Source organism: Comamonas sp. C24C, assembly GCF_053345995.1.
Window position 1 is genome coordinate 151346 of record NZ_JBKFBC010000001.1, and the last position, 57671, is coordinate 209016.

The window sequence follows — 57671 nt, forward strand, 5'->3', positions numbered from 1 at the left end:
CGCGCAGCTACTGGTTGCTGCTGCCGGGCAAGAAAGGCGAGGCTCCGCAAGGCCTGTGCCTGCTGCCGCGCGGTACGGAAGAGGGCGTGCGCATGGTGCTCTCGGGCCGGCGCTTTGCGCTCAAGCTGGGCCAAGCGGTGCGCTTCAATTTGCTGGCCAACAGCCAGAGCCATGTACCTGCGCAGGCCGGCCAGATTGCAGCGCTGACCGGCGATGGCTGGGTGGAGCTTCCGCCCCTGGCCACGGTGCTGCCCGCGCCTGATGGCCAGTCTGCTGCGCAGGTCGAGGTGCAACTGCAAGCCTGCATGAGCGAGGTCGGCACGCTGGAAGTGCGCTGCGTGGCCGTGCAGGACGCGGGCCGGTCCTGGTTGCTGCCCTTTGCCGTGCGCGGTGCTGCGGCTTCTGAAACCATCGCTGACAACGAAGATGCACAAAGCGCTGAGGGCCAGAAGCAATCAGATTCCTTGCTGGCAAGGCTACCCGAAGCCGTTGCCCTGGTGGACCGCATCTTCGGCACGCAGGCGCAGGAGGTGACGACCCGGGAAGTGCGCCAGCTGCGCCAGTCGCTCGAAAGAGTCCTCGGCCCGCGCGAGGGCTGGGAGCTGGGCCTGCTGCGTGCCTTGTTCGATGCGCTGCTGGCCCGTGCCAGGCGCCGCCGCCGCACCGCCGACCATGAGCGCGTCTGGTTCAACCTTGCAGGCTGGTGTCTGCGCCCAGGCGTGGGGGCGGAACTCGATGGCTGGCGCATAGACCAGGTCTGGGCCTTGTATGGCCAGGGCCTGGGTCATGCCAAAGAGGCCGCCAACTGGACGGAGTGGTGGGTGTTCTGGCGCCGCGTGGCTGCGGGTCTGAACGAGGCCCGGCAGATGGAGCTGCTCGAAGACGTTGCCGGCCATATGCAGAAGGCCGTGCAGCAGAACACGCGCGGCAAATCCAGCCACGGCAGCTATGACGACATGCTGCGCCTGTTCGCGGCCATGGAGGCCGTGCCCTGGCAGTACCGCCAGGAAATGGGGCGGTGGATGCTGCAGCGCCTCAGGCGCGAGGATGAAACCGTGCAGACCTGGTGGGCCATAGGCCGCCTCGCGGCACGCCAGTCGCTGGCTGCCAACGCCCATATGGTGATGCCGCCCGAGGCGGCGCTGGAGTTCCTGAACGCCACGCTGGCCCAGGACTGGCGCAGGAACGAAACCGCTATGTTTGCCGCCGTGCAGATGGCCCGCATGACGGGCGACCGCGCGCGCGACCTGCCCGATGCCATCAGAGCGCAGGTGCTGGAGAAGATGCGCAGCAGCGGTGCGCCCGAACGCTGGATGACCATGGTCGAGCAGGTGGTGCAGATGGAGGCCGAGGATCACAAGCGCAGTCTGGGCGATAGCCTGCCGCCGGGCCTGGTGCTGTTGTGAAGAGGCCGAGCCGCTGCGGGCAGGCTTGTGGTCACGGCATTTGCAGGAGGCAGCCCCTGCCAAAGACGATGGCCGAACAGTGAGTGCCGTTCAGGCCGCCCGGTCAGCGATGCAAGAATGGCCTGTTGCATGGGACGACAGGCCGGCATGGAGGGCTGGCAGCATCCATGTCCACCACCACAGGAAATTATTGCCATGAAGTTTGAAGAAGCTGCGCGCACCGAGACTGCGCGAAACGCTGTTTTTATCTCCGGAACCCGACGTCGCCCGCTACTGCTGGCGGCACTGGCTGCCGTGGTGGCCGCTCCTCTGACGCAAACATTGGCGCAGGGCGGTAACTGGCCCACTAAGCCGATTACCTTTGTCGTGCCCCAGGCACCGGGCGGTGCCAACGATGTGATTGCGCGAGCCGTGGCGCAGGGGCTGGAGAATTCGCTGGGCCAGCCCGTCATCGTGGAAAACCGCGCCGGTGCTAACGGCAATCTGGGCACGGGCCAGGTGGCGCGCAGCGCGGCCGACGGCTACACCTTTCTGGTGACGGCGCAAAGCGCCTACACCATCAATCCGGCGCTTTATTCCAGGGTGCCGTTCGATCCCATCAAGGATTTCACTCCCGTGATGCAGCTGGCCGTCGCGCCTTATCTGCTGGTGGTGAATCCGAACTTCCCGGCCAAGAATCTGGACGAACTGGTGGCCTATGCCAAGGCGCATCCGGGCAAGGTTGAATACGCTTCTGCCGGCAACGGCACGCTCAACCATTTGTTGGGCGAGATGCTGAAAAAGCAGAAGAACGTGAGCCTGCTGCATGTGCCTTACAAGGGGGCGTCGGCTGCCGCCACCGATGTGGTGGCCGGCCAGTTGCCGGTGACCTTTGGCAGCTTTCCCGGCGTGATGCCTTTTGTCAGCAGCGGCAAGCTGCGCGTGCTGGGCGTGGCGTCCGACAGGCCGACCTCGCTGGCGCCCGAGATTCCCGTGCTGGGCAAGGGCCTGGCCGTGACCAGCTGGTATGGCTTGTTTGCACCGGCCGGTACGCCGCAGCCGGTGGTGGACAAGCTCCATCAGGCCGTGAAGACCGTGCTGGCCAGGCCCGAGATGGCAGAGCGGCTCAAGACCCTGGGCGCCGAGCGCGTCGAGTCCACGCCGCAAAGCTTCAAGGCCATGCTGCCGGCCGAGCTGGCGTACTGGAAGCAGGTGGTCAAGGACTCCGGCGCGCATATCGACTGAGGGGACGACAGCTTGTTGATACATCTGGCCGCTGGCGGACCCTTTCGTCGCTCACGGACGGGGTTGACCCTGCTCATTGTGGCGGTCATCGCCATCGGGCTGGCCTCGCGCCGGGGCTACGTGCCCTTTCCCGCCGTGCTGGGCAACTATCCGGGCGATGCGCTCTGGGCCTGGGTGGTGCTGCTGTGCGTGGCCTGGCTGCGGCCGGCCATCACGCGCGGCAAGCTCATGGCCTGGTCCCTGGTCATCGCCTTTGCCATCGAGTTTCTGCAGCTCTATCAGGCCCCCTGGATGCAGGCCCTGCGCGCCAACAAGCTGGCCTATCTGGTTCTGGGCAATGGCTTCGATCCTATGGATCTGCTGGCCTATGTCGTGGGCATCGGTGTGGGTGCCATGGTGGACCAGCTCTGGGAAAGGCGGCAGCGTCGCCTTGCCTGAGATGGCATGAATCGTGCTGATCGTCGATGGCATCAACATGACGACAAGCACTACCCCATGAAAACGCCTCTGCACTATCTGGTGGCTGCAAGGCAAAGCGAGATTGCCGAGCTGGAGCAGATCAGCCGCGCCAGCAACCTGGTGGCGAGCATGTCCGAGCTCGTCCATGCGCTGCAGAAAGAGCGCGGCCTCTCGAATATCTTTCTGGTCAGCGGCGGCGTGCAGGCGCAGCAGAGCCTGCTCGACCATGGCCTTCATGTGGACCAGGTCATGGAACGGGTCTGTCTCGCGCTTGAAGAGCTGGGCGCGCGGGCGCCGGGCGCACATGGCGCTCGTCTGTTCAATGCGATTGCCAATGCGCTGCAGGGCTTTGAAGCCCTGCCGCTGCTGCGCCGTCGGCGCGATGCTCTGCAGCTGAGTGCCGAAGACTGCACGCAGGCGCTGATCCGCATGATTGCGGCCTGCCTGACCGTGGTTTTCGAGGCGGCGGACAGCGCCTGCGATCCCGATATCGCGAAATTGCTGGTGGCGCTGTTTCATTTCATGCAGGGCAAGGAGCTGGCGGGCCAGGAGCGCGCCACAGGGGTCGCGGCGTTTACTGCAGGGGCCGGCAGGACAGAGCGTCAGCGCCATTGGCTGCATCTGATCGAATCGCAGGAACGCTGCTTTCAGGTGTTTGCAGACTTCGCCAGCCCCTCGGGGATGGAGCGCTGGCAGCAGCAATGCGGGGCCTGTCCCGATATGACGGTGATCGAGCGGCTGCGGCGCCTGGGCTGCACGGCCGGGGACGGCATGGCGCTGGACTGCAGCCTGAGCTCGCCATGGTTCGAAGCCTGTTCCAGCCGGCTCGATGCCATGCACCAGATTGAGGCATTCCTGGCCGAGGAGCTGCAGGCTCAATGTCTGCGCAAGCTGGAGCAGGCAGGTGCCGCGTTGAGTCAGCAAAAGGCGCTGCTGGAGATGCAGCCGCAGCCTGCGACTCGCGCCGAAGCGGCTGCGGCCTTTCTGGGGGCCACGCAGCCAGCCGCCTCCTTGCCTGCGGAGAGCGCATACGGGCTGCAGCTCGAGAAGAGCATCGTCTTGCTGGTGCAGGAGCAGTCCATGCGCCTGCAGGACATGCAGACCGAAATCGACAAGGCGCGCGCCACGCTCAAGGAGCGCAAGACCATAGAGCGGGCCAAGGGTGTGCTGATGAAATACCGCCAGCTCAGCGAGGGCGAGGCCTACAAGCTGATCCGCCAGACGGCCATGAACCAGAACCGGCGCATGCTGGATGTGGCCGAGGCGATTCTGGCCACGGTGGACCTGCTGCCTGGCAGCACCAATTCATTGCTTTGACAGCGTTGTGCTTGTTGCGCTGCACCAAATATGGGCCAAAAACGGAGGAGCAAAGCCTGCTCCACCTCTGATCGGGGACTGGCATGGTTTGTGCATGACTGTTGATGTCAAGCAGACCAAAGGCGGTCGCGCTTAAAGCGTTATTACGAGTGACCTGGGACAACGGCGTCCTTTTCTCCTCACACCCGAGGAGGGAAGGGCGCCTTTTTGTTTTCCGGATCGCCTTCACCACGATTCTTGATGGAGTTTTCTCATGAGCCAGCGCCTTCCTTCGTCTACTGTTCCTGCGCCCGAGCCCGTATCCGCCGGTGGGCGGCGTAAGTTTCTGCGCGTGGCCGGTGCCGCAGCCCTCTATGGCACGCTGGGTCACCATGGCGCCTGGGCCGCAGGCTCCGACGCGCCGGAGAAGAAAGAGGTCAAGATCGGCTTCATCCCGCTGACCGATTGCGCCAGCGTGGTCATGGCCTCGGTGCTGGGCCTGGACCAGAAATACGGCGTGAAGATCGTTCTCAGCAAGGAGGCGAGCTGGGCCGGCGTGCGCGACAAACTGGTCAACGGCGAGTTGGACTTCGCCCATGTGCTCTACGGCCTGGTCTACGGCCTGCACCTGGGCGTGGGCGGCCCCAAGAAAGACATGGCCGTGCTCATGGGGCTGAACAACAACGGCCAGGCGATCACGCTGTCCAAGGCTCTGGCCGACAAGGGAGCGGTCGACGGAGCCAGTCTGGCCAAGGTCATGGCCAAGGAAAAGCGCGAATACACCTTCGCCGGAACCTTTCCCACCGGCACCCACGCCATGTGGATGCATTACTGGCTGGCGGCAGCGGGCATCAACCCTTTGTCCGAGGCCAAGCTGATCACCGTGCCGCCGCCCCAGATGGTGGCCAATATGCGTGTGGGCAATATGGATGGCTTCTGCGTGGGCGAACCATGGAACCATCGCGCCATCATGGACGGCATAGGTATCACCGCCAATACCACGCAGGACATCTGGAAGGACCATCCCGAGAAGGTGCTGGGCACCACGGGCGAGTTCGCACAGAAGAATCCCAATACCTGCCGCGCCGTGATGATGGCGATTCTCGAAGCCGGCCGCTGGATCGATGCCAGCCTGCAGAACAAGACGAAGATGGCCGAGACCGTGGCCCAGAAGTCCTATATCAATACCAGCGTGGACGCCATCAATCAGCGCATTCTGGGGCGCTACCAGAATGGCCTGGGCAAGACCTGGGACGACCCCAACCACATGAAGTTCTTCAACGACGGGGCCGTGAACTTCCCCTATCTGTCGGACGGCATGTGGTTCCTCACCCAGCACAAGCGCTGGGGTCTGCTCAAGGCCCATCCCGACTATCTGGCCGTGGCCAAGCAGATCAACCGCATCGACCTCTATCAGCAGGCGGCCAGTCAGCTCAAGGTCAGTGTGCCCAAGGATGTGCTGCGCAGCAGCAAGCTCATGGACGGCGTGGTCTGGGATGGCAAGAACCCGGCCCAATACGCTGACGGTTTCAAGATCAAGGCCTGAGGCCGTCACCCTAACGGAGAACCATCATGGTCAGTGCCGCACTTCATTCGCCGCTGGAACTCGATCCCCCGCATGATCCCCAACTGGCCGCTCTGGCCGCCAACGATGCACAGCTGGAAACTGCAGAAAAGACAGCTGGCAACGCAGATATTTCAAGGGCTGAAGTGAAAAAAGATACCGGTGTCGTCAAGGCATCCCCGACGGTGATCCCGACCCCGCCCGGCCGCTGGCGCCGGCACGCGGAAGCGTTTGCTGGCCAGGTATTGCCGCCGCTGCTGGGGCTGGCGCTGCTGGTCGGCCTGTGGTCGCTGGTCTCCAGCACCACCGGAAAGAGCATTCCGACCCCGGCCGAGACCTGGGAACAGGCCTTGCAGGTGTTCAGCGATCCCTTCTACCGCAATGGACCCAATGACCAGGGCGTGGGCTGGAACGTACTGTCCTCACTGCAGCGCGTGGCCCTGGGTTTTGGTCTGGCGGCACTGGTCGGCATCCCTTTGGGCTTCGTGATCGGGCGCTTCAGCTTTCTGTCGCGCATGTTCAACCCCTTGATCAGCCTGCTGCGTCCGGTGTCGCCGCTGGCCTGGCTGCCGATAGGCCTGCTGGTGTTCAAGGGCGCCAATCCGGCAGCCATCTGGACCATCTTCATCTGCTCGATCTGGCCCATGGTCATCAACACCGCCGTGGGCGTGCAGCGTGTGCCCCAGGACTATATGAATGTGGCGCGCGTGCTCAATCTGTCGGAGTGGAAGATCGCCACCACCATTCTGTTTCCTGCGGTGCTGCCCTATATGCTGACCGGCGTGCGCCTGGCCGTGGGCACGGCCTGGCTGGTGATCGTGGCCGCCGAGATGCTGACGGGCGGCGTGGGCATAGGTTTCTGGGTCTGGGACGAGTGGAACAACCTCAATGTCAAGAACATCATCATCGCCATCTTCGTGATCGGCATCGTAGGCCTGGTGCTGGAGTGGGCCCTGGTCAAGCTGGCCTCGGCCTTTACGTTTGAAGAGGTGAAGGCTTAACCCACCCCTGAGCCGCGCCTTCGGGCGCGTCACCCCCTCAAGGGGGCACCACCGGTGGCCCGGCAAAGCCGGCGCCACGGTGGCCTCGGAAAAAAGCAAGGAGTACCTCATGCATACATCTCTCAGCACCAAGTACATCGAGATCCACGGGGTGGAGCAGACCTTCAAGACTGCCAAGGGACTGTTTCCCGCACTGCGCGACATCAATCTGAACATTGCCAAGGGCGAGTTCGTCAGTCTCATCGGGCACTCGGGCTGCGGCAAGTCGACACTGCTCAATCTGATTGCCGGCCTGACCATTCCCACCGGCGGTGCATTGCTGTGCGCCAACAAGGAAATCAAGGGCCCCGGCCCCGAGCGTGCGGTGGTCTTCCAGAATCATTCGCTGCTGCCATGGCTGACCTGCTGGGGCAATGTGCACCTTGCCGTGGAGCGCGTCTTCGGCAAGCGCGAAAGCAAGGCACAGCTGGCGCAGCGCACCGATGCGGCGCTGGCCATGGTCGGGCTCAGCCATGCGGCGCAAAAGCGCCCCGGAGAGATCTCGGGCGGCATGAAGCAGCGCGTGGGCATTGCCCGCGCCCTGTCCATGGAGCCCCAGGTGCTGCTCATGGACGAGCCCTTCGGTGCTCTCGACGCCCTGACGCGTGCCAAGCTGCAGGACGAGCTGCTGGAGATCGTGGCACGCACCCAGAGCACCGTGGTGATGGTCACGCACGATGTGGACGAAGCCGTGCTGCTGTCCGACAAGATTGTGATGATGACCAACGGGCCTGCGGCCACGATTGGCGAGGTGCTGCATGTAGCGCTGCCACGTCCGCGCAGCCGGGTGGGACTGGCCGAGGATGCGCAGTACCAAAGCTACCGCAAGGCGGTGATCGACTTTCTCTACACGCGCCAGGGCCATGTGGAGAAGGCTGCCTGAGCCTTTTTGATTTCAAGCTGCATGGCGCCTTGGGGCGCCATGTTTGTTTTGCACAGCAATAAAGCGGCCATGCACAAAAGCAGTGCATGCTGAGGGATGGAATAGTCTCTGCAGGCTGAGAAAAGCTGGCACAGCAATTGCGTGTTGTTCAGCGTGGCCAAGGTGGGTCACCGGGGGATGGTGCAAGGCTGGACCAGAACCCACAGACAAAGACGTCTACGCGTTCATGCAAGTCATGAAGCGCGCAGACGTCTTTTTTTTTGGCTTTGCAAATGCCTACGGGGACTCAGATGAAAAAATCCAAACTGGTCATGATTGGAAACGGAATGGCAGGCGTGCGTGCGCTGGAAGAGCTGCTGGCCATTGCCCCCGATCTGTACGACATCACGGTCTTCGGCGCCGAGCCGCATCCCAACTACAACCGCATTCTGCTGTCGCCGGTGCTCGCCGGCGAGCAGACGCTCGGCGATATCGTGCTCAACGACTGGTCCTGGTACCAGGACCACCATATCCTGCTGCACGCCGGCTATACCGTGACGGCCGTCGACCGGGCCCGGCGCACGGTGCATGCGGTCAATGCCCAGGGCGAGACCGCCAGCGCCGAGTACGACCGGCTGATCATGGCGACGGGCTCCAAGCCCTTCATCCTGCCTATCCCCGGCAAGGACCTGGAGGGCGTTCTGGCCTATCGCGACATTGCCGACACCGAGGCCATGATCGAAGCGGCCAAGACACTAAAGCATGCAGTGGTGATCGGCGGTGGCCTGCTGGGACTGGAAGCGGCCAACGGTCTCATGAAGCGCGGCATGCAGGTCACCGTGGTGCATGTCGGCGACTGGCTGATGGAGCGCCAGCTCGACGATCAGGCGGGCCGCATGCTGCAGAAATCGCTGGCTGAGCGCGGCATGCAGTTCTGCATGCAGGCGCAGACGCAGGAGCTGCTGGGCGACGCAGGCGGGCGCGTGCGCGCCGTGCGTTTCAAGGATGGCAGCGAGATCCCGGCCGAACTGGTGGTGATGGCCGTGGGCATTCGTCCCAGCACCGAACTGGCCGAGTCCATGCATCTGCATGTGAACCGCGGCATCGTGGTCAGCGATACGCTGCAGACCGTGACTGATCCGCGCATCTATGCCGTGGGCGAATGCGCGGCACACCGAGGCATTGCCTACGGACTGGTGGCGCCCCTGTTCGAGCAGGGCAAAGTACTGGCCAACCATCTGGCGGAGTTCGGCATCGGTCGCTATCTGGGTTCGCTGACCTCGACCAAGCTCAAGGTCACGGGCATCGATCTGTTCTCTGCGGGCGATTTCCAGGGCGGCGGGGATACCGAGGAAATTCTCATGAGCGACCCCTATGCGGGGGTCTACAAAAAGCTGGTCATCAAGGACGACAAGCTGGTCGGTGCCTGCCTGTACGGCGACACGGTGGACGGCAGCTGGTACTTCAAGCTGCTGCGCGAGGGACGCAGCGTGGCCGACATCCGGGACAAGCTGATGTTCGGCGAATCCAATCTCGGCGATACCGGCCACCAGGGGCAGAGCAAGGCCGCTGCCATGGCCGACGGCGACGAGGTCTGCGGCTGCAACGGCGTGACCAAGGGCGCGATCTGCAAGGCCATCAAGGACAAGGGCCTGTTCACGCTCGACGATGTGCGCAAGCACACCAAGGCCAGTGCCAGCTGCGGCTCCTGCACGGGACTGGTGGAGCAGATCATCATGTTCACGGCTGGCGGCGACTACTCGGCGGCCCCGAAGACCAAGGCCATGTGCGGCTGCACTGACCACGGGCACCAGGCCGTGCGCGATGCGATCCGCGAGCACAAGCTGCTGAGCACCGATGCGGTGTTCCGCTTCATGGAGTGGCGCACGCCCAACGGCTGTGCCTCCTGCCGCCCGGCCGTCAACTACTATCTTGTCAGCACCTGGCCCAAGGAAGCCAGGGACGACCCGCAAAGCCGTTTCATCAACGAGCGCAGCCACGCCAATATCCAGAAGGACGGAACGTACAGCGTGATTCCGCGCATGTGGGGCGGAGAGACCACGGCCTCCGAGCTGCGCCGCATTGCCGATGTGGTGGACAAGTACCAGATCCCCTCCGTGAAGGTCACGGGCGGTCAGCGCATCGATCTGCTGGGCGTGAAAAAGGAGGATCTGCAGGCCGTCTGGAACGATATAGGCATGCCCTGCGGCCATGCCTATGCCAAGGCCCTGCGCACGGTCAAGACTTGTGTGGGCAGCGAATGGTGCCGCATGGGCACGCAGGACAGCACCCAGATGGGCAAGGACCTGGAGCGCGCCATGTGGCGCATGTACGCACCGCACAAGGTGAAGTTCGCCGTCAGCGGCTGCCCGCGCAACTGCGCGGAGTCCGGCATCAAGGATGTAGGAATCATCGGCGTGGACTCGGGCTGGGAGATGTATGTGGGCGGCAACGGCGGCATCAAGACCGAGGTCGCGCATTTCTTCACCAAGCTCAAGACCGCCGAAGAGGTGATGGAGTACACGGGCGCCTTCATGCAGCTGTACCGCCTGGAAGGCTGGTATCTGGAGCGCACGGTGCACTACATCAATCGCGTGGGCCTGGACTATGTCAAGCGACGCATTCTCGACGATGCCGAGGGGCGCAGGGCGCTGTGGGAGCAGCTGCAGTTTGCACTGGACGGCGAGCCCGATCCCTGGTTCGAAGCCGACAAGGCGGCCGTGGATACGCGCCAGTTTCAGCCACTGACTGCGGCGCAAACCGAAAGCGCCAGCGTCTGATTACAAGCACCGAGGAGCCAGAAATGAGCGAATGGATTTCTATCTGCACGATGGACGACATCCCCGTGCTGGGAGCACGCCGCGTGGCGCGTGCACAAGGGCTGGATGTGGCCGTGTTCCGCAATGCCGACGACGAGGTGTTTGCGCTGCTGGACCGCTGCCCGCACAAGGGCGGCCCGCTGTCGCAGGGGATTGTGTTCGGTCGCAGCGTGGCCTGCCCGCTGCACAACTGGACGATTGCACTGAGCAGCGGCGAGGCGGCGGCGCCTGACGAGGGCTGCACGCCTTACTTCAGCGTGCGTGTGCAGGATGGCGAGGTGCAGCTGCGCGCCGACGAGCTGGCCAGCCGCGCCCTGGAGCAGACCCGCCCGCATGCCGGTCCTGCGCATTGCGCGGGCAAATCCGGCTGCGCCACGGCCTAGTGTCTCTGTTGATATGAAATGAATAGCTGCATGCGCTTATTCAGAAAGCGTTACAGCATGATTTCACTGAAAGTCTGCCATGCATGAGACCCGATCCACCTGTCCCTATTGCGGTGTCGGCTGCGGACTCGCCTTCGGCGGTCCGCGTTGCGGTGAACATGAACGCCGCCGCCTCTCTTTGGTGATGCCATGAAAGAAACCAAGTCCACCTGTCCCTATTGTGGTGTCGGCTGCGGCGTGGTCATCGAGTCCGATGGTCTGCAGATCACCGGCGTGCGTGGCGATCCCGAGCATCCCGCCAACTTGGGCCGTCTGTGCACCAAGGGCAGCACCCTGCATCTGACGGCCGCGCCCGTCTATGCCCAGCAGGCCCGTTTGCTGCAGCCCATGCGCAGGCTGGAGCGTACAGCCGTACCGCAGGCAGCGAGCTGGGATCAGGCTCTGGACGAGCTGGCGGCGCGCATTGCCGGCATTCGTGCCGCTCATGGGCCCGATGCACTGGGCTTCTATCTCAGTGGCCAGCTGCTGACCGAGGACTACTACGTCTTCAACAAGCTGGTCAAAGGCCTGCTGGGCACCAACAATCTCGACACCAATTCGCGCCTGTGCATGAGCAGCGCTGTGGCCGGCTACAAGGCCACGCTGGGCGCCGATGCACCACCGGCCTGCTATGAGGACATAGACCTGGCCTGCTGCATGTTCATCACGGGCAGCAACATGGCCTGGGCGCATCCCATTCTGTTCAGGCGTGTGGAAGAGGCCAGGGCGCGCAATCCGCAACTCAGGATCATCGTGGCCGATCCGCGCCGTACCGAGACCGCCGAGCTGGCTGATCTCTATCTGCCGCTGCAGCCGGGCAGCGATGTGATGCTGTTTCACGGTCTGCTGCACATTATGCTGTGGGAGGGCTGGACGGACAGCGCCTTCATCGCGCAGCACACCTGCGGCTTTGCAGCGCTCAAGGAACTGGTGCGCGAAGCCACGCCCGAGAAGGTCGCTGCCATTTGCGGCCTGCCCGTGGCGGACCTGTACCGGGCGGCGCGCTGGATGGCGCTGGGCGGTGCAGAGGAGCCGACGGACGTGCGTCGTCCCACGCTCAGCCTGTACTGCCAGGGTCTGAACCAAAGCCGCAGCGGCACGGCCAATAATGCGGCGCTGATCAATCTGCATCTGGCCACCGGCCAGATCGGCAGGCCTGGCGCAGGCCCGCTGTCGCTGACGGGCCAGCCCAATGCCATGGGCGGGCGCGAGGTGGGCGGGCTGTCCAATCTGCTGAGCGCGCATCGTGATCTTTCCAACGCAGCGCACAGGGCCGAAGTGGCGCGGCTATGGGGTGTGGAGTCGATTCCGCAGCAGCCCGGAAAGTCCGCGCTGGAGATGTTCGAGGCAGCCGCCGACGGCCAGATCAAGGCCTTGTGGATTGCCTGTACCAATCCCGCGCAGAGCATGCCCGAACAGGCCATGGTGCGCAGGGCGCTGGAGCGCGCCGAGCTGGTGGTGGTGCAGGAGGCTTTTGCCGCGACCGAGACCACGGCCTATGCCGACTGGTTGCTGCCAGCTTCCACCTGGGGCGAGAAGCTGGGCACGGTCACGAACAGCGAACGGCGTATCTCGCGGGTGCGCGCTGCTGTGGTCGCGCCGGGGGCGGCACGCCATGACTGGCAGATAGGCGTGCAGCTGGCGCGGCGGCTGGAGCAGCACCTTCGGCCCTCGCTGTCAACCTTGTTTCCCTACGACACGGCGAATGCCGACGCGGGCGCCGAAGCTGTCTGGAACGAGCATCGCGAATCCACACGCGGGCGCGATCTGGATATCACGGGGCTGAGCTGGGCGGTGCTGGAGGTCAAGGGACCCCAGCAATGGCCCATGCCTCAAGGCGCTAGCCAGGGCCGACAGCGTCTGTATGGCGATGCGGTGTTTGCGACGACGGACGGGCGCGCACGCTTTGATGCCCAGCCCTGGCAGGCGCCGGCCGTGCCGCGCGATGCGCGGCATCCGTTCAGTCTCAACACCGGTCGCCTGCGCGATCAATGGCATGGCATGACGCGCACCGGCCAGCTGGGGCGCCTGTTTGCCCATGTCAGCGAACCGCAGTTGCAAGTCAGTCCCCAGGACATGCAGCGCCTGCAGCTGCAGGACGGCGATCTGGTCCATGTCTCCAACCGCTATGGCGCCATCGTGTTGCCCGTGCAGGCGGACCCGGGCTTGCAGCCCGCACAGCTCTATCTGCCCATGCACTGGGGCAGCATGTACCTGAGCGGCATGGGCTCCAAGGGACAGCGGCTTGCGGGCGTCAACGCCCTGACCACGCCCGAGCGCTGCCCGCGCTCCAAGCAGCCCGAGCTCAAGCATGTGGCCGTCAAGCTGCTCAAGGCCGAGCTGCCCTGGACTTGTCTGGGCATGGCCTGGCTGGATGAACGGCAGGTGCAGTCGGTTCGCCAGGCATTGACCGAATTGATGGCCGAGTTCGACTTTGCCAGCTGCGTGCTGTTCGGGCGCGCCGTGCCGCTGGAGCAAGCGGATCAGGGTCGCACCGGCGTGCAGTTCCGCGCGGGAGCCTATGCGGCGCCGTCTGCGGAGGTGCTGGCGCGGCTGCATGGTCTGCTGCAACTCAATGGCCCGCAGGCCATGCGCTATGCCGACGCACGTCGCCAATGCAGCCGCGCCATGGCGATAGGCAGGCAGACGGAGGAGCCCAGGCTTGATGCCTTTTTGCTCTGTGGCGACGCCAGCGCCGGCCGCTGGCTGGGGCCGGTACTGCGCGACGAGCAATCGGTGCAAAGCTATGGGCGTCTGCTGCTGTCCTCGGGGGCAAGGCCGCCCGCCGCCATGCCGGCCCGGTCGCCACAGATCTGTGCCTGCATGAATGTGGATGAAGCCAGCATCAGCTCGGCGCTGGCAACGTGCGAGGGCTCTACCGGCGAGCGGATCGCGCAGCTCAAGTCTTCCCTGGGTTGCGGCACGCGCTGCGGCTCCTGCATTCCCAGAATCAAACAACTGGTGCATGCGACGCCTGCGCCGCAGTCGGCAGCCTTGCCGATTGCCACCTAGATTTCGATGTCCGGCAATGCATATGAAAGGCCAGCCATGACAAACAGCCATGCCACTTCCCTGCCGGCCGTGGGCCGCTGCTATCTGGTCGGTGCCGGCCCCGGCGATCCGGAACTGCTCACGCTCAAGGCGCTGAGACTGATCCAGTCCGCCACGCTGCTGCTGGCGGACGACCTGGTGTCTGCCGACATCGTGAAACTTGCCAGCGCAAGCGCCCGCATCGTTCACGTGGGCAAGCGCGGCGGGCGCGAGAGCACCTCGCAGGAGTTCATCGAAAAGCTCATGATCATGGCAGCCCGCCAGGGCGAGCTGGTGGTGCGCCTCAAGGGCGGCGACCCTTTCATCTTCGGCCGGGGCGGCGAGGAGGTCGAGCATCTGCGCGCAGCCGGAATCGCCGTGGAAGTGGTCAACGGCATCACCGCAGGGCTGGCCGCTGCCACCAGCCTGGGCGTGCCGCTGACGCATCGCGACCATGCCCATGGCGTGGTGTTCATCACAGGTCACGCCAAGCCAGGCAGTGCCGGCCATGACTGGCAGCTGCTGGCCGGCACGGCCCGCATGCTGGGGCTGACGCTGGTGATCTACATGGGCGTTGCAACTGCTGCAGTCATCCAGCAGCAGCTGCTGGCTGGCGGACTGCCGGCTACGACTCCCGTGGCCCTGGTCCAGAACGCCAGCTTGCCCGCACAGCAGCAGATACTGACCGATCTGGGGCAGATGACGCAGGCGCTGGCATGCAGCGGACTGGGCAGCCCCTGCGTGTTCGTGGTGGGCGAGGTGGTCGGCCTGGCCGCATCGTCGGAAGCCGGCCTTGACGGCCTGCTGGAGCAGGTGCAACTGCGCCGCGCCGTGGGTGCATAAAGGCCGATTGCTGACAGCTGTCTCCCTTTTGTCTGAGTGCCGAGCCTGCATGACTAGAATTTGTCCGGTAACCCCTGAACATTTGTCACACCCGGCCTCGTCAGTCTGCAGGGGGATAGCGGCGGCCGACACCTATGAGTCATGCGATGAGCACTGCATATCCCGATACCCAGCTTTTGATCGACGGTCAGTGGCAGGACGCTGCCAGCGGCAAGAAAATTGATGTGCGCAACCCTGCAAGCGGCGAGGTGATTGGCCGTGTGGCCCATGCCGATATCGCCGACCTGGACCGCGCCCTGGCGGCGGCCGACAAGGGCTTTCAGGTCTGGCGCAAGGTGTCTGCCCATGAGCGCGGCGCCATCATGCGCCGTGCCGCAGCCCTGCTCAAGGAGCGTGCCGACGAGATCGCCGCGCTGCTGACGCAGGAGCAGGGCAAGCCGCTGGCCGAGGCCAAGGTGGAAATCATTGCCGGCGCCGGCATCATCGAATGGTTTGCCGACGAGGCTCTGCGTGTCTATGGCCGCATCGTGCCTTCGCGTCGCCCCGAGCAGCAGCAGCTGGTGATCAAGGACCCCGTGGGCCCGGTCGCCGCCTTCACGCCCTGGAACTTCCCCGTCAACCAGATCGTGCGCAAGATCGGCGCGGCCCTGGCTTCGGGCTGCTCCTTCCTGGTCAAGGCACCCGAGGAGACTCCGGCTTCCCCTGCCGCCCTGCTCAAGTGTTTTGTCGATGCAGGCATTCCTGCCGGTGTGGTGGGCCTGGTCTATGGCAACCCCGCACAGATTTCCGAATATCTGATTGCCCACCCCTTGATCCGCAAGGTGACCTTCACGGGCTCCACGGCCGTGGGCAAGCAGCTGGCAGCGCTGGCCGGCCAGCACATGAAGCGTTCCACCATGGAGCTCGGCGGTCATGCCCCCGTGATCGTGGCCGAGGATGCCGACGTGCAACTGGCCGTCAAGGCCGCTGGCGCCGCCAAGTTCCGCAACGCGGGCCAGGTCTGCATCTCGCCCACGCGCTTTCTGGTGCACAACAGCGTGCGCGAGGAGTTCACGCGCGCCATGGTGGCCCATGCCGAGGCATTGAAGGTCGGCAACGGCCTGGAGCAGGGCACGCAGATGGGCCCGCTGGCCAACCCGCGTCGCGTGACCGCGTTGACCCAGCTGATCCAGAACGCCGAGCAAAGCGGCGCCAAGCTGATGACGGGCGGCGCATCCTTTGGCTCGGCCGGCAACTTCTTTGCTCCCACGGTGCTGGCCGACGTGCCTCTGACGGCCGATATCTTCAACCAGGAGCCTTTCGGTCCCGTGGCGGCGATTCGCGGCTTCGACAAGATCGAAGATGCCATTCAGGAGGCCAATCGCCTGTCCTATGGTCTGGCCGCCTATGCCTTCACGCGTTCGCTGAAGACGACGCACCTGCTGTCGCAGGATGTGGAAGCCGGCATGCTGTGGATCAACCAGCCTGCTTTGCCATCGGCCGAGCTGCCCTTTGGCGGCATCAAGGATTCGGGCTATGGCTCCGAAGGCGGCCCGGAGGCGCTGGAAGCCTATCTGGTGGCCAAGGCCGTGGCGATCAGCTGCGTCTGAGTCTGCAAGGCGTCTGATGCAAGGCCACCCCCGGGTGGCCTTTTTCATGGGGTGTGTATGCCGTGCGGCTTATGGAGACTGTTTGCCTATCGTTATTCCATAAATGAATAGCGGTGGCTAGAATCGACGGTTTTTTTACATTCGACAACAAATTCCAGCACGCGCCATGCCATTGCACCCCACGGTTTCCCAGATCCATCCTCCGAGTTTTGTTCTTCGCCGCAGTTGGTTGTGGGGTGCGCTGGCCATCGTGCCCATGGGCACGGCTTGGGCCCAGGTGGCAGCTGCGGGCGCAACCGAAGCCACCAGCCAGACTTTCACGCTGGGCACGGTGGAAGTCAGCGCGCGGCGCGAGGCCGAGGAGCCCGGGGCCGGTGACATGCAGCGCGTCAGCAGTGCCGAGATGGAGCGCATCAATGCCAGCACCGTGGCCGATGCCGTGCGCAATCTCCCCGGCGTGAGCCTGTCACGCAACAACCGCAACGAGGAAATGATCAGCCTACGGGGCTTCGACTCGCGTCAGGTGCCCATCTTTGTGGATGGCGTGCCGCTGTATGTGCCCTATGACGGCTATGTGGATCTGGGCCGCTTCACCACCTTCGACCTGGCCGAGATCAATGTAGCCAAGGCCGGTGCCTCGCTGCTGTACGGCCCCAATACGCTGGGCGGTGCCGTCAATCTGGTCACGCGTAAACCGGTCAAGCCCTTTGAGGGCGATGTGCGCTTGGGTGTGGGCAGCGGCGGCGAGCGCAGGGCGAGCTTCAACCTGGGCGGTAACCAGGGCAGCTGGTACTACCAGCTGGGTGCCTCCTACCTGGATGCCGACAGCTTTCCTCTGCCCCGGGGCTTCAGGGATTACAAGAAACAGCCCACCGATACCGGCAACAACCGCGAGAACGCGGACCTCACCGACAAGCGCCTGTCCTTCAAGCTGGGACTCACGCCCAATGCCACGGATGAATACGCCATCGGCTATGTGCGCCAGGAAGGCGAGAAGGGCAATCCCGTTTACACCGGTCAGTCCACGCAGAAGAACGCCGTGCGTTACTGGCGCTGGCCCTACTGGGACAAGGACAGTCTGTATTTCCTGAGCACGACCCGTCTGAACAGCAGCAATGTGCTCAAGACGCGCCTGTACCACGACACCTACAAAAACGGTCTCGACATGTACAAGGACGCCAGCTACACGGCCCATGATCCGACCAGCAGCTACAAGGATGTGAGCAAGGGTGCCAGCGTTGAGTGGATCAACTATGCCTTCTCCGGCCACGAGCTGCATGCGGCCTTCCACTACAAGCAGGACGAGCACACCGACGCGGCCTCGGGCAAGGACCCGCAGAAGCACTACCGCGATGTGACCACCTCGCTGGTGCTCGAGGATCACATCGCCCTGGCCGAGCGCTGGCGCCTGACACTGGGCCTGAGCCACGACCAGCGCGACGCCAAGCAGGTCTACCAGTGGCCCACCGGCTCGACCAGCGCCACCAACGGCCTGGCACGCCTGAGCTATGCGCTCACGGCCCAGGGTGACGAGGTCTATCTGATTGCCTCGCACAAGACCCGCTTTCCGACCATCAAGGACCGCTATTCGGCACGCATGGGAACGGCTCTGGCCAACCCCGATCTCAAGCCCGAGGTGGCCAACCATCTGGAGCTGGGCCTGAGCGGCAAGCCTTGGCAGGGCGGCAAGGGCCAGGCGGCACTGTTCTACAGCCGGGTGCGCGACCAGATCCAGACCATGGTCGTGGACTCCACGGCCTGCGGCGGCAAGACCTGCAACCAGGCGCAGAACGTGGGACGCACGCGCAATGTCGGTTTTGAGGTGTCGCTGGCGCAGCAACTGTCGGCCCAATGGGCTTTGCATGCGGGCTACACCTATCTGAGCCGCACCAATCTCAGCGACCGCAGCATCATCTTGACGGACACGCCGCGCCAGCGCCTGACAGCGGCCCTGCAATGGAACCCGCAGGCCCAGTGGCAGCTGCGCGCCGAGCTGGAGGCCGAGCAGGGCCGCAAGGTGCCGCTGTCGGCCAGTGGCCAGGCACAGGTCTATCAGATGTCCGGCTATGGCGTGGTCAATCTGCGCGCGCGCTATCTGCCACGTCCGGACACCACGCTGGACTTCGGCGTGGCCAATCTGGGCGACAAGTGGTATCAGCTGGCCGACGGTCTGCCCATGCCTGGTCGCAGCTGGTACGTGAACCTGGGATACCGGTTCTGATGGCCATGGAAAACCTGCTTCGGACATCGCTGGCGCGCCGTGACTGGCTGCGCAGTCTGGCTGCCCTGGGCATGGTCGGCGGTCAGGCCCTGGCGGCGCGAGCACAACCCGCTTCGGACGCCGGCGTACAGGTGGCGGCCGTGGGCGGACTCGTGTTGTGCGGCGTATGGCCGTGCGTGGCAGAGCAGGCCAGCCAGGCCCTGGCCATGCCGGTCACCACCGTGGCGGCAGCACCCAAGGAGGGCGTGGTGCCCGCCTTCGCGCGTGGCGAGGCGCAGATGCTGCTGATCCACGCCAGCGACGAAGCCATGGCACTGGAGGCCAGTGGCATGGCTGGCGCCGCGCGCGTCTGGGGCTGGAACGAGCATGTGATTGCTGGCCCCGCTCATGACCCCGCCAGCGTGCGTTCGGCCGCTGACGGCACGCAGGCGCTGCGGCGCATTGCCGAAACCGGCTCGCCCTTCATCGCGCTGCGCGATCCTGGCAGCTATACCGTGGTGCAGCGCCTGTGGCGGCGCGGCGGCATACGCCCCGATGCGCGCTGGCTGCGCGCCGACACCGGCCCGCGCCCGCAAGCCGTGCTGGAGCTGGCGGCGCGGGAGCAGGCCTATGCCGTGGTCGGCCATATTCCCCTGGCCTTCGGCAAGATGGGCGCCCCCGGCATAGAGTTGCTGCTGCATGGCGATCCGCTGATGCGCAGACCCTATGTGCTGCTCACGCCGGGGCCGCGCCATCCGGCCACGGCAGCGCAGCGCAGGGCGGTCAGCCATCTGGCCGACTATCTGCTCTCGGACGCTGGGCAACAGATACTCAAGAATGCCAATGGCAGCGACGGCACCTGGGTGTTTGCGCGCGACAGCGTGCCTGCGGGCATGAGTGCTGGCTAGAGATCGTCAAAGGACCTGTATGAGCTCCAACTCCAACGTGTCGCCACTGGCGGCGCTGATCTACCCTGATGACCAGCACGATATCGAGGTCTTGCTGGAGAGCGTGGCACGGCGGTTGCAGCAATCGGGCCGGAATGTGGGCGGGCTGGTGCATCACCAAAGCCACTATCCCAATGGCAACAAGTGCATGCGTCTGCTGGACCTGCGCAGCGGCCAGCAGTTCGAGATGACCGAGGACCTGGGGGGCAGCTCAAAGGCCTGCAGCCTGAACCCGCAGGCCCTGGCCCAGGCCAGTGTGGTGCTGCGCCAGGCCTTGGTCGATGGTGTGGAGCTGGCCGTGGTCAACTGCTTCGGCCAGCTCGAAGCCGCTGGCGGCGGCTTTGTCCAGGAGATCGCTGCCTTTGTCGAGGCCGGCATTCCCTTGATCACGGTGGTCGCAGCCCGGCATGAGGCCGGCTGGCAGGAATTTACCGGCGGCGCCTTTGTCGGCCTGCCGGTGGATGAAGAAGCCGTGCTGTGCTGGTGCTTGCAGCAGTTGCAAACTCAGTGCACGGAAGACTTGCCATGCTGACACGTCGCCAATGGCTGCATGGAGGCGCAGCGGTGCTGGCTTCCAGCCTGTACCAGGGTGCGTTATGGGCGCAGGACGGTCGCTCCGTCATCGCCGCTCGATTCGGCTCGCTGCCCGCACGGCCGGGCCGCGTTTTCGCTTCAGGTCCGCCGGCTGGCGTGCTGCTGGCCGCGCTGGCGCCGCAGCAGTTGCTGGGCTGGCCCATGCAGCTCGGCGACGCGGCGCGCGCCTATCTGGGCCCGCATTTGCAGTCCTTGCCCTATCTGAGGCGCCTGTCGGGGCGCGGCAGCACGCTGCCGCTGGAGAAGCTGCTGGCGCTGCAACCCGATCTGGTGCTGGACTCCGGCACCTCCGATGCCACCCATGTCTCCGCCGCCGAACGTCTGGCGCGCCAGACGGGCCTGGCATGTGTGCTGGTACAGGGCAGCCTGCCCGAGCATGCGCGCCAGCTGCGTGAGGTCGGTGCCCTGCTGGGCGCAGCCGAGCGTGGCGAGGCCCTGGCCGGATATGCAGACGAAGTTGCCAGGCTAGTGCGCGCCGTGACCGCAGGGCAGGGGGAGCAGGCCAGGCCGCGCGTCTATCTGGGGCGCGGCGCCAACGGCCTGGAAACCGGGCTGGCCGGCTCCATCAATGTAGAGGTGATCGACTACGCTGGCGGCCGCAACGTGGCAGCCCAGGCCGGTACGGGTGGACTCACGCGTGTCTCCATGGAGCAGATCCTGGCCTGGGACCCCGAAGTCATCCTGACACAGGAGGCAGGCTTTGCCGAGCGCGTGCGCCAGGACCCCTTGTGGCGCGGCGTCAGCGCCGTGCGCAGCGGTCGTGTGCACTGCGCGCCCGTGCTGCCCTTCGGTTGGCTGGACGGCCCGCCCAGCGTGAACCGGCTGATCGGCGTGCGCTGGCTGCTCGAAAAGCTGCATCCGGGCCGGCTCGCACGGCAGGACGCAAAGCCCCTGGAGCAGGCAGTGCGCGAGTTCTATGCGCTGTTCTATGGTGTCCAGCTGTCGCCGGTGCAATTGCGGGCGCTGCTGGACGCCGCGCGTTGAAGGCATGGTGCCTGCATGAAGTCCTTTGATTCCGGACCAGGCTGTGAGCGTAGCCAAGGTGCTGCTCCGAGGGCGGACGCCAGCCAGTGCCGCCGGCGCGGTCGGGTGCGCCGGAACCTGGGTTGGTGGGCGGCCCTGGTCTTGCTGGTTCTGGTGCTGCTGTGGGCGCTGGGCTCGGGCCAGTTTGCGCTCGCGCCGGAACAGCTGGCCGAAGCGCTATGGGCACGAGCCACGGGGGCGGCGTCGCCGCTGCCGCCAGCGGCCGAAACCGTGCTCTGGAACATCAGGCTGCCGCGCATCGCAGCCGGCATGGCGGTCGGTGCGATGCTGGCAGCGGCCGGTGCGGCCTACCAGGGCATGTTTCGCAACCCGCTGGTCTCGCCCGACATTCTGGGTGTTTCGGCCGGAGCGGGCCTGGGGGCCGTCGTCGCCATCTATCTGGGCCTGTCGATGTTTGCCGTGCAGTGGCTGGCCTTTGGCGGTGGGCTGGTCGCCGTGGCTGTCGTGGTGGCCATCAGCGCCTGCGTGCGCAGGCACGATCCGGTGCTGGTGCTGGTACTGGCCGGTATTGCACTGGGCGCCTTGCTGGGCGCCGGCATTGCCCTGATCAAGACCCTGGCCGACCCGAACACCCAGCTGCCGTCCATCACCTTCTGGCTCATGGGCGGGCTCTCGGCAGTGACGCTGCAGGAAGTGGCTACCACGGCGCCTGTGATGCTGGCGGCCCTGTTGCCCTTGCTGCTGCTGCGCTGGCGCATCAATCTGCTAGCTCTGCCCGATGAGGAAGCGCGGGCTCTGGGCGTGCCGGTCGGGCGGCTGCGCCTGGTGCTGGTGGTTTGCGCCACCCTGGGCACGGCGGCGGCCGTATCGCTGGCCGGCATCATCGGCTGGGTCGGGCTGGTGGTGCCGCATGTGGCGCGCCTGCTGGTCGGTCCCGATTTCGTGCGACTGCTGCCGGCCTCGGCTCTGCTGGGTGCGGGCTTTGTGGTGGCAGCCGATACGCTGGCCCGCACCATGGCGCGTATCGAGCTGCCGCTGGGCATTCTGACGGCCCTGGTCGGCGCACCTTTTTTCCTGTATCTGCTGGCCCGCACGGGTCGCCGCGAAGGAGAGGGCTGATGGCGGTGCTGGAGTTGCAAGGGCTGCGCACAGGCCACGGCCGCCGCGTGGTCAGCGAAGCGGTGGATCTGTCCATTGCCGCCGGCGAGGTGCTGTGTCTGCTGGGCCCCAACGGCTGTGGCAAGACCACGCTGTTTCGCACCGTGCTGGGCCTGTTGCCGCCGCTGGCGGGTCGGGTGCTGGTGCAGGGGCAGCCGGTACAGCACTGGCCGCGCGCGGAGTTCGCGCGCCGCGTTGGCTATGTGCCCCAGGCCCAGGCCGGGGTGTTTGCCTTCGAGGCGCTGGACATGGTGCTCATGGGCCGCGCCGCGCGCCTGCCGCTGCTGGCCAGGCCCTCCGGCGCGGACCGGGTCATGGCGCTGGCCTGCATGGAACGGCTGCAGATTGCCCATCTGGCCGCACGCCGCTACACGGAGCTCAGCGGCGGCGAGCGGCAGCTGGTGCTGATTGCGCGCGCGCTGGCGCAGGAGCCGGCGCTGCTGGTCATGGACGAGCCCACGGCCAGCCTGGACTTCGGCAACCAGATCCGCGTGCTGGAGCAGATCGAGGCGCTGAGCGCCCAGGGCATGGCCATGCTGTTGTCCACCCACCAGCCCGAGCACGGCTTGCGCGTGGCCAGCCGGATTGCTCTGCTGGGCCATGGGCGGCTGCTGGGCGTGGGCGAGCCGCGCGCCGTGGCCACGCCCGCAGCGCTGGCTGAGCTCTATGGCGTCAGCGAGGCGGCGATTGCTGCCCATCTATCGGGCGGCCGCTGAAGCGGTCAGCGCAACGCGGCGCTGGAGGCAAAGAAGGCCGGATGCTCGCGGATGTCCTGGGCAGCCAGCCGCAGTTGCAGCGCCTGCTCGGGCTGGCGCTGCTGTATGCGCCGGGCCAGGCCTTGCAGCAGCGGCACGGCCCTGGCGGGAGCACTGGGCAATTGCTGCAGTCTCTGCAGCGCGCTGCGCACACCGCGCAAGGTACTCTCGGACAGTAGCAAATCCGCCTGCAGCTGGTGCAGGATCAGCACGGCCTTGCCCACCCGCAGCGCGGCCAGACCGCAGTCGGCTGCGTCCTGCACGGCCGGTGCGCTGACTTTTTCGGAGGCGCGCACCAGGCGCAGCAGGCGGTGGTAGAGGCGGGCGCGCCACACGCGCACGTCGCGGGCGTGCACCGGGGCGGAAGCCATGTCCTGCAGCTCGTGAAACATCATGGCACGCAGGCCGTTGAGCCTGCCTTGCGCGGTGACGGGCAGGATGAAGCGATAGGCCGCCCAGCCAGCCAGCGGGCCGGTGACGATGGCAAACGCCATGGACAGCGAGTGGCCCACATCGAGCTGGTAGGGGAAGTGTGGCGACAGCGCCAGCAGGATCACCATATTGCAATCGAAGCCGTACAGCGTGGTGCGGCGGTGGCTGAGCAGCAGGGCGCCAAGAAAGATGAAGGGCAGCATCATCAGTACCATCTGCAGCTGGCTGTTGGCAAACGGCCAGGCAAACCACTGGCATGCCAGCGCCACGCCGGCGCCCATGGCCTGGCCCAGAATCACGAAGCGCATGGTGAAGACCGGGTTCTCGAACGAGGAGAACACGGTGATCATCACCGACAGGCCCAGCAGCATGTAGGCGCCGCCGTGCCAGCCTGTGATCACCCAGACCAGGCCGACCAGAAAGATGGCGCTGAAGGCCCGCAGCATGGCCCGGCGCGCGCCCACCCAGTCGCTGTGCAGGACCACGGGCAGCTGGCGTGCGCGGTGGTGGGCCGGCAGCCTCAAGTCGCTGGCGGCCACAAAATGGGCCTGCAGGGCCAGGCCGATATTGCCCAGGATTTCCTCGGCATGGCCCCAGCCGGCGGCAGCGCTGCGGGCTGTGGCTATGGCGTCGATGGCGGCCAGCGGTGCGGGCTGGGTTTCCAGCAGCTTGGCGGCCTGCTCCAGCGCGGCCGTCATGATCCGGGCCTGCTCGGCCGTGAAGGCGGGGGTCAGGGTCTTGCCCGTGCTGTCGCGCAGCCAGAGCAGGGCCGAGATCTGGGTGTTGATCAGGCGGCGCAGCGCCCGCACGGCGCGGCGCGAACGCTGCGATCCGGCGGCATGCGGGTCCAGCCCTTCTTCGATGGCAGCCATCACGGCCAGTCGCTCGGCCAGGTCCCTGGGGCTGAGGGCGCTATGGCCGCTGGCCGTGGCCTGTGCCGCATCGGCGATGTCGCGCAGCAGGCGGGCGCAGAGTCGCCGTACCCTGCCGTCGCCGGGGATTTCAGCGCCCACGGGCGTGAACAGCCAGCCCACGACGAGGGCGGCGGCCACGCCGGTCAGCGCGGTGAACAGGCGATCCCAGCCCAGCGCGTAGACATGGGCGGGGTTGCCGTTGTCCAGCAGGGCCACCATGGAGGCCGAATAGCCGGCCAGCATGGTGCCGTAGGAGGCAAAGCTGCGCTGCAGATTGCCCAGGCCCGCGCAGATGCCGATCCACACCGCCAGCCCCGTGACCAGCCACAGCAGATCGCCATTGGCCACCAGTACCAGCACCACGCCGGCGGCCGTGCCGACCAGCGTGCCCGTGGTACGGAAAAAGCTTTTCTCCAGCAGTTGGCCACGCAGCGGCTGGGAGGCGGCCCAGACCGTCATGCCCGCCCATTGCGGATGTTCCAGCCCCAGGGCCCAGGCCGCGAACACGGCAATACAGGCTGCAAAAGCCGTGCGCAGATGCTGGCGCAGGCGGGCGCTGTCAAAGCCCCATCGCGTGGCGCTCTCCAGCAGGCGGTCGTAGGCAACCACGCTCATGCGCGCTCCTCGGGCTGGACCTGGGCTGAGCGCTGCTCGTGCATCTGCTCGATACGGGCGCGAATCTTGTTGACGCCATCCAGCATGGCTTCGATCTCGGAGTCCTCAAGGTCCTGCAGCAGACTGAGTTCTGCCTCCAGCATGGTGGCGCGGACATGGTCCACAGCGCCATGGCCTTCGGCCGTGAGAAAGATGCGCTTGCTGCGGCGGTCGGCCGCATCGGCGCGGCGCTCCACCCAGCCCTTGCCTTCGAGAATGTCGAGCAGACGCACCAGGCTGGAGCCGTCCAGGCCCACGCGCTCGGCCAGCTCCTTTTGCGTCACGCCGTCACCCCAGGCGCGCAGGTGCAGAAGTGGCGTCCAGGTGGCGTCGGTCAGGCCGCTGGCGGCCAGCTGTTCTTCGACAAAACGCCGCCATTGGCGGGTCAGGGTGACCATGAGAAAGCCCAGGCGGTCGCGAGAGGGAGCATCGGCAAAAGACATGGCCGAATTTTGATGTTTATTCAATTAATTTGCAATTCAAATTAATTGAATCTGCATTTATGGCAAGGGTATTCCCTGGTTTGTGAGAAGCAAAAAAAAAAGAGAGCGCCATGCGCTCTCTTTCAATGGGTTTCAGCCCTGTTTATGTTGTATTTCTAATCCAGTAAAGCGCAAGCCGCTATCAGAAAAGTGTAGGAATCCAGAGATTCAATACCAGGCCGGCGACCAGCAGCCAGACGAACAGCGCCAGGGCCAGAATCAGCGGTTTGGTGCCGGCAGCACGCACGGCGCGGATATGGGTGGTCAGTCCCAGGGCGGCCATGGCCAGGGCCAGCAGTGCGTTGTCAAGCTGAATGCCGACGCTGACTGCTTCCTTGGGCAGCACGCCCAGGGAGTTGACGCCGGCCATGGCCACGAAGCCCACGGCAAACCAGGGAATGGTGATCCGGTTGCCGGGCTGGCCGTCGTTCACGCCCAGGGCCCGTTCGCTGCGTGTCAGCCACATGGACAGCACCAGCAGGAAGGGCGCCAGCATCATCACGCGCACCATCTTGGCGATCACGGCCGTATCGGCGGCCTGGCTGCCGATGGCTTCGCCGGCGGCCACGACCTGGGCCACCTCATGCACGGTGGAGCCGACGAAAACGCCGTATTGCTGCATGCTGGTGTCTATCCAGCCGTACTCGGCATTCCAGTGGAACAGCGCCGGGTAGAGAAAGGTGCCGATGGTGCCGAACACCACCACAGTGGCCACGGCCACGGCCACGTCCTCTGCGCGGCCCTTGACCACGGGCTCGGTTGCCAGCACGGCGGCAGCGCCGCAGATGGAGGCGCCGGCCCCCACCAGCATGGTGGTGCGCTTGTCCATGCCCAGCAGCTTCTGGCCTATCCACTGCGCCAGCAAAAAGGTGCTGGACAGCACCAGCGCATCGATCACCACACCGGCCATGCCGACCTGGCCGATGTCCTGGAAGGTCAGGCGCAGACCGTAGAGCACGATGCCGGTGCGCAGCAGGCGAGCCTTGGTGAAGGCGATGCCGCTGGCACACTGGCTGGCGATGGCCGGATAGACGGTGTTGCCGATCAGCAGACCGATGATGATGGCCAGCGTCAGCGCGCTCAGGCCGTTGTTCTTGATGGCCGGAAACTGTGCGGCCCAGGTGGCGACGGCAGCGATGGCACCTGCCAGCAGCAGGCCGGGAATCATCCCGCCGGTCTTGTGCATCCAGCCTTGCGAGGGTGCGGAGTTTTTCAGTGTTGTAGTGTTCATCGTGACCTTTCGCAGCAGGCAAGACAACAGGTCTGATTGCCGGCATGGAGATCACTTTAGATTTCTTGGTTATATTTGTATAACTAATAGTTTTTGTAAGATCAACCTATAAAACAGGTAGATTGGGCTTTCTGGCGCCTGCAATCCGACTCAATCATTGACGGCATGAGTCGCTGATGGAATGGCCGGGCTGTCCGTTTTCTGCTGGCAGGCAGGGGCTAACGGCGAGCCTGCTCTCATCGATACGAATATACGAATCATCGTCATGCTGCACCTCACCTTGCGTCAGTTCGAGATCTTCTGCGCCGTGGCCCAAAGCGGTACCACGGTGGCGGCCGCAGAGGCCGTAGCGCTCTCGCAGTCGGCCACCAGCGCCGCTCTACAGCAACTGGAGCAAGGCCTGGGCGTGCAGTTGTTCGAGCGCGTGGGCAAGCGCCTGGTGCTCAACGATGCGGGCCGTGCGCTGCTGCCCCAGGCTCTGGGCGTGCTGGAGCAGGCCAGAGGTATAGAGCAGACGTTTTCCGCGCGTGCAGCCAATATGCCGGTGCGCCTGCGCGTGGCGGCCAGCACCACCATCGGCACCTATGCGCTGCCCGAAGTGCTGGCGCGGCTGGCACGCTCGCATCCGCTGGTGCGCGTGGATCTGCAGATCGCCAATACCCAGGAAGTTGGCGAAGCCGTGCTGGCCATGGAGGTCGACATGGGCCTGATCGAGGGCAGCAGCCATTGGCAGGGGCTGGAGGTCGAGCCTTGGCTGCGCGACGAACTGGTCATCGTGGCATCGCCGCAGGACCCGCTGGCCGAGCAGGCGCGCAGCAAGCCGCTGGGTGTGGCGGCGCTGCGCAAGGCGGCATGGCTGTTGCGCGAAGCGGGTTCCGGCACGCGAGAGATGGTCGAGCATGCGCTGCTACCGCATCTGCACCAGCTGCCTGCGAGCGCCACGCTGGGCAGCTCCGAGGCGATTGCACGCTGTGTCGAGCAGGGGCTGGGCATCAGCTGTCTGTCGCGCGTGCTGGTGCAGTCTCAGCTGCAGGCCAGGGCGCTGGAGATTCTGCCCACCACCTTGCCGCGCATGTGGCGCAACTTCTCTCTGGTGCAGCGTGCCGGCAAGCGCCGCTCGCCCGCGCTGCAGGCCTTTGTCGATGCCTGCAAGGCCAGCGAACCGGCGCTGAGCGAGCCATCGGGTCCATCCAATGTCAAACACGCTGTAGCGCCTGAATGACAGACGTCGACAGCTATGGTTTTCTTAACAATGATTTGCTTGCGACACCGGTTTTTGCCCCTATATTGGGTAGACAAGTCGGGCGCGGGCCGTGCAGCGCCGGCTTTCTCAAGCAGGGAGGAACACCATGAAAACCATCGATGAAATGCTGCACCTGGACCTGCTCACTCACGAACAGCACTTGCAGATCAGCCACTGGATCGACGATGCGCAGTCCCCCGAGGCCATTTTGCAGATGCCTGCCGGACTCTGGCAGGCCGTGGAGCGCGCCAGCCAGGCCATGGGCGTGAACGAGGATTTGCTGCGCCCGCCCGCGCTGGACGCAGGCGGTCTGACTTTCAGTCAGTAGGTCGCCGGGCCTGGCTCTCAGCCAAAAGCGCCTCAAACGCAGGCTGCACAAGCGCAGCCTGCTCTGATTTTCATTTCAGCGGGATAGCCGTTCCCTGTGGCACGGCCACGGCGGTGACGCTGTTCTGGGGCGAGCCCTCGATCACCCGGTCCGAGTAGGTCATATAGATCAGGGCGTTGCGCTTGGCATCCACCATGCGCACCACACGCAGGCGCTTGAACAGCAGCGAGGTGCGCTCGGTAAATACTTCTTCCTGCTGCCTGAGCGGCGCGGGGAATTGGATATTGCCCGTAGCCTGGCAGGAAATAGACGCTTCCGAGCGATCCTCGGCCAGGCCCAGGCCGCCCTTGATGCCGCCGGTCTTGGCACGCGAGACATAGCAGGTCACACCCGGCACCTTGGGGTCGTCATAGGCATCGACCACGATCTTGTGATCCGGGCCAATCCACTTGAAGACGGTATCCACGGCGCCTATCTGTTCGGCATGGCTCATGCCGACAAAGGCCATGGTTCCTACGGCGGCGGCCGCGACGGCCAGAACGGCAGAGAGCAGTTTCATGGTGGTGCGCATACAGTGAGTTAAGGGTTAACCCTTGTCTTTTAACAGGGCATTGTGCCCCGAGCAAGGGATTGGCAGCCGGCCTGAAGACAATACCGGCTGCTGCAGAGCTTTCTGTATTGCATCACGGTTTGCCCCGGCCTGCTGGCGGGCACCGGCAGCTGAGACGCTGCCACAGGCATGACACAGCGCATGCCGGACTTCCGAACTCCCTCTTTGATCAGCGACGGCCCTCGGGCGGTGGCTTCATGCAAGCGCCGCATCCGCCGGATGTGGCTGTTATCTATGTCGGTGAACGTTTCCGCGCCCGGTCTGAGCGCTTCCTCCCTGTTGTTGATGGCACTGGCCTGTGGCCTGTGTGCGGGCGGCAACTATTTCAACCAGCCACTGCTGCACTCGATTGCCGGTCATTTCTCGGTCAGCGAGTCGGCGGCCGCGACCAGCGTGACGCTGGCCCAGGTGGCCTATGCGGCAGGTCTTTTGCTGCTGGCCCCGCTGGGCGACAAGCTGCAGCGCCGCGGCCTGGCCGTGAGCCTGATGCTGCTGGCGGCCCTGGGGCAGGCGCTGTGCGGCCTGGCGGGACAGTTCGATCTGTTTTTGCTGGGCACGCTGATGGCCGGTCTGTTCTCGGTTGCGGCCCAGGTGCTGGTGCCCATGGCGGCGGCCCTGGCCCAGCCGGGGCAAAGCGGGCGGGCCGTGGGCTGGGTGATGAGCGGTCTGCTGCTGGGCATTCTGCTGGCGCGCAGCGTGGCCGGGATGGTCTCGGAGGCCTGGGGCTGGCAAGCCGTCTACCAGGGCGCTGCGCTGGTGATGGCCGTGGTGGCGCTGTGGCTGTGGAGGGCGCTGCCGGCATCGCGCAACCCCAGTCCTGTAAGTTATCCACAGGTGCTGAGAAGCATGTGGCATCTGCTGTGCAGTCAGCCGGGTCTGCGCCAGCGCACCCTGGTCAGCGCGCTGGCGTTCGCCTCGGTCAGCGTGCTGTTCTCGACCATGGCGCTGCAGTTGTCCAGCGGTCCCCTGGGCCTGGACGACGGGCAGATCGGCTTGATCGGTCTGGCCGGTGCGGCGGGTGCCCTGGTGGCCACGCAGGCGGGGCGACTGGTGGACAAGGGCCTGGGCCGCGTGAGCTGCGCCATCGGGGCGCTGGCCCTGCTGCTGTCCTGGCCGCTGCTATGGGTGGGCGGAGCGCATCTGGGCTGGTTCGTGCTGGGCATGGTGGTGATCGATCTGGGCCTGCAATGCCTGAATATCACCAACCAGGCCACAGTGGCCCAGTTGCTGCCCGCAGCGCGCGGCCGCATGAATGCCGTCTATATGACGGGCTATTTCACGGGCGCGGCGGCGGGCTCGGCGCTGGGGACTCTCGCCTGGCGCATCAACGGCTGGCAGGGTGCCTGCGTGCTGGGCCTGGCCCTGGCGCTGCTGGCCTGCCTGGGCACTTTCAGGATGCGCAAGACCCATGGCCTGGTGGCCAGGCTGGCCTAGAGCTGCTGGCGTCTAAAGATCCCAGCGCAGGGAGGCGATAAAGGTTCTCTGCGGATAGGGATGGAAGTTCCAGTACTTGGCATTGTTGGCGTTGTCTATGCCAAAGGCGGCCGACAACTGCTTGTCGATCTGATAGCGGGCCCGCAGATCGACGCTGAAGTACTGGCTGGCACCCATATAGGTGTCGGCATGCACGTCGCTGTTGTCCAGATTCGAGTACTGGCGCCCGCTGTAGCGCGCCGCCACGGTCAAGGCCCAGCGTTCATCGGGCTTGTAGGTGGCCCAGGCCGTGGCACGCCAGCGTGGCACACGGGGCTGCCATTTGCTGACGCTGGCCGGGTTGGCGGCATTGGCCGTGATGCGCGAGTTGGCCCAGGTCAGGCTGCCGCCCAGGTCCAGCCCGCGAACCCACACCGACTGCGCCGAGTAAGCCAGTTCCAGCCCCGAGGTGCGGACCTGATCCACGTTCTGCACCGCAGAGATGGTGGTTCCGGGAATCAGCTGGCTGTAGAGCGCATCGCGCGTGCGCTCGTGGAACCAGGTGGCGCGTAGCAGGCCATTACCCAGGTCTTGCTCGGCCGTCAGCTCGCCCGTCCAGGACTTTTCGGGTTTCAGATTCGGGTCGTTGATGAAGGACAGTGCCCCGCCAGAGGTCGCACCATACAGCTCGCCCACCGTGGGAAAGCGCACGGCACGGCCCAGCGAGGCCTTGAGCGTGGTGTTGCGGGCCAGCTGGTAGGCCAGCGCGGCCTTGGGCGAGAAATGCGATTCGCTGCGCTGGGCGTAATTCAGCTGGCTGCTTGCTGTGGCGGTATGGCCCTGGCTGGCCGTCCAGTCCTCCCAGCGCAGACCCAGCACGGCCTTCCAGTCCCTGGCCAGCTGCCAGCTGTCCTGTGCCCAGGCATAGCGGGTCTCGGCCCTGCCGCCGACCTGGCTGACGATGGACTGCTCGTTGGCCGTGCCGGACTGCCAGTCGCCAACCACGTTGTATTTGCTGATGTTGAGCTTGTAGGCATCGCGGCCCAGGCCGAAGTCCACGATATGTGTGCCCTGCAGGCCCAGTATGTCGTTCTGTCGCCATGTGCCCTTGGCGGCCAGCGTGTTCCAGCCCGTGCCGTCCTGATCCTGCAACGTGCCCTTGCCACCCAGATTGGCAGCCGGCTGGGCTACGGTGGGCACGCGCTGCTGATCCTTGCCGTAGTCGTACAGGCTGGCGCTGAGCTCCCAGTCGAACTCGCCCTGGGTATGGCTTTTGAGCGAGACGCCATGCATGGTGTGGGTCTGCTGGTCCTGGCTCAGTCCGAAGGCGGTGTCGGCCAGCTTGTAGGTCTTGCCGTCGATATTGATATTGCCGCTGTACACCGGCTGGCCGTCCGGCCCGCGCAGATAGGTCTGTGAGCTGCCCTTGGCGCTGTTCTGCCACCAGCCCAGCGTGTAGCTGGCGCGCAGCGTGGGCGTGATGTCATAGGCCAGCTTGATCTTGGCGTGATCCTGCCGGGTGCGGTACTGCGTGCCTGCACCCAGGATGTACCAGGGCTGGTTGGTGGTGTTGAGCCCGGCAATGGCACCGGTCACGGGCGTGCCGGCACCGCCCGCCACGCCGGCGGACTGCAGCACGGTGGGGAAGGTCATGGGCTGGCCCTGGCTGTCGCTGCGACTCAGGTTGATCCAGTACGACCAGTCGCCGCTTCTGCTGCCTATGGAAGCGCTGGTGTTCCAGCTGCGGTAATTGCCGCTGCTGCCCAGCACGTCGGTACTCTGGTGGGCATAGCCGGCGGCCACATGGGCTTCGAGCTTGTCGGGCATGCGCGTCACATAGTCCACCACGGCGCCGGCGGAATTGCCGGGGTAGGCGGCCGAGAACGGGCCGTACATGACATCGACGCGTTCGATCTCCTCGGGCGTCACCAGGCCCCAACGCGGCGCATAGTTGCTGCCGTTGGCAATGCCATTGCCCAGATAGTTGGACAGCAAAATGCCGTCGGCATAGACGGCCGAGCGCGCGCTATTGCCCGTGCCCGAAGCCCGCGTGGAGAGTATGGCGTGGTTGTAGTCGCCGATATAGCGCTTGCGCACCAGCAGGCTGGGCAGGTATTTGAGCGCGTCCTCGCTGTCCGTGGCGTTGATGCGCGTTTCTATCTCCTCGCGCGTGATGCCCTCGATGGTGGTCGGAATCTGCGTGGGCAGTGAGCTAGGCTGGCCACCGTTGACGGTGACCACGCCCAGGGTCTTGGAGCGCTCAGGCAGGTCGGCGGACTCGGTTGAGGTCTGGGCCAGGCACGGCCATGCGATACCACTGACCACCAGTGGCAGAAAAATCTGTTTCATGAATGCTTACCTTGGGACGTAGTCGTCCCTATGAATCTGATAGCGGCCAGCGCAGATCGGAACTGCGCTAGAGCCAGAAATGGTTCAGAGGTAAGCGGGAGGTGGCCCGCGCGCGGGCAGGGGGGCTGCGGTGAGTGAGGCGATGCGCGCCCGCTGCACGGGCTGCAGCGCATGCCACAGCGGTGACTCGGTAGGGGGCGGCAGTTGCAGCGCGGGCGGAGGTGGTGCTGCATGGGGCAGGCACATGGGGCAATCGAGGTGACCCGCACCCAGAACGCTGTCGCCGTCTTCGCCCTTGACGATCAGCTTGACCGCGCCGGTGCTGGTGCAGATCAGCTCAAACCCCTGAGACTGGATCAGCGGGGCGGCTGCCGCCACCCCCATGGACAGTGCCAGCCATGCCAGCACGCACCGGCCCAGCAGGCAGGTGGCTATGCGGCGAAGCTGTTGCAAGGTCATGGGTGGGCTGGGCGTTGCGAATATGCGTCCGGATCATACGTCGTCTGCTGGCGCAGAGCATGCGTGAAAACCGCCGCGCAAGCCCTGCCGCAGGTGCAAAGTGCTGTGACTTCAAATACAAAACCCGGCGCAAGGCCGGGTCGGTATGGAGGTGCGGAGGGCTCATGCACGGCTCCTGGGCTGGAATATGGGCACTCGCTCAAGCGAGAGATGGCAAGCAAGAGCCGCCTCGCGGCGAGGCCGTCGTCCCCCTCAGGGGTCACTGTCCATTCACATGCTTGCGCAGATGCTCCAGCGCTTCCTCCACCTGATCCACCAGCACCAGGCACAGGTCGCCGGGTTGCAGGCGGGCCAGGGCATGGTCGATGGCGAGAAACTCGCCATGGATCTCGGTGCTGTAGCTGGTGCGGGGCGCGCCTTCCAGACCCTTTTTCAGCAGGGCCAGCACTTCGCCATCCACGCGGCCACGCTGGCAGGCGTCCTGATAGAGCACTACATCGTCGAACACCTTGCCCAGAATCTGGGTCTGCTCGGTGATGTCCTGGTCGCGGCGGTCGCCGGCGCCCGAGATCACCACGCTGCGGCGCTTGGCAGGCATGGCTTCCACGGCCTGGGACAGCGCGCGAATGGCGTCGGGGTTGTGACCGTAGTCGGCAATGATGGTGGCGCCCTTGTAATCCATCACATTGAAGCGGGCAGGGGCGTTGTCGCTGTCGTTGAGGAAGCCTGCCAGACCGCGGCGGATGGTCTGCCAGGGCAGGCCGGCCGCCCAGGCGGCGCCGATGGAGGCCATGACGTTTTCCACCTGGAAGGTGATGGTGCCATTACGGGTCAGCGGAATGTCGCGCAGCGCGATGCTCTCGCGCCAGGATCCTTCAGCGGCCACGATGGCGTCGCCATCGACATAGACCACGCGGCTGCCCTGGGCACGGTGCGTGGCCATGACGGGGTGGTGGCGGTCGGCGGCAAAGAAGATGACCTTGCCAGGGCAGACATGGGCCATGGCCGCGACCAGCGGGTCGGCAGCGTTGAGCACGGCATAGCCAGTGGGCGCCACGTTCTGCACGATGACGCGCTTGAGCACGCCGACATCTTCCTTGGTAGTGATGAAGTTCAGGCCCAGGTGGTCGCCTTCGCCCACATTGGTGACCACGGCGACCTGGCAGCGGTCAAAGCCCAGGCCTTCGCGCAAGATGCCGCCGCGTGCGCATTCCAGCACGGCCGCATCGGTCTCGGGGTGGGCCAGGGCGTTGCGTGCACTCTTGGGGCCGGAGCAGTCGCCGCTGTCGATCTGGCGGCCGTTGACGTACACGCCGTCGGTGTTGGTCATGGCGGTGCGCCAGCCATGCGAGGTGAACAGATGGGCGATCACGCGGGTGGTCGTGGTCTTGCCATTGGTGCCGGTGACGGCAACCACGGGGATACGGCCGTCGTCGCCGGGCGCGAACAGCTCGTCCACCATGGGCGCGCCCACATTGCGGGGACGGCCGAAGGAGGGGGCCAGGTGCATGCGCAGGCCGGGGGCGGCATTGACTTCCACGATGCCACCGCTTTGCTCTTCCAGGGGCTTGAGCATGGTTTCGCAGACCACGTCCACGCCGCAGATATGCAGACCGATGGTCTGCGCGGCCTCGATGGCCCGGGCGGCGATTTCTGGATGCACGTCATCGGTCACATCGGTGGCGCTGCCGCCGGTGGACAGATTGGCGTTGTTGCGCAGCACCACGCGCTGGCCCTGGGCGGGCACGCTGTCGGGCGTCAGGCCTTCGCTGGCGATGCGGGCGATGGCGATATCGTCCAGGCGTACCTTGGTCAATGCCGTGCCGTGGCCGGAGCCGCGGCGGGGGTCCTGGTTGACGATGTTCACCAGTTCGCGGATGGTGTGCTGGCCGTCGCCCAGCACCTGGGGCGGCTCGCGGCGGGCGGCAGCCACCAGTTGGCCGCCGACGACCAGCATGCGGAAGTCATGGCCAGGCAAAAAGCGCTCGACGAGGATCTCGTCGCCAAACTCGCTGGCGGTCTTGTAAGCGGCTTCCAGACCTTCGCGGGTGGTAATGTTCACCACCACGCCCTTGCCCTGGTTGCCGTCCTGGGGCTTGACTACCACGGGCAGTCCCACTTCCAGGGCCACGGCCCAGGCGTCTTCCACGTCAGCGACGGGGCGGCCCATGGGTACGGGCACACCGGCTGCGTGCAGCAGGCGCTTGGTCAGGTCCTTGTCCTGTGCAATGGATTCGGCCACGGCGCTGGTGGAGTCGATCTCGGCGGCCTGGAAGCGGCGCGCACGCGAACCCCAGCCCAGTTGCACCAGCGAACCGGTGGTCAGGCGACGGAAGGGAATCCCGCGTGCCACGGCGGCATCGACGATGGCACCGGTCGAGGGGCCGATACGGTCGTCCTCGTCCAGCTCGCGCAGCTCGGCAATCGTGGCGTCAGCATCGAAGGGGGTGTCGTTCAATGCGGCCTGAATCAGGGCCTCGGCACGCTCCATGGCCAGCTTGCCCACGGATTCTTCGGTGTACTCGACCACCACCTGGAAGGTGCCGTGCTCCACGGTCTCATGGGTGCGGCTGAAGGTGACGGGGCAGCCCGCCTGGGCCTGCAGCGACAGGGCGGCAACTTCCAGCACATGGGCCAGCGACAGGCGCTGGTCCGCGCCATGGGGCTGCAGCGTACCGATGGTGGGGAAACGCGCCCGCAGCTTTTCTTCAAAGCCGGGCATGGCGGTGTACAGCAGCTCGCTGTCTTCACAGTGCACGATGGCTTCGATGGCGGTGCTGCGGGTCCAGAGGTTGGGGCCGCGCAAGGCTCGGTTGCGAGTGATCTGCATGGTGTTTCTTTCAGCTGAATTTCAAGCTTTTCTTGGTCTGACGCTTGTGTGGCAAGCGTCAGCAGCTATATCTGTTGAAGCGTTTTATGGGGCAATCAAGCCTGGTATTCAAAGGTCTTGATGCCGGCGCCGATCAGCTCGGGCGTGATGTCCAGCGCCCAGGCGGTGGCAATCGCGGCCAGCAGCGCGCTGGTCTCGGGGCGCTTGCCGCCGGCCAGGGACAGTGCTTCCAGCGTGCCGAGCACACGTTCCTGGGTGCCGGTGGCCAGCACCACGTTGTTGCCCTTGAGGAATACAGCGCGACCGCCTTCATGACGGGCTTCGGTGTTGGCGCGGTGGGCGGCGACAAATTCGTTGTCGGCGCCGGTGGCGTACAGAATCACTTCGCCGTCGCAGAGCTCGGCCAGATCGGCCACTTCGGGCAGGTCGGCGTTGAGCACGCCTGCGCCTTCGTCCAGCACCACATCGATCTGGGTGCGCATCACGCGGCGCATCTGGCCGGGCTCCAGCACATCGTGATCGGCCAACTGCTCGTAGCCGTCCATGTCGGTGACCACGCCGACCAGGCAGCGGTCGTAGGCCAGGCCTTCTTCCAGGATGGAGCGGGCCGTGGTCTGGATGACGGCGGCTTCGGCCAGACGGTTGGTCAGCAGGCGATGGGCACCGGCCCAGTTGGCAGTATTGGTCTTTTGCGTATGGCGATTGGCGAGGAACATGCCTTCGCCGCTGGCCACGCCGGTCAGCTTGCCCGACAGCTGCAGCAGCCAGCCGACCAGACGCGAAATGAAGGCGTTGTTGCGCGTGCCAACGATGCCGACCACGGGGATGCGACCGGCGCCGGCACCGTCTTCGCGGGGGAAGAGGTGGTCGGCAATGGCCATGCCCACGGGGCGCGGTGCGCCGCTGGTGGGCTTGAGGTGCATCAGCAGGCCGGGGCCGGCGTTGACTTCGAGAATCGCACCCTGGCCCTGCATGGGCTTGGAGACATCCTGCAGGATCATGTCCATGCCGGCGATATCAAGGCCAACGATCTTGGCGGCCAGCACGGCGTAGTAAGCCACGTCGGGGTGTACCTCGTCGAGGCAGTCGATGGCCATATTGCCGTTACGCTGCAGCAGCACGCTCTGGCCTTGCGGAATCACGCTGTCGGGCGTCACATGCTGGCGATTGAGTTCCAGCTTCACGGCGCCAGCTTCCAGGTTGATCCAGTCCAGCGGGTATTCCTGCTCGGGTCCGCGGCGCGGGTCCTGATTCAGCACTTCGACCAGTTCGCGCAGCGTGGCATTGCCATTGCCGTAGACGGAAACCGTCTCGCCCTTGGTGGCTGCCACCACCTTGCAGCCCACGACCAGCAGGCGGTGCTCCACGCCGTCGATGAATTTCTCGACGATCACGTCCGAGCCTTCGGGCTGGGCCAGTGCAAATGCGGCCTTGATGTCGGCTTCCTTGGACAGCTCCAGGGTCACGCCACGGGCATGGTTGCCGTCCGAAGGCTTGACGGTCACGGGAAAGCCGATGTCCTGCGCCACTTCCCAGGCTTCTTCGGGCGATGCCACGATCTGGCCTTCGGGCACGGGCACGCCGCAGGCGGCCAGCAGGCGCTTGGTGAAGTCCTTGTCCTGGGCAATGCCTTCGGCGATGGCGCTGGTCTGGTCGGACTCTGCCGTCCAGATGCGGCGCTGCGCCGCGCCATAACCCAGCTGTACCAGATTGCCGTCGTTCAGGCGGATATGGGGGATACGGCGCTCGCTGGCGGCATCGACGATGCAGCCGGTCGAGGGGCCCAGGTAACGGTCGTTGATGGCCGTCTTGATGGCATGCACGGCGGGCTTGAGGTCGAACGGCTCGTCATTGATGGCCGCCATCAGCAGCTTGTGACCATGCTCCAGCGCCACGCGGGCCACGGCCTCCTCGGGGCAGCGGAACACCATGCGGTACACGCCGCGCTTGGAGATTTCGCGGGTCTGACCGAATTCGGCGGGCATGCCGGCCAGATTCAGCAACTCGATGATGACATGCTCCATCACATGACCCATCCAGGTGCCGCCTTCCAGGCGCTGGATGAAGCCACCGCGCTCGCCGACGCCGCAGGTGTGCTCGATCAGGTCGGGCAGCCAGCTCGTCAGGCGCTCGTTGAGGCCGGGGATCTTGTTGGACGGGTAATCTTCCAGCTCTCCCAGATCCAGCCAGACCTCCAGTACCGGGCGGTAGGTCCAGACACTGGGGCCACGCAGGAAAGTTGTGCGCAAGAGTTGGATGTCGTTGAATTTCGCCATGTTGATCAGCGGATAGGAATGAGGAGAGCAGGTTTTCTTAAACTCCTGCCCCTGATAGGTTGGCATTGTGCGCCCAGAATCTGCATTGTGAAGCTTGTCAGCCTAATTGCAGGTTCGCGCGTTAACCAGGGTGTATCGGACGTCAGGCGCAGCCATATTCACCATGCCGAAGCGGTTGCCCGCATGACTCTTGGAGCCGCCATCGGCGGAGAAAAATAACTCAACATGCAACATCACCATACTGTGGACGCCTCGGCAGTCTTTGCCGGCCCCCTGGGGGGCGAGCTACGAGCAAGACTCGCTGAACATGAAAACGTATTAGCCGTCGTCCCGGTTGACCTGAGTGCGGATTTGCAGTTTGGCAGCGGCCTGCTGGCGCTGACGCAGGAGCGTTTGCTGGCCTGCGATCCCCAGACCCGGCAGTGGCGTGAATGGGCCCTGACCGTGGAGCAGAGCCTGCGCCTGCAGGACCATGGCGGCGTGGGCAATCTGGAGCTGCATGATCCTCGCGAGCGTTTGGCGCACTGGCTCATCACCCTGAAGCACCAGACCGCCATGCTGCAGCTGATGCAGCAGTTCGACCGCCAGCGCGAGCGCATCGCGCGCCAGGAGGTCTACAGCGCGGTCAGCGACGAGGATGTCCCGCATTGCCCGGTCTGCCACACGGCTCTGCCACCCGATACCGAAGAATGCCCGGCCTGCGCACGTCAGCAGGCACCTCAGACCTCGACCTGGGTGCTGCTGCGCCTGTGGCGCTTTGCCAAGCCCTATCAGGGCCAGCTGCTGCTGGGCTTCCTGCTGACCGTGGCCAGCACGGGCGCGCAACTGGTGGCGCCTTATCTGACCATCCCGCTGATGGACAAGATCCTGATCCCGTTCCAGAACGGCGAAAAGATCAACCGGGATCTGGTTTTCTTCTATCTGGGCATGTTGCTGGTGTCGGCGCTGCTGGCCTGGGCGCTGGGCTGGGCACGCACCTTCGTGCTGGCCAAGGTGTCCGAGCGCATAGGCTCCAATCTGCGCACCACCACCTACAACCACTTGCTGAACCTGTCGGTGGACTACTACGGCAGCAAGCGCACGGGGGATCTGATGGCGCGTATCGGCGCTGAAACCGATCGTATCAATCTCTTTCTGTCGTTAAATGCCCTGGACTTTGCGACCGATGTGATGATGATCGTGATGACCTCGGCCATCCTGTTCTCCATCAACCCCTGGCTTGCGCTGGTCACGCTGGTGCCGCTGCCCTTTATCGCCTGGATGATCCATACCGTGCGCGACCGCCTGCGCACCGGCTTCGAGAAGATAGACCGCGTCTGGTCCGAGGTGACCAATGTGCTGGCCGACACCATCCCCGGCATCCGCGTGGTCAAGGCCTTTGCTCAGGAAAAGCGTGAGGCCGACCGCTTTGCCGACGCCAACCTGATCAATCTCCAGGCCAACGACAAGGTCAACAAGACCTGGTCGCTGTTCACCCCCACGGTGACGCTGCTGACCGAGGTCGGCATTCTGGTGGTCTGGGGCTTCGGCATCTATCTGGTGGCCGGCGGCTCCATCACCGTCGGTGTGCTGACGGCTTTTATCGCCTATATCGGCCGTTTCTACACCCGCCTGGATTCGATGAGCCGCATCGTCTCGGTCACGCAGAAGGCTGCGGCCGGTGCCAAGCGCATCTTCGACATCCTCGACCATGTCAGCAATGTGCCCGAGCCCAGCAATCCCGTGAAGCTGCCCGGCAAGGCCAAGGGTGCAATCACCATGGAGGATGTGGGCTTTCGCTACGGCAGCCGCGCCGTCATCAAGCATCTGAACCTGCAGATCAAGCCCGGCGAGATGATAGGCCTGGTCGGTCACAGCGGCTCGGGCAAGAGCACCCTGGTGAATCTGATCTGCCGCTTCTACGACGTCTCCGAGGGCTCCATCCAGCTCGACGGCGTGGACGTGCGCCGCATGTCCGTGTCCGACTACCGCAGCAATATCGGCCTGGTGCTGCAGGAGCCCTTCCTGTTCTTCGGCACGATTGCCGAGAACATCGCCTATGGCAAGCCCGACGCCACGCGCGAGGAAATCGTGGCTGCGGCGCGTGCCGCCCATGCCCACGAGTTCATCCTGCGCCTGCCCCACGGCTATGACTCCCTGGTCGGCGAGCGCGGCCAGGGCCTGTCGGGTGGCGAGCGCCAGCGTATCTCCATCGCTCGTGCGCTGCTGATCGATCCGCGTATCCTGATCCTCGACGAAGCCACCTCGGCCGTGGATACCGAGACCGAAAAGGAAATCCAGAAGGCACTGGACAATCTGGTGCAGGGTCGCACCACGATCGCCATTGCCCACCGCCTGTCCACCTTGCGCAAGGCCGACCGTCTGGTGGTCATGGATCGTGGCGAAATCGTCGAAGTGGGCCCGCACGACGAGCTGATGGACCTCAAGGGTCATTACTTCCGTCTGTACGACGCGCAGGCGCGCCGTGCCGAAGAGGATGCGCAAGCGGCTGGCCTGAAGTTGCAGACCAAGGAACCCCAATGATCGAAGCTCCCCAATCCAATCTGAACGGCATGCAGCTGGTGCGCAACGCCCATGGCCGTCTGGTGTTGACCCTGGGCAACGGCCTGGTCTACGAAGCGGTGGTTCCCGTGCGTGCATTTCCGATTGCCGCGCCCGCCGAAGGGCTGTCGCTGATCGCCGCCGATGGCAAGGAAGCGCTGTGGGTGGCCCGCATGGCCGACCTGCAGCCCGAGCATCGCCAGCTGATCGAGCAGGACCTGGCTGTGCGTGAGTTCGTGCCGACCATCGAGCGCATCCTCAAGGTCTCCAGCTTTTCCACCCCCAGCACCTGGGAGCTGCAGACGGATCGCGGTCTGACGCAGATGGTGCTCAAGGCCGAGGAAGACATCCGCAAGCTGGCCGGTCGCACCAAGCTGCAGATCACGGGCCAGGATGGCGTGCAATATCGGATTCCCGACAGCACTCGGCTGGACAGGCATTCGCGCAAGCTGCTGGAGCGTTTTCTGTAAGCTGTGCAGCGCGACTATTTCAAGGGCCTCGCCTCATCGCGAGGCCCTTTTTTGTATCAAATTGCGCAGCGGCGCTTGATATACATAGACTAATAGCTATCAAATTAGGATTGAAAATAATCCTACAGTTTTCTCAAGCGTGGCCGATAACAGGGCGAGATAGCTGTTTTTCCGCCTGCACCTTTTTACTGCCGAGGGCCAAGCCATGCAAATTCCACCTCTAGACCGGACACAGACGCCCTGGCGTACCCAGGGTGCGGATTTGTACTCCACAGGGGCTTCGGGCGCCGCGCCGGTGCGCCCCGTAAACGCCGTGAATGCTCCAGAGTCTGTGGACAAGATCGGCGAGGGCCGCACGGTGCGCGAACCAGAGAAGCCATCGGCTCCCGACACCGAGAACCGTGACTGGACCCTGGCCGAGGAGATCAAGCAAAAGGAAGAGGTGGAGGAGCCGCCCAAGGAGCCTATCTCCAAGCAGCTGATCGAGTTCATCCAGTCCATGTGGCGCGCCAGCGCCCAGGCGGTGGAACAGGCGCAGGAAACCAGCAAGTCGGAGGATCTGCTGCAGAGCAAGCAGCAGGCGCGCAATGAGCCGCTGACTTATTCTGAGCCCCGGGTCAAGCGTAGCGGCAACGCCAAGTAAGGCGTTTGCTTTTATTTTGAGAGCTGATTGCGCTTGATATTAAAGCGCTTCAGCTCTTTTTATGTCTTATTTGCTTTCAGAGCCTGCGCTATCAGCTTCTGATTTGTGAGCGTCGTCCTTGGCCGGCGCAGCAGCCACGGCTTCGGCGGCCTTGGCCTTTTCACGCGCTGCACGGTATTTGACGGCAAAGGCGCGCACTTCCTCATAAGTGACGAAGCCGTCCTTGTTGGTGTCGGTTTCGTCAAAGGCGGCGGCCAGCTTGGGGATGATGGCCACTTCCTTGCGGCTGAGCTTGCCATCCTGATTGAAGTCCAGCATCTTGAATTGCTGCTGGGCCTTGATCTCGCCCTTGGAGAGCTGGGTTCCCTGTCTTTCCCCGATCTTGTCGCCGGCGGTTTCCTCGGCGCGCACCGTGGGCAGCAGCAGCACGGCGCTGGTCAGCAGCACGCCCATGGCGGTCTTCATGACCGAGCTGCTGCGGGCGACGATGGGGTGGTTCTTGGCTTTTGACAAGCAGTACAGATGAGGGCCATGACGGCATTCTCAACCTCCGGCCCGCCGCACTTTCAAAGTTTTGCATTCGCTTGCCGGACTTTGCCAAGCTTTACGTAGGCAGCTCCGCCTTGTCATGGGCAATGCCGCTGCGCACATGGCCCGAGGGAACATGTCCGGCCGCATTGCGCACATGGCCGGTCTGGTCGTCGAAGAAGAAGTCGGGCTCGAACTCGCGCAGAAACCCGCCCTTGGCCAGTCCGCCGAGAAACATGGCTTCATCGACATCGATCTTCCAGTCCATCAGCGTATTGAGCGCGCGCTCATGGGCCGGGGCGCTGCGCGCCGTGACCAGCGCAGTGCGCACGCGCATGCCGGCCACATCGGCCTGCTGCAGCCGGTGCAGGGCGGCCAGCAGCGGCTTGAACGGGCCTTCGGGCAGCGGCTGGGCGGCTTTTTCCAGTTCATGCTGCTGGAATGCCTCCAGGCCCTGGGCCTGGAAGATGCGCTCGGCCTCGTCACTGAACAGCACGGCATCGCCGTCGAAAGCGATGCGCACTTCGCGCGGATGGCTGCTGCTGGCGCGCATGGAGTCGGTGAACACATGGGCGGCCGGGTAGCCCAGCTGCAGTGCCTGGGTCACGTCATCGGCATTCGCCGACAGAAACAGCTGGGCTCCCAGAGGGCGCAGATAACCGAAAGGGTCACGCCCCTGGGTGAACACGCCGCGCTGTATGGAGTGCAGGCCGTGGGCCTTGGCCGAGCGGAAGACGCGCATGCCGCTGACGGGGTCGTTGCGCGAGAGCAGCACCACCTCCACATGCTGCTGTCCTTCGGTGTTGAAGGCCAGCAGCTTCTTGACCAGCGAGAAGGCAACGCCCGGTGCGGCAGGCACGTTGAGCCGCTCGCGCTGCAGGCGCAGATAGCTCGCCGGGTCGCTGTCCTCGAAGAGGCGGTTTTCCTCCTCGAAATCGAACAGGGCTCGCGAGGAGATGGCGACGACGAGCTTGTCGTTCAGGGTCATGGCCATGGCGGTACGGCTTTGAGCGGATGTGCAGACAAGCTCCGATGATACGCAGGCCGCCGCGCCCTCACCAGTTGGCTTCGCGCTCTGGCGTGGCACTGATGTGGTGGATGGACAAGTCGGCGCCGTCGAATTCCTGTTCCTGACTCAGGCGCAGGCCCATGGTCTTCTTGAGCAGGCCGTAGACCAGCAGGCCGCCCAGCGCAGCCCAGGCCACGCCCATCAGCGTGCCTATGAGCTGGGCCAGCGGATGCACGCCGCCAAGCCCGCCCAGGGCCTGCGTGCCGAAGATGCCGGCTGCAATGCCGCCCCAGGCGCCGCACAGACCGTGCAGCGGCCACACGCCCAGCACGTCGTCGATCTTCCATTTGTTCTGCGTCAGCGTGAACATGAAGACAAAGATGGCTCCGGCGGCAGCCCCCACGACCAGTGCCCCCAGAGGGTGCATCAGATCCGAGCCGGCGCAGACGGCGACCAGACCGGCCAGCGGGCCGTTGTGCACAAAACCCGGGTCGTTCTTGCCCACCGCCAGGGCGGCCAGCGTGCCACCCACCATGGCCATCAGCGAGTTCACGGCGACCAGACCCGAGATCTTGTCCAGACTCTGGGCACTCATCACATTGAAGCCGAACCAGCCCACGATCAGAATCCAGGCGCCCAGCGCCAGAAAGGGAATGCTGGAGGGCGGTGTGGCCGCAATCGCTCCGCCCTGGCGGTAGCGATTGCGGCGCGGGCCCAGCAGCAGCACGGCTCCCAGGGCGATCCAGCCCCCCACGGCGTGAACGACCACGCTGCCGGCAAAGTCATGGAACTCGGAGCCGGTCAGCGCCTTGATCCAGGCTTGCACGCCGAAATGCTGGTTCCAGGCAATGCCCTCGAAGAAGGGGTAGATCAGGCCCACGATCATGGCCGTGGCGATCAGCTGGGGCCAGAACTTGGCGCGCTCGGCAATGCCGCCCGAGATGATGGCGGGAATGGCAGCCGCGAAGGTCAGCAGAAAGAAGAACTTGACCAGGCCGTAGCCGTTGAGCGCCGCCAACTGCTCGGCGCCCACGAAAAAGTGCGTGCCGTAGGCCACGCCATAGCCGACCGCGAAATAGACCACGGTGGAGACCGAGAAGTCGACCAGGATCTTGACCAGGGCATTGACCTGGTTCTTGCGGCGCACGGTGCCCAGCTCCAGAAAGGCGAAACCGGCGTGCATGGCCAGAACCATGACGGCGCCCATCAAAATGAACAGGGCATCCGCGCCCTGTTTTAGTGCTTGCATGAAAACACTCCAGCTGAAATTTGCTATTTATTGGTGCGAAATTGCGGAAAAACCCCGCAATGCACTAAAAGAAAGCAAGAATTGCGCCAAGCTGGAGTGGGTGCTTCCGCACCGGCACAGGCCTGTCAGGCCTATTTGACGAACTGGTTGAGCTGGATGATGGGCATGAGCACGGCCAGCACGATGAGCATGACCACCAGCCCCATGACGACGATGAGCAGGGGCTCGAGAATCGTGGCCAGGTGCATGGCACGGCGCTGGACCTCGGTGGACAGTTGGGTGGCGGCGCGCTGCAGCATCAGCGGCAGCTGGCCCGTCTGCTCGCCCAGTCGGGCGAACATGGCGACCAGACCCGGAAAGCGCTTCTTCTGTGCCAGGGCAGAGGCCAGTGGCGCGCCTTCGCGCACCAGCACCAGCGCATCCATGGCATCGGCGCGCAGGGCGCGGTTGTTGAGCGTCTCGGCGGCGGCCTGCAAGGCCTTGAGAATGGGCACGCCCGCTCCGGCCAGCATGGCCAGGGTGCCGGCAAAGCGCGCCGCGTTATAGCTGCGCGAGAGCCGGCCTATCAGCGGCAGATGCAGCCACTGGGCATCGAAGCGCTCGCGAAATGCCTCGTTCTTGAGCGCCAGCCGAAAACCCACGGCAGCCAGCAGCAGCACGGCCAGCATGAACCAGCCATAGCTGCGCACAAAGTCGCTGATGCCGAGCATGACCACGGTGAGAAACGGCAGGGCGCGCTTGGTGCCGGCAAACACGCCTGCCACCTGCGGCACCACATAGCTGACGAGGAAGATCACGATGACGATGGCCACCAGCGTCACGATGGCCGGATACAGCGAGGCGCCGATGAGCTTGGACTGCAGCGCCTGACGCGCTTCCAGGTCGTCGGCCAGATTCTCCAGCACCGGGCCCAGGCTGCCGCTGGATTCCCCGGCGCCGATCACGGCGCAGAAGATGTCGGAAAACTCGCGTGGATGCTGCTCCAGCGCCTTGGCAAAGCTGGAGCCGGCGTTGACCTCGGCCCTCAGCGCCGCGACCAGCTGATGCTGGCGTTCATCCTCGGCTTCCTCGGCCAGCGCGGCCAGTGCGCGTTCTATGGGCAGGCCGGAGCTGACCAGCCCCGAGAGCTGGCGGGTCCAGACCGCCAGGCTGGTGGAGTTGAAGACCGGGCGCGTGAGCCATCCGGATGCGCCTGTCCGGCCCCGGCCCTGGCCTGCGGCGACGGGCTCGACCTGCAGCGGCACCAGGGCCTGGCTGCGCAGCTGGCTGCGCGCGGCACGGGCGTTGTCGGCTTCCAGGGTGCCCTTGCGGGTCTGGCCCTGGGCATCCAGGGCTTCAAAGGTAAAGGCAGGCATGCGCGAATCGATCTGACAGTGACGGTTTAGTGCAGATGGTAGCGACTAATGATGTCAGCCCTTCGGCATTTGAGAGAGCGGACCCGGCTTGATGCAGGTCATGACTGCCGCGGTCGAGCTCGGCACAATGGTCTGCCGATTCAAGAACGGGAGGTTTCGATGCTCAAGGACAAGGTTGCATTGGTGACGGGGGCTGCATCCGGCATAGGCCGTTGTGTGGCGCTGACATGGGCCAGGGAGGGCGCGCGCGTGGTGCTGGCCGACCTCAACGAGGAGCAGGGTCAGGAGACAGCCGCCCTGGTGCGCGAGCTGGGTGCCGAGGCACTGTATCTGCGCGCCGACGCTGGCAGCCCGGCGGATCATGAAGCGCTGGTGGCCTTGACCATGCGCCACTTCGGCCGTCTGGACGCAGCCTGCAACAACGCCGGCATCGGCGGCGTCAGCGCGCCCACCGCTGACTATCCGCTGGATGCCTGGGAGCAGGTGCTGCGCGTCAATCTCTCGGGCGTCTTCTATGCCTGCAAATACCAGATCGCTGCCATGCTGCAGGGCGGCGGCGGCTCCATCATCAATATGGCGTCCATCCTCGGTGCCGTGGGCTTTGCCAACTCTGCGGCCTATACGGCCGCCAAGCATGGCGTGCTGGGTCTGACCAAGGCCGCCGCGCTCGAATATTCAGCCCAGGGCGTGCGCGTCAATGCCGTGGGGCCGGGCTTTATCCAGACCCCCATGATCAGCGGTCTGGAGCAGGACCCTGCCACGCATGCGGCGCTGGTGGCGGCCCATCCCATGGGGCGACTGGGCCAGCCCGAGGAGATTGCCGAGCTGGTGGCCTGGCTGGCCAGCGACCGCGCGTCGTTTGTGACGGGCGCTTATTACCCGGTCGACGGCGGTTACTTGGCTCGCTGAGTGGTCTGCAGCGGTTTGCTGTAGATCTTGATGGCCCTGCGCTTGACTGGCGGTCGCTGCAGGCCAAAACCCTTAGACGACTGGCGCCATGGCGGCGGCTTGCATATCGCCGTCGATCTCGTCGGCGCGCACCGAGGCTGCACGCTGCAGCAGCGGCGTGGCATAGGCCTCGAATTCGGGCCGCCTGGGCAAGCTGCCGTCCATCATGCTCCAACCAATGTAGCTGGCCAGATACAGATCGGCGGCCGTGAAGTGGTCGCCGCAGACATAGCGTTTGCCGGCCACCGCATGCAGCAAGGTGTTCAGTACATCGTCAAAGCGGCCAAAGCCCGCGCTTATGGCCTGCTGATGAGTTTGCGATTGCAGCCAGCCTTCGTTGCGGGCGGTTGTGACGGCCTCCACCGGCCCGGCGACAAAGAACAGCCAGCGAAAGTAGCTGGCACGCTCCGGGCTGCCCATCGCCGGGGCCAGTCTTTTCTCGGGGAAAAGCTCGGCCAGATAGGCGAGGATGGCCCCGGTCTCGGTGACCACGGCATCGCCATGCTGCAGCGCCGGGACCTTGCCCATGGGATTGATGGACAGGTACTCGGGCGACTTCATCTCGGGCCCGAATTCCAGCTCAACGGTTTCATAGTCGGCACCGCATTCCTCCAGCATCCAGCGCACCATGCGGGCGCGTGATCTGGGGTTGCTGAAAAAGCGCAGCTTGGGCTGTTGAGGTGTGGACATTGCGGCTCTCCTTGGCGGGCTGTTGTGACATGGCAAAAACGCCATGCAGCCAATGTAGGAGCGGGGGCTGACAGTTTCTGTCAGCAGCGCCGTTCAATCCAGCGTGTAGCCGGTTTCATCCAGCCAGCGCTGTATCAGCACCTGGCGTCGCTGCGGATAGCGTTCGCCCAGATCCTCCAGCGCGTCCACGCGGTCGGCGCGAAAGTGACGAAAGGCCTGGCGCAACTCGCACCAGGCCGAGACCACGCGGCTGCGCTCGAAGTAGGCCATGGCAAATGGCCAGACCCGGCGCTGGCTCGGCACGCCATGCTGGTCGCGGTAGTGCAGCACGACCTTGTGTTCGGCGCGGATGGCGCGGCGCAGCGCGGCCTGCCAGGGCTCGGGCGGCGGGTCGTTCTGCATATTGGGAACCAGCAGGCCGCTGGTGTCGACGGCAATGCGCAGCTCCAGTGGCAATGCCGAACGGATACGGTCCATGGCGGCGGTGGCGGCCTGGGCCAGTTGCGGATCGGCCTGCAGGCTGGCCCAGCGAGCGCCCAGCAGCAGTGCCTCCAGCTCGTCGGCGTTGAACATCAGCGGCGGCAGCAGAAAGCCGGGCCGCATCTCGAAGCCTATGCCGGGGTCGCCCAGGATGTCGGCGCCCTGGGTGCGCAAGGTGGCGATGTCGCGGTACAGCGTGCGCAGGCTGATGCCCAGCGCCTGGGCCAGCTCGGGCCCGGTCTGCGGCTGACGGGCGCGGCGCAGCGTATCCAGCAATTGCAGCAGACGGGCGGAACGGCTCATGGGAAAATTTCAGAGGAGAACGACGCAGGAGTTTGGCATGCTCTCATGCCGGGACTCCTGTTTGTCGTTCTCTGTGCGCTCCCCCCTTCCGTGCAGCGTGAGAGGAGGGAGCTGCCAGGTCCGCTCAGGCGGCGGTGTGCATGGCGCCAGCCGTGATCTCCAGGCTGCGCAGGCGCAGCTCGGCGTCATAGACATCGCTGACGATCATGAATTCATCGGCCTGGGTCTCGTCGGCCAGATTCTGCAGTCCCTGGCGCACGGTATCCGGGCCGCCGATGACGCCCACGGCCAGAAAATCGGCAATCGCCGCCTGGGCGCGCCCATCCAGCTGCTCCCAGAAGTCCGGTATCGGGGGCATGAGGCGGGTGCGGTTGCCGGTCAGAATGCCGAGCACGCGCTGATAGGTGCTGCTGGCCAGAAACCGGGCCTCTTCATCGCTGGGGGCGGCAATCACGGGCACGCCGACAATCGCGTAAGGCTTGGCCAGCGTGGCGCTGGGTTTGAAGGTCTGACGATAGATGGCCAGGGCCTGGTGCAGCATGCGCGGGGCAAAGTGCGAGGCAAAGGCATAGGGCAGGCCCATGTGCGCAGCCAGCTGGGCCGAGAACAGGCTGGAGCCCAGCAGCCAGATGGGAACGTGGGTGCCGGCGCCGGGCATGGCGATGATGCGTGCTCCATCCTGGTGATCGCCCAGCAGGCGCTGCAGCTCTTGCACGTCGCGCGGGAAGTCCTCCTCGGTCTCCACGCGGTCGCGGCGCAGGGCGCGCATGGTCGCTCCATCGGTGCCCGGCGCGCGGCCCAGGCCCAGGTCGATGCGGCCCGGGTAGAGCTCGGCCAGTGTGCCGAAGGCCTCGGCCACCACCAGCGGTGCATGGTTGGGCAGCATGATGCCGCCCGAGCCTACACGAATCTTTTGCGTGGCGCCTGCGATGTGGCCGATCAGCACGGCCGTGGCCGAACTCGCAATGCCCGGCATATTGTGGTGCTCGGCCAGCCAGTAGCGGGTGAAGCCCAGCTTTTCGGCCTGCTGCGCGGTGCGCACGGCAATCTGCAGGGCATCAGCCACCATTCCGCCTTCGCGCACGGCGACCAGGTCCAGCATGGACAGCTTGACGTTGTTCAGGGATTTCATGGCGATTGATCTATATGGTTTTGATAGCTTGCAGCGTTTTTCGGGTCAGCGTTTGCGGCCGATTTCACGTCCAAGCACAAGGCCGACCAGCACACCCCAGGCCAGCAGCACGGCGGCCATGGCGTAGTAGGTGCTGCCGACTTGCATGGCAAATACCGAGCCCAGCAAGGCGACCAGCGCCGCCATGCGGATCACGCGGCGCAGCTGGTCCACGGGCAGGCGGGTCTTGAGGTTGAACAGCACGGCGAGGCTGATGACAGCCAGGGCGATCAGCAGCAGAAACAGATCGCCGCCATAGGGCTGGACGGAGGTGCGAAGGTTTTCAAGCATGGCAACGATTCTGGCAAAGGCTCAATGACCGCTGCTGACTGAGGCCATGCATGAAAAAAGCCCACCGTGAGGTGGGCTGTGCAGCGAGGCGGGGGGGCAGTTCAGGCCGAGGGCGGCAAGCAGCGCATCGGCTGCAGTGCCATTGAGCCGCTGCTGATTGCTGACCATCTGCTTGTCCCGATAGCCGACATAGGTGATGCCGCCCCGTTCGACGAACAGGCGGTAGTTCTGGAAGTTGCTGACGTTGAGCTGGGTGGGCTCCTGCGTGAAGCGCAGCACCTTGGCATCTGCCTGGGTGGCGATGCTGTAGTTGCTGACCAGGATCGTCTTGCAGGTGGACACTCCGTTGATGAACAGGGTCCGGTTGTTGGGCAGGGTGCTCATATCGCCCTCGCATTCATAAAAGCGTGCGCGCTGCTCGCCGCCGTTCTCGAAACCCACCATATAGCGCTTGTAGGCCGCGCTGCCATCGGGCTTGAGATAGTCGCGGCGGCCGACCAGCACGCGTGCGTTGTTGCCATGCACATCGGCGGCCGAGACGTTGGGTGCGAAGTCACCGGCGTTCCAGGCGATGAACTCCGCAAGCGTCGCGCTGCGCCAGGTGCTGGAGTCAGGGTTGTTCGGGGCATCGGCACGCGGAATGGTGGCGCGGTTGGCGTTGTTGCTCAGGTAGTAGTCGCTGCCGCCCAGGTCGGTGACGGTGCGATAGCTGAGCGTGGAGCCGCTGGGGAAGGTCGTTTCGGCGGGAACCTGATCGGGCCTGGGCCCCCAGTTGGCAAAGCTGCCGTCGGCAGAGTCCTGCCAGGGAGCGGAGCGGATTTCGGTGACGATGTCGCGCATCTTCAGGCCGGCGATACTGCGCACGCTTTGCTTGGCTCTGCTGACCAGGCTCTTGCAGTACAGGGATTCGGTCTCGCCGCTGGCGAGGCTGGTGGTCTGCTGTACGAAATCGGTGGGGCAGGCAAACCATTCGCTGCCCGTCCAATAGACCTGCGGCCGGGTCCAGGGCTGCTCCTGGCCGCCGACCATGCGCTCGCGGAACTCGGTGAAATAGCGTTTGCCGTTGGCATCGGGCGTGTTCTGTTCGGCCGTGGCTTCGAAAGCCCGGATGTAGTAGTTGCTGGTGTCGGTAAAGCTGAGCCAGCGCAGCTGCGTGCTCGGCGCGGGGGCGCCGACCTCGGGGCTGGTGGTCTGCGCCTGCATGGCTGCGATCAGGCCCACATTGCCGGCCGTGACGCCAGAGGCGCTGGCCACCTGCTGGGCTGCGGTCTCCATGGCGGATTGCTTGTCCTTCATGGAGGTGCTGGTGTCGCTGAGGGCGGGATTGTCCAGCACGGCCGTGGCCAGGGTTTGCAACTGCTGCAGCAGCACGCTGTTGACGGCGGCATTGAGCTGCACCGAAGTCAGCGGCGCGCCGTCGACGCCTGTGGCGCCCGCCGTGCTGGTGAGCTGGGTCTGGGTGGTCACCACGATCAGGCGCGCCATGGTGGCGGCCAGCTTGCCGGCGTTGCTGCCGTCCTGGGTGAAATCCGCCAGCGCCGAGGTGCCCAGGCCGAGCTGGCTCTGGATGGCTGCTGCCGCATCGCTGGTGCTGCTGCCCGTGGCCTGGCTGTGCGCATGGACCAGGGTGCTCAGCGGGCTGACGACGCCAGGCTGATCGGCGGGCGCTCGCAGCATGAAGGCCACGGGAACGGCGCCGGTGTCGGCATCGACGGAGTCTTTGGTGACCAGGGCCAGAATCGGGTACTTGCCCACATCTGCCTCGGGCACTTCCAGGCTTGCCTGGCCGGAGGCATTGGTGACTGCACTGGGCTCTTCACTGTCACAGCTGCCGTTGTCATTTCTGTCCAGGCAGACCTTGACGTTCTGCAAGGCACCGTCGATCACGGTGGTGGAGACCGAAGTGGTGGCGGGTGCCGGAGCGGGCGAGGGCGACGGTGCGGGAGAAGCGTTGTCGCTGCCGCCGCCGCAGCCGGCAATGGAGGCAATCAGGATCAGGGAGCCCAGGGACACTGAGCGGCGGATGAATGGTGTGGTGGTGGGTGCTTGTGACATGGCAGCCTTTGGTTGAGAGTGGCTGCCTTGTTTGTAAGTACTTGTTGTCGTGAAAACATCACCAAAATGGGTGAAGGGTTTGCAGTGATTTCAAAGTGTGAGTAAATGAAATAAATCCCCGGCGAAGTGCCATCAGGCACTTGCTGTGGCGAGCCTTGGAAGGGGGCTCTATGGCGGTAGTGCATCTGCCTTTGATGTTGCAGGATCGGGTTCCTGCATTGATAGCGGCCATCTACGAGTCGGCGCTGGAGCCGGCACGCTGGCAGGGCTTTCTGGCCTTGTTCGGTGCGGCCCTGCGTTCACCGGCCAGCGTGATCTGGGCCAACGATTTCGCGCAGCGGACGGTGGATCTGGACGGCGGCTTCGGCACTTTCGGCGCCAGCCAGGGCTTTGCCGCCGCCGAACTCGAAAGCTTTGCCGCGCACTACTGCCAGTGCAATGTCTGGCTGCAGGACCAGAGCCTGCACAGACCGGGCACGGTGGTGAATTCCTCCACCCTGTTTCCCGACCGTAGTCTGCCGGGTACCGAATGGTATGGCGACTGGCTGCAGCCTCAGGATCTGTTCTATTCCTGCGCGGCCGTGGTCGACAACCAGCACGACCGCTCGTTCAACATCACCGTCGTCAGGCCGCATGCGGTGGGCGCCTACAGCGCCGAAGAGCTGGGTCTGGTGCAGCAGCTCATGCCGCATCTGCAGACCGCGTTTGCGATGCACCGACGCCTGTACCGCACCCAGGCATTGCTCAACGCATCGCTGTCCGTGCTGGAGGACCTGCCGGTGGGCGTGGTTCTTCTGGATGAACGTGCGGCCGTGATGCATGCCAGCAGCCGGGCCTTGCGCCTGATGGAGCAGAGCCAGCTGATGTATCGCAGGGCCGACGAGAGCCTGCATGCCACCAATGCCGCAGACCAGCGCTGGTTGCAGAAAGCCATGCGGGACTGTGTTGCCACAGGGCTGGGCAAGGGGCAGCACCACGGGAGGGCCAGCCGCTTCACAGGGCTGGCCGGACAGCAGTTGCAGGTCATGGTGTCGCCGCTGCCCGTGTACAGCAGTCCCTATGGCGAACGCAGTGCCGCCATGCTGCTGATCAGCGATCCGGCGCTGAGCATTCCCTCGCTGCAGGAGTTGCTGCGCAATCTGTACCGGCTCACTCTGGCAGAAGCTCAACTGGCCCAGGCGCTGATCAATGGCTGGACCCTGCAGGAGTTCGCCGAGAGACAGGGCCTGTCCATCCATACCGCGCGTTCGCAGTTCAAATCGGCGGCGGTCAAGGTCGGAGTGGGGCGGCAGGCCGATTTCGTGCGCGTGCTGCTCACGGGCCCGGCCATGCTGCGCTGGCGCGAGTGAGCTCGGGGTCGCTCAGTCCCGCGTGACGCGCATGACCTCGGCCTGGGTGGTGATGCCTTCGCGCACCAGGCGTTCGCCGTCCTCGCGCATCAGCTGCATGCCTGCCGCCATGGCGGTCTCGCGGATCTCGGCCTCGCTGGCGCCGCGATGGATCTGGGCACGAATGGCGTCGTCCACCGCCAGCAGCTCGAAGATGCCGGTCCGGCCCCTGTAGCCACTGGGTTCGCTCTGATCGACCTTGCGCACCAGGCGCTGTGCCAGCACTCCCAGCAGTGAGGACGACAGCAGAAAGGGCTCGACCCCCATGTCGATCAGGCGGGTGACGGCGCTGGGCGCGTCATTGGTGTGCAGCGTGGCCAGCACCAGGTGGCCGGTGAGCGAGGCCTGGATGGCGATCTGCGCGGTTTCGAAGTCGCGGATTTCGCCGATCATGATCACGTCCGGGTCCTGACGCAGCAGGGCGCGCAAGGCCTTGGCAAAGGTCAGCTCGATCTTGGCATTGACCTGGGTCTGGCCCACGCCGGCAAGCTCATATTCGATGGGGTCTTCCACCGTCATGATGTTGCTGTGGCTGGCATCCATGCGCTGCAGCGCGGCATAGAGCGTGGTGGTCTTGCCCGAGCCCGTGGGGCCGGTGACCAGCACGATGCCGTGCGGCTGCGCCGTGAGATGGGTGAAGCGCCTGAGCGTCTCGCCGCCCATGCCCACGGCTTCCAGGCTGAGCTTGCTCTCGCTCTTGTCCAGCAGACGCAGCACGGCGCGCTCGCCATGGGCGCTGGGCAGGGTGGAGACGCGCACGTCGATGGCTCTTGTACCCAGGCGCAGGCTGATGCGGCCGTCCTGTGGCAGGCGCTTTTCGGCGATGTCCAGGTCGGCCATGATCTTCAAACGCGAGATCAGTGCAGCGTGCAGGGCACGGTTGGGCTGTACCACCTCGCGCAGATCGCCGTCCACGCGAAAGCGCACGCTGGAATGGCGCTCGTAGGGCTCGATGTGGATGTCCGACGCGCCGTCGCGTGCCGCCTGCGTGAGCAGGGCGTTGAGCATGCGGATGATGGGCGCATCGTCGGCGGTTTCCAGCAAGTCCTCCACGGCCGGCAGGTCCTGCATCATGCGTGTCAGATCGGCATCGGACTCAACCTCGCTGACCACCATGGCGGCGCTGGAATCGCTTTGCGCATAGGCCGCGCTGATGCGGTGGGCCAGTGCGCCGCTGTCCAGCAACTGCCAACGCTGCACCGCGTGCTTGCGCTGCACTTCGGAGATGGCCGCCCAATCGGGCTGCGGGCCATGCCAGAGCACGGGCTCCTGGCCGTCATCCTCGATCAGCAGCTGGCTGCTGCGGGCAAAGCCATAAGGCAGTGGATAGCGCATGCGTGGCCTTCGCTTACAGGGTGCCTGGAGGCAGGGTGGCGGGCGTCACAGGCGTCACGGTCACGGGCTGGCCGTCCACCGTGGGCTGGCCGGGACGCGTGAAATCCACGATCTCGGGCTTGGCGCCGGGCACGATGACCACATTGGCCGCGCGAGCCGGCGTTGCACTGCTGGAGGCTGGCAACAAAGGCGCGGCATTGACATTGCGCATCAGCAGATTGGGGTCGGGCTGCACGGTTTGCTGCATGCCGCGAATCGACTCATAGCGGTCCTGCGAGAGCTGGCTGGTGGAGTTGGCGTCCCGCAGCACGGTGGGGCGCAGAAACACCATCAGATTGGTCTTCTTGCGCTCGCGGCTGGTGTTGCGGAACAGATTGCCCAGCAGCGGAATGTCGCCCAGCAGCGGCACGCGCTCCTGGCTCTGGCTGTATTCGTCGGCAATCAGGCCGCCCAGCACCACGATGGCGCCGTCCTCGACCAGCACATTCGACTCGATGGAGCGCTTGGTGGTGGTGGCGCCGGACTGTGCATTCGCCGTTCCCTGCTTGACCGCAGAGTTCTCCTGGTAGACGGCCATCTTGATGGTGCCGTTTTCGTTGATCTGCGGACGAATCTTGAGCAGCGTGCCCACGTCCTTGCGCTCGTACGTGGTGAACGGATTGACCGAGCCCGAGGTACCTGCGGTGTTGGTGTAGGAGCCCGTGGGGAAGGGCACGTTCTCGCCCACCATGATGCTGGCTTCCTCGTTGTCCAGCGTCATCAGATTGGGCGTGGACAGAATATTCGTGTCGCCGTCGCCCTGCATCAGATTGACCAGGGCGCCCAGGCTGGTGTTGCCGTTGACGCTCTGGGTGAAGCCCAGGTTCATGCCCTTCATGCTGCCGATGGCCGAGGCCTGGCTGTCGGTGAGGGCCGTGCCGTTGACCAGATTGCCCACGGCACCCGACAGGCCGAAGATGTTGGAGATGCCGCTGATGGAGGTGCCGTTGCCAAGCACGCCCAGCACGCGGCCGTTGTTGCGGATCACCGAACTCCACTGCACGCCCAGCTGGGCGGCCTTGTCGGCGGAGACTTCGACGATCAGCGCTTCGATCAGCACCTGGGCACGGCGGCCGTCGAGCTTGTCGATGACGGTGCGCAGTTGACGGTACAGCGGGCCGGGGGCCGTGATGATCAGCGAGTTGGTCGTGGGGTCGGCCTGGATCATGCCGCCCGTGGACGGTTGCTGGGCGGTGCCGAAGCGGGAGCTGGGGCCGCTGTTGCCGCCGCCCAGGCCCACGGTGGCACTGCCGTCCGTGCCGCGGGAAATCACGGGCTGGGAGCTGGAGGCAGCATTCGTGTTCGAGCCGGCCGCTGCCGTCATGCCCTGCTGGCCACCCAGGGTGGTGCTGGCGCTGGTCTGGGCGTTGATGGCGGCACGCAGCGTGGCGGCCAGGGACACCGCGTCGGCGTTCTTGAGATACACCACATGGATGTTGCCGTCGTCGCCATTGCCCGTCATGGCAGGCTGGTCCAGGCGCGCGATCAGCGAGCGGATCTGCGACAGCTTGGCGGGGTTGGCGGCACGGACCAGCACCGAGTTGCTGCGCGGCTCGGCCAGTATGGAGGTGCGGAAACTGGTATCCGCCTGGCCAGCGGCCGCGCCGGCTCCGGCCTGGACCACGCCGCCGGCGGTGGCCGAGCCACCTTCCATCAGGCGATTGACCAGGGCCACCATGTCGGCGGCCACGGCATGGCGCAGCGAGATGACTTCCACATCGGTGGCGTTGGAGACATCGGTGCTGGCGATGATGCGCGAGATGCGCTGCAGATTGTCCGCGTAGTCGGTGATGATCAGCGAGTTGTTGCCGGGGTTGACGTTGATGGTGTTGTTGGGGCTGATCAGCGGCCGCAGCACGGGCACCAGATTGTTGGCGTTCTCGTAGTTGAGTTTGAAGATCTGTGTGACGATCTGTCCGCCGCCCTGACTGCCGCGTGCGCCCTGGCCGATGGCGACTTCGCTGGCCTGCAGCTTGGCATCGGCCTCGGGAATCACCTTGAACAGGCCTGCCGACTCCGTCACCGTGAAGCCCTGCATGCGCAGCGCCGCCAGATATTGCTGGTAGGCCGTGGCCGGCGAGACGGCCTTGTCGGTCAGCAGCGTGATCTGGCCCTTGACGCGAGGATCCACCACCACATTGCGATTGGTGATGGCGGCCATGGCGCGCGATACGGCTTCGATGTCGGCATTGGTGAAGTTCAGCGTGACCGGCTCGCCTGGTCGCAAACTAGGAGTGGCATTCGCTTGTCCACTCTGGGTTTGAGCATGAATTGGTGCTGAAATGCAGACGGCAAGCGAGGCAACAGCTATCGAATGCAGTGTGTTTTGCCAGGCGGTGCGTGAATGCTGAGTCATGGGTCAACCAAAGGTGATGATGGAGCGCGCACCCTGGCGGCGCCCCAAGATATTGAGCAAATTCGACAGAGCGGCTTCGCGCTCGGGGCTGGCGGAGGCTTCGCCCCTGAAGTGCAGGCGCGAGCCCACCCATTGGCCCTGGCCGCTGAGCTGCAGGTCGCCGCCCAGCGTGGTCAGATTCAGCTGGGCATTGTCTCCGCCCTGTATGTCGAGACGATAGCTGCCCAGGGGTCTGAGCGACGACAGTCTGGACGATACGGCCAATGCTTCCAGCCGCGTCAGGCCCTGGCTGGTGGCCCGGCCGGCGCGATACTGCAGTGTCAGCCCGACGGTGGACAGGCGCAACTGGCCCTGCAGGGCCACGGTGTTCCAGGGCGTGCCAAGGCCGGCCAGCATGTCGGCGGGCA

The 57671-nt window shown here is 64.9% G+C and carries 45 protein-coding genes and 2 pseudogenes (1 of these 47 cut by a window edge); 27 read left to right on the plus strand and 20 right to left on the minus strand.

The window, feature by feature from the left end; all coding sequences use genetic code 11:
- The 19 genes and pseudogenes from ACLBXN_RS00625 to ACLBXN_RS00715 all read left to right on the plus strand — a co-directional run.
- Positions 1 to 1406 (plus strand): annotated as a pseudogene (locus ACLBXN_RS00625) (Hsp70 family protein); the annotation flags it as partial.
- A 195-nt stretch (positions 1407 to 1601) separates the two neighbouring features.
- On the plus strand, positions 1602 to 2630 hold the full coding sequence (locus ACLBXN_RS00630; RefSeq protein ID WP_211457835.1) for a Bug family tripartite tricarboxylate transporter substrate binding protein: 1029 nt from the start codon (positions 1602 to 1604) through the stop codon (positions 2628 to 2630).
- A 63-nt stretch (positions 2631 to 2693) separates the two neighbouring features.
- The gene (locus tag ACLBXN_RS00635) at positions 2694 to 3068 is read left to right on the plus strand and encodes a ribosomal maturation YjgA family protein (RefSeq protein WP_447610794.1); all 375 of its coding nucleotides are present in this window, start codon (positions 2694 to 2696) and stop codon (positions 3066 to 3068) included.
- A 57-nt stretch (positions 3069 to 3125) separates the two neighbouring features.
- Positions 3126 to 4406: a nitrate- and nitrite sensing domain-containing protein gene (locus ACLBXN_RS00640; protein WP_447610795.1), complete on the plus strand. Its 1281-nt coding sequence runs from the start codon at positions 3126 to 3128 to the stop codon at positions 4404 to 4406.
- Between the two features lie 253 nt (positions 4407 to 4659).
- A complete protein-coding gene (locus tag ACLBXN_RS00645; protein ID WP_447610796.1) occupies positions 4660 to 5931 on the plus strand; it encodes a CmpA/NrtA family ABC transporter substrate-binding protein in 1272 nt (423 codons plus the stop codon).
- Between the two features lie 26 nt (positions 5932 to 5957).
- Positions 5958 to 6950 carry a nitrate ABC transporter permease gene (gene ntrB / locus ACLBXN_RS00650; RefSeq protein WP_447610797.1) on the plus strand — a complete coding sequence of 331 codons (993 nt, stop codon included), beginning with the start codon at positions 5958 to 5960 and terminating at the stop codon, positions 6948 to 6950.
- 109 nt (positions 6951 to 7059) lie between these two features.
- Positions 7060 to 7872 (plus strand): ABC transporter ATP-binding protein, encoded by an 813-nt coding sequence (locus tag ACLBXN_RS00655; RefSeq protein ID WP_447610798.1) that lies wholly within the window; start codon positions 7060 to 7062, stop codon positions 7870 to 7872.
- Between the two features lie 290 nt (positions 7873 to 8162).
- Complete coding sequence (gene nirB / locus ACLBXN_RS00660; RefSeq protein ID WP_447610799.1) at positions 8163 to 10631, plus strand: nitrite reductase large subunit NirB; 2469 nt, start codon at positions 8163 to 8165, stop codon at positions 10629 to 10631.
- A gap of 23 nt (positions 10632 to 10654) precedes the next feature.
- A complete protein-coding gene (gene nirD, locus ACLBXN_RS00665) occupies positions 10655 to 11053 on the plus strand; it encodes a nitrite reductase small subunit NirD (protein ID WP_003058862.1) in 399 nt (132 codons plus the stop codon).
- 79 nt (positions 11054 to 11132) lie between these two features.
- Positions 11133 to 11246 carry a hypothetical protein gene (locus ACLBXN_RS00670; RefSeq protein WP_211457829.1) on the plus strand — a complete coding sequence of 38 codons (114 nt, stop codon included), beginning with the start codon at positions 11133 to 11135 and terminating at the stop codon, positions 11244 to 11246.
- Positions 11243 to 14104, plus strand: coding sequence for a nitrate reductase (locus ACLBXN_RS00675; RefSeq protein WP_447610801.1), 2862 nt, complete (start codon positions 11243 to 11245; stop codon positions 14102 to 14104). Before ACLBXN_RS00670 ends, ACLBXN_RS00675 begins: the two co-directional genes overlap by 4 nt.
- 36 nt (positions 14105 to 14140) lie before the next feature.
- Positions 14141 to 14965, plus strand: a complete 825-nt coding sequence (gene cobA / locus ACLBXN_RS00680; protein WP_447610802.1) for a uroporphyrinogen-III C-methyltransferase — start codon at positions 14141 to 14143, stop codon at positions 14963 to 14965.
- Positions 14966 to 15111: 146 nt separating this feature from the next.
- Positions 15112 to 16554, plus strand: coding sequence for an NAD-dependent succinate-semialdehyde dehydrogenase (locus ACLBXN_RS00685; protein ID WP_447610804.1), 1443 nt, complete (start codon positions 15112 to 15114; stop codon positions 16552 to 16554).
- Between the two features lie 166 nt (positions 16555 to 16720).
- On the plus strand, positions 16721 to 18775 hold the full coding sequence (locus tag ACLBXN_RS00690) for a TonB-dependent receptor plug domain-containing protein (RefSeq protein WP_447610805.1): 2055 nt from the start codon (positions 16721 to 16723) through the stop codon (positions 18773 to 18775).
- Positions 18776 to 18780: 5 nt separating this feature from the next.
- Positions 18781 to 19662: a substrate-binding domain-containing protein gene (locus ACLBXN_RS00695; protein WP_447610806.1), complete on the plus strand. Its 882-nt coding sequence runs from the start codon at positions 18781 to 18783 to the stop codon at positions 19660 to 19662.
- Positions 19663 to 19681: 19 nt separating this feature from the next.
- Positions 19682 to 20233 (plus strand): DUF2478 domain-containing protein, encoded by a 552-nt coding sequence (locus ACLBXN_RS00700; RefSeq protein ID WP_447610807.1) that lies wholly within the window; start codon positions 19682 to 19684, stop codon positions 20231 to 20233.
- Complete coding sequence (locus ACLBXN_RS00705; protein ID WP_447610808.1) at positions 20227 to 21279, plus strand: iron ABC transporter substrate-binding protein; 1053 nt, start codon at positions 20227 to 20229, stop codon at positions 21277 to 21279. Before ACLBXN_RS00700 ends, ACLBXN_RS00705 begins: the two co-directional genes overlap by 7 nt.
- A gap of 15 nt (positions 21280 to 21294) precedes the next feature.
- Complete coding sequence (locus tag ACLBXN_RS00710) at positions 21295 to 22398, plus strand: FecCD family ABC transporter permease (protein ID WP_447610809.1); 1104 nt, start codon at positions 21295 to 21297, stop codon at positions 22396 to 22398.
- A complete protein-coding gene (locus ACLBXN_RS00715) occupies positions 22398 to 23153 on the plus strand; it encodes an ABC transporter ATP-binding protein (protein ID WP_447610810.1) in 756 nt (251 codons plus the stop codon). Before ACLBXN_RS00710 ends, ACLBXN_RS00715 begins: the two co-directional genes overlap by 1 nt.
- Positions 23154 to 23158: 5 nt before the next feature.
- On the opposite strand, the gene ACLBXN_RS00720 is transcribed toward ACLBXN_RS00715, so the two are convergent.
- From ACLBXN_RS00720 to ACLBXN_RS00730, 3 genes are all read right to left on the minus strand, one after another.
- Positions 23159 to 25153: an FUSC family protein gene (locus tag ACLBXN_RS00720; RefSeq protein ID WP_447610811.1), complete on the minus strand. Its 1995-nt coding sequence runs from the start codon at positions 25151 to 25153 to the stop codon at positions 23159 to 23161.
- Entirely contained in the window at positions 25150 to 25635 is a 486-nt protein-coding gene (locus ACLBXN_RS00725) for a MarR family winged helix-turn-helix transcriptional regulator (RefSeq protein WP_447610812.1), read from the minus strand. The genes ACLBXN_RS00720 and ACLBXN_RS00725 overlap by 4 nt, the downstream gene beginning before the upstream one ends.
- Before the next feature lie 181 nt (positions 25636 to 25816).
- Positions 25817 to 26905, minus strand: coding sequence for a YeiH family protein (locus tag ACLBXN_RS00730; protein WP_447610813.1), 1089 nt, complete (start codon positions 26903 to 26905; stop codon positions 25817 to 25819).
- A 265-nt stretch (positions 26906 to 27170) separates the two neighbouring features.
- Here ACLBXN_RS00730 and ACLBXN_RS00735 point away from each other — a divergent pair, with 265 nt between their 5' ends.
- Entirely contained in the window at positions 27171 to 28127 is a 957-nt protein-coding gene (locus ACLBXN_RS00735; protein ID WP_407715064.1) for a LysR family transcriptional regulator, read from the plus strand.
- Between the two features lie 127 nt (positions 28128 to 28254).
- Positions 28255 to 28476: a hypothetical protein gene (locus tag ACLBXN_RS00740; RefSeq protein WP_003058848.1), complete on the plus strand. Its 222-nt coding sequence runs from the start codon at positions 28255 to 28257 to the stop codon at positions 28474 to 28476.
- A gap of 70 nt (positions 28477 to 28546) precedes the next feature.
- Here ACLBXN_RS00740 and ACLBXN_RS00745 read toward each other — a convergent pair whose 3' ends face one another.
- Entirely contained in the window at positions 28547 to 29047 is a 501-nt protein-coding gene (locus ACLBXN_RS00745) for a CreA family protein (protein ID WP_043003609.1), read from the minus strand.
- Positions 29048 to 29320: 273 nt separating this feature from the next.
- On the opposite strand from ACLBXN_RS00745, the gene ACLBXN_RS00750 reads away from it, so the two are divergent.
- Complete coding sequence (locus ACLBXN_RS00750; RefSeq protein ID WP_447610815.1) at positions 29321 to 30520, plus strand: MFS transporter; 1200 nt, start codon at positions 29321 to 29323, stop codon at positions 30518 to 30520.
- Between the two features lie 12 nt (positions 30521 to 30532).
- Here the strand turns inward: ACLBXN_RS00750 and ACLBXN_RS00755 are convergent, their stop codons facing one another.
- From ACLBXN_RS00755 to ACLBXN_RS00770, 4 genes are all read right to left on the minus strand, one after another.
- Positions 30533 to 32848, minus strand: coding sequence for a TonB-dependent receptor (locus ACLBXN_RS00755; RefSeq protein WP_447610816.1), 2316 nt, complete (start codon positions 32846 to 32848; stop codon positions 30533 to 30535).
- A gap of 84 nt (positions 32849 to 32932) precedes the next feature.
- Positions 32933 to 33307: a DUF2946 family protein gene (locus tag ACLBXN_RS00760; protein ID WP_447610817.1), complete on the minus strand. Its 375-nt coding sequence runs from the start codon at positions 33305 to 33307 to the stop codon at positions 32933 to 32935.
- Positions 33308 to 33566: 259 nt separating this feature from the next.
- Positions 33567 to 36137, minus strand: coding sequence for a cyanophycin synthetase (cphA, locus tag ACLBXN_RS00765; RefSeq protein WP_447610819.1), 2571 nt, complete (start codon positions 36135 to 36137; stop codon positions 33567 to 33569).
- A gap of 95 nt (positions 36138 to 36232) precedes the next feature.
- Positions 36233 to 38413, minus strand: coding sequence for a cyanophycin synthetase (locus tag ACLBXN_RS00770; protein WP_447610820.1), 2181 nt, complete (start codon positions 38411 to 38413; stop codon positions 36233 to 36235).
- 225 nt (positions 38414 to 38638) lie between these two features.
- Here ACLBXN_RS00770 and ACLBXN_RS00775 point away from each other — a divergent pair, with 225 nt between their 5' ends.
- The 3 genes from ACLBXN_RS00775 to ACLBXN_RS00785 all read left to right on the plus strand — a co-directional run bounded on the left by ACLBXN_RS00775 (position 38639) and on the right by ACLBXN_RS00785 (position 42067).
- Positions 38639 to 40936, plus strand: coding sequence for a cyanophycin metabolism-associated ABC transporter (locus ACLBXN_RS00775; protein WP_029158447.1), 2298 nt, complete (start codon positions 38639 to 38641; stop codon positions 40934 to 40936).
- Positions 40933 to 41424, plus strand: a complete 492-nt coding sequence (locus ACLBXN_RS00780) for a cyanophycin metabolism-associated DUF1854 family protein (protein WP_447610821.1) — start codon at positions 40933 to 40935, stop codon at positions 41422 to 41424. The genes ACLBXN_RS00775 and ACLBXN_RS00780 overlap by 4 nt, the downstream gene beginning before the upstream one ends.
- A gap of 205 nt (positions 41425 to 41629) precedes the next feature.
- Positions 41630 to 42067 carry a hypothetical protein gene (locus ACLBXN_RS00785; RefSeq protein ID WP_167006605.1) on the plus strand — a complete coding sequence of 146 codons (438 nt, stop codon included), beginning with the start codon at positions 41630 to 41632 and terminating at the stop codon, positions 42065 to 42067.
- A gap of 66 nt (positions 42068 to 42133) precedes the next feature.
- Here ACLBXN_RS00785 and ACLBXN_RS00790 read toward each other — a convergent pair.
- From ACLBXN_RS00790 to gspF, 4 genes and pseudogenes are all read right to left on the minus strand, one after another.
- Positions 42134 to 42600 (minus strand): annotated as a pseudogene (locus ACLBXN_RS00790) (EF-hand domain-containing protein).
- A 71-nt stretch (positions 42601 to 42671) separates the two neighbouring features.
- Positions 42672 to 43589, minus strand: a complete 918-nt coding sequence (locus ACLBXN_RS00795; protein ID WP_447610822.1) for a 5'-nucleotidase — start codon at positions 43587 to 43589, stop codon at positions 42672 to 42674.
- Between the two features lie 61 nt (positions 43590 to 43650).
- The gene (locus ACLBXN_RS00800) at positions 43651 to 44853 is read right to left on the minus strand and encodes an ammonium transporter (protein WP_211457814.1); all 1203 of its coding nucleotides are present in this window, start codon (positions 44851 to 44853) and stop codon (positions 43651 to 43653) included.
- A gap of 131 nt (positions 44854 to 44984) precedes the next feature.
- Positions 44985 to 46208, minus strand: a complete 1224-nt coding sequence (gspF, locus tag ACLBXN_RS00805; RefSeq protein WP_211457813.1) for a type II secretion system inner membrane protein GspF — start codon at positions 46206 to 46208, stop codon at positions 44985 to 44987.
- 159 nt (positions 46209 to 46367) lie between these two features.
- Between gspF and ACLBXN_RS00810 the strand changes: the two genes are divergently transcribed.
- Positions 46368 to 47117: an SDR family NAD(P)-dependent oxidoreductase gene (locus ACLBXN_RS00810; protein ID WP_447610823.1), complete on the plus strand. Its 750-nt coding sequence runs from the start codon at positions 46368 to 46370 to the stop codon at positions 47115 to 47117.
- A gap of 72 nt (positions 47118 to 47189) precedes the next feature.
- Here the strand turns inward: ACLBXN_RS00810 and ACLBXN_RS00815 are convergent, their stop codons facing one another.
- The 5 genes from ACLBXN_RS00815 to ACLBXN_RS00835 all read right to left on the minus strand — a co-directional run bounded on the left by ACLBXN_RS00815 (position 47190) and on the right by ACLBXN_RS00835 (position 52146).
- The gene (locus ACLBXN_RS00815) at positions 47190 to 47846 is read right to left on the minus strand and encodes a glutathione S-transferase family protein (RefSeq protein WP_043003597.1); all 657 of its coding nucleotides are present in this window, start codon (positions 47844 to 47846) and stop codon (positions 47190 to 47192) included.
- A gap of 93 nt (positions 47847 to 47939) precedes the next feature.
- Positions 47940 to 48629: a helix-turn-helix transcriptional regulator gene (locus tag ACLBXN_RS00820; protein WP_039049554.1), complete on the minus strand. Its 690-nt coding sequence runs from the start codon at positions 48627 to 48629 to the stop codon at positions 47940 to 47942.
- A gap of 124 nt (positions 48630 to 48753) precedes the next feature.
- Complete coding sequence (locus ACLBXN_RS00825; RefSeq protein ID WP_447610824.1) at positions 48754 to 49761, minus strand: LLM class flavin-dependent oxidoreductase; 1008 nt, start codon at positions 49759 to 49761, stop codon at positions 48754 to 48756.
- A gap of 45 nt (positions 49762 to 49806) precedes the next feature.
- Positions 49807 to 50091: a hypothetical protein gene (locus ACLBXN_RS00830; RefSeq protein ID WP_447610825.1), complete on the minus strand. Its 285-nt coding sequence runs from the start codon at positions 50089 to 50091 to the stop codon at positions 49807 to 49809.
- A 21-nt stretch (positions 50092 to 50112) separates the two neighbouring features.
- On the minus strand, positions 50113 to 52146 hold the full coding sequence (locus ACLBXN_RS00835) for a hypothetical protein (protein WP_447610826.1): 2034 nt from the start codon (positions 52144 to 52146) through the stop codon (positions 50113 to 50115).
- Positions 52147 to 52316: 170 nt separating this feature from the next.
- Here ACLBXN_RS00835 and ACLBXN_RS00840 point away from each other — a divergent pair, with 170 nt between their 5' ends.
- Positions 52317 to 53495 (plus strand): helix-turn-helix transcriptional regulator, encoded by a 1179-nt coding sequence (locus tag ACLBXN_RS00840; RefSeq protein WP_447610828.1) that lies wholly within the window; start codon positions 52317 to 52319, stop codon positions 53493 to 53495.
- 12 nt (positions 53496 to 53507) lie between these two features.
- Here the strand turns inward: ACLBXN_RS00840 and ACLBXN_RS00845 are convergent, their stop codons facing one another.
- The 3 genes in view from ACLBXN_RS00845 to gspN are tightly spaced (at most 13 nt apart) and all read right to left on the minus strand, a layout consistent with a single transcriptional unit that may run on beyond the window.
- Positions 53508 to 54869: a GspE/PulE family protein gene (locus ACLBXN_RS00845; protein WP_211457807.1), complete on the minus strand. Its 1362-nt coding sequence runs from the start codon at positions 54867 to 54869 to the stop codon at positions 53508 to 53510.
- Between the two features lie 13 nt (positions 54870 to 54882).
- A complete protein-coding gene (gene gspD, locus ACLBXN_RS00850) occupies positions 54883 to 57264 on the minus strand; it encodes a type II secretion system secretin GspD (RefSeq protein ID WP_447610829.1) in 2382 nt (793 codons plus the stop codon).
- A 3-nt stretch (positions 57265 to 57267) separates the two neighbouring features.
- Positions 57268 to 57671 carry the final stretch of a type II secretion system protein N gene (gene gspN / locus ACLBXN_RS00855; protein WP_447610830.1) on the minus strand. The gene runs 427 nt beyond the window's last position, so the window shows 404 of its 831 coding nt (coding positions 428–831); its start codon lies off the right edge, out of view; its stop codon occupies positions 57268 to 57270.

Bases quoted from the DNA above. Each gene is read 5' to 3' on its own strand.
- ACLBXN_RS00655 (WP_447610798.1), top strand. From the start codon at position 7,060: ATGCATACATCTCTCAGCACCAAGTACATCGAGATCCACGGGGTGGAG.
- ACLBXN_RS00715 (WP_447610810.1), top strand. From the start codon at position 22,398: ATGGCGGTGCTGGAGTTGCAAGGGCTGCGCACAGGCCACGGCCGCCGC.
- ACLBXN_RS00820 (WP_039049554.1), bottom strand. From the start codon at position 48,629: ATGAGCCGTTCCGCCCGTCTGCTGCAATTGCTGGATACGCTGCGCCGC.
- cphA (WP_447610819.1), bottom strand. From the start codon at position 36,137: ATGCAGATCACTCGCAACCGAGCCTTGCGCGGCCCCAACCTCTGGACC.
- ACLBXN_RS00750 (WP_447610815.1), top strand. From the start codon at position 29,321: ATGTCGGTGAACGTTTCCGCGCCCGGTCTGAGCGCTTCCTCCCTGTTG.
- nirD (WP_003058862.1), top strand. From the start codon at position 10,655: ATGAGCGAATGGATTTCTATCTGCACGATGGACGACATCCCCGTGCTG.
- ACLBXN_RS00815 (WP_043003597.1), bottom strand. From the start codon at position 47,846: ATGTCCACACCTCAACAGCCCAAGCTGCGCTTTTTCAGCAACCCCAGA.
- ACLBXN_RS00760 (WP_447610817.1), bottom strand. From the start codon at position 33,307: ATGACCTTGCAACAGCTTCGCCGCATAGCCACCTGCCTGCTGGGCCGG.
- gspD (WP_447610829.1), bottom strand. From the start codon at position 57,264: ATGACTCAGCATTCACGCACCGCCTGGCAAAACACACTGCATTCGATA.
- ACLBXN_RS00740 (WP_003058848.1), top strand. From the start codon at position 28,255: ATGAAAACCATCGATGAAATGCTGCACCTGGACCTGCTCACTCACGAA.
- ACLBXN_RS00675 (WP_447610801.1), top strand. From the start codon at position 11,243: ATGAAAGAAACCAAGTCCACCTGTCCCTATTGTGGTGTCGGCTGCGGC.
- ACLBXN_RS00720 (WP_447610811.1), bottom strand. From the start codon at position 25,153: ATGAGCGTGGTTGCCTACGACCGCCTGCTGGAGAGCGCCACGCGATGG.
- ACLBXN_RS00840 (WP_447610828.1), top strand. From the start codon at position 52,317: ATGGCGGTAGTGCATCTGCCTTTGATGTTGCAGGATCGGGTTCCTGCA.
- ACLBXN_RS00770 (WP_447610820.1), bottom strand. From the start codon at position 38,413: ATGGCGAAATTCAACGACATCCAACTCTTGCGCACAACTTTCCTGCGT.
- ACLBXN_RS00795 (WP_447610822.1), bottom strand. From the start codon at position 43,589: ATGGCCATGACCCTGAACGACAAGCTCGTCGTCGCCATCTCCTCGCGA.
- ACLBXN_RS00685 (WP_447610804.1), top strand. From the start codon at position 15,112: ATGAGCACTGCATATCCCGATACCCAGCTTTTGATCGACGGTCAGTGG.
- ACLBXN_RS00775 (WP_029158447.1), top strand. From the start codon at position 38,639: ATGCAACATCACCATACTGTGGACGCCTCGGCAGTCTTTGCCGGCCCC.
- ACLBXN_RS00730 (WP_447610813.1), bottom strand. From the start codon at position 26,905: ATGAACACTACAACACTGAAAAACTCCGCACCCTCGCAAGGCTGGATG.
- ACLBXN_RS00695 (WP_447610806.1), top strand. From the start codon at position 18,781: ATGGAAAACCTGCTTCGGACATCGCTGGCGCGCCGTGACTGGCTGCGC.
- ACLBXN_RS00705 (WP_447610808.1), top strand. From the start codon at position 20,227: ATGCTGACACGTCGCCAATGGCTGCATGGAGGCGCAGCGGTGCTGGCT.
- ACLBXN_RS00825 (WP_447610824.1), bottom strand. From the start codon at position 49,761: ATGAAATCCCTGAACAACGTCAAGCTGTCCATGCTGGACCTGGTCGCC.
- ACLBXN_RS00645 (WP_447610796.1), top strand. From the start codon at position 4,660: ATGAGCCAGCGCCTTCCTTCGTCTACTGTTCCTGCGCCCGAGCCCGTA.
- ACLBXN_RS00670 (WP_211457829.1), top strand. From the start codon at position 11,133: ATGCATGAGACCCGATCCACCTGTCCCTATTGCGGTGTCGGCTGCGGA.
- cobA (WP_447610802.1), top strand. From the start codon at position 14,141: ATGACAAACAGCCATGCCACTTCCCTGCCGGCCGTGGGCCGCTGCTAT.
- ntrB (WP_447610797.1), top strand. From the start codon at position 5,958: ATGGTCAGTGCCGCACTTCATTCGCCGCTGGAACTCGATCCCCCGCAT.
- ACLBXN_RS00800 (WP_211457814.1), bottom strand. From the start codon at position 44,853: ATGCAAGCACTAAAACAGGGCGCGGATGCCCTGTTCATTTTGATGGGC.
- ACLBXN_RS00780 (WP_447610821.1), top strand. From the start codon at position 40,933: ATGATCGAAGCTCCCCAATCCAATCTGAACGGCATGCAGCTGGTGCGC.
- ACLBXN_RS00630 (WP_211457835.1), top strand. From the start codon at position 1,602: ATGAAGTTTGAAGAAGCTGCGCGCACCGAGACTGCGCGAAACGCTGTT.
- ACLBXN_RS00710 (WP_447610809.1), top strand. From the start codon at position 21,295: ATGAAGTCCTTTGATTCCGGACCAGGCTGTGAGCGTAGCCAAGGTGCT.
- ACLBXN_RS00835 (WP_447610826.1), bottom strand. From the start codon at position 52,146: ATGTCACAAGCACCCACCACCACACCATTCATCCGCCGCTCAGTGTCC.
- ACLBXN_RS00785 (WP_167006605.1), top strand. From the start codon at position 41,630: ATGCAAATTCCACCTCTAGACCGGACACAGACGCCCTGGCGTACCCAG.
- ACLBXN_RS00725 (WP_447610812.1), bottom strand. From the start codon at position 25,635: ATGTCTTTTGCCGATGCTCCCTCTCGCGACCGCCTGGGCTTTCTCATG.
- ACLBXN_RS00845 (WP_211457807.1), bottom strand. From the start codon at position 54,869: ATGCGCTATCCACTGCCTTATGGCTTTGCCCGCAGCAGCCAGCTGCTG.
- ACLBXN_RS00830 (WP_447610825.1), bottom strand. From the start codon at position 50,091: ATGCTTGAAAACCTTCGCACCTCCGTCCAGCCCTATGGCGGCGATCTG.
- ACLBXN_RS00755 (WP_447610816.1), bottom strand. From the start codon at position 32,848: ATGAAACAGATTTTTCTGCCACTGGTGGTCAGTGGTATCGCATGGCCG.
- nirB (WP_447610799.1), top strand. From the start codon at position 8,163: ATGAAAAAATCCAAACTGGTCATGATTGGAAACGGAATGGCAGGCGTG.
- ACLBXN_RS00745 (WP_043003609.1), bottom strand. From the start codon at position 29,047: ATGCGCACCACCATGAAACTGCTCTCTGCCGTTCTGGCCGTCGCGGCC.
- ACLBXN_RS00735 (WP_407715064.1), top strand. From the start codon at position 27,171: ATGCTGCACCTCACCTTGCGTCAGTTCGAGATCTTCTGCGCCGTGGCC.
- gspF (WP_211457813.1), bottom strand. From the start codon at position 46,208: ATGCCTGCCTTTACCTTTGAAGCCCTGGATGCCCAGGGCCAGACCCGC.
- ACLBXN_RS00700 (WP_447610807.1), top strand. From the start codon at position 19,682: ATGAGCTCCAACTCCAACGTGTCGCCACTGGCGGCGCTGATCTACCCT.
- ACLBXN_RS00810 (WP_447610823.1), top strand. From the start codon at position 46,368: ATGCTCAAGGACAAGGTTGCATTGGTGACGGGGGCTGCATCCGGCATA.
- ACLBXN_RS00690 (WP_447610805.1), top strand. From the start codon at position 16,721: ATGCCATTGCACCCCACGGTTTCCCAGATCCATCCTCCGAGTTTTGTT.
- ACLBXN_RS00640 (WP_447610795.1), top strand. From the start codon at position 3,126: ATGAAAACGCCTCTGCACTATCTGGTGGCTGCAAGGCAAAGCGAGATT.